Annotated in this window: 47 protein-coding genes, 1 tRNA gene and 4 pseudogenes (1 of these 52 only partly in view); 22 read left to right on the top strand and 30 right to left on the bottom strand. The window is 69.4% G+C overall.

The features are described 5' to 3' along the window. Positions 1 to 354 precede the first annotated feature (354 nt). Positions 355 to 1,479 (bottom strand): sugar ABC transporter substrate-binding protein, encoded by a 1,125-nt coding sequence (locus tag ACFPQ9_RS11600; protein WP_380850836.1) that lies wholly within the window; start codon positions 1,477 to 1,479, stop codon positions 355 to 357. Between the two features lie 292 nt (positions 1,480 to 1,771). On the opposite strand from ACFPQ9_RS11600, the gene ACFPQ9_RS11605 reads away from it, so the two are divergent. Next, positions 1,772 to 3,514 carry a fibronectin type III domain-containing protein gene (locus tag ACFPQ9_RS11605; protein ID WP_380850839.1) on the top strand — a complete coding sequence of 581 codons (1,743 nt, stop codon included), beginning with the start codon at positions 1,772 to 1,774 and terminating at the stop codon, positions 3,512 to 3,514. A gap of 81 nt (positions 3,515 to 3,595) precedes the next feature. Here ACFPQ9_RS11605 and ACFPQ9_RS11610 read toward each other — a convergent pair whose 3' ends face one another. The 5 genes from ACFPQ9_RS11610 to ACFPQ9_RS11630 all read right to left on the bottom strand — a co-directional run bounded on the left by ACFPQ9_RS11610 (position 3,596) and on the right by ACFPQ9_RS11630 (position 8,916). Further along, positions 3,596 to 4,057, bottom strand: coding sequence for a heat shock protein transcriptional repressor HspR (locus ACFPQ9_RS11610; RefSeq protein ID WP_380851041.1), 462 nt, complete (start codon positions 4,055 to 4,057; stop codon positions 3,596 to 3,598). Between the two features lie 5 nt (positions 4,058 to 4,062). Continuing rightward, positions 4,063 to 5,244 (bottom strand): molecular chaperone DnaJ, encoded by a 1,182-nt coding sequence (gene dnaJ, locus ACFPQ9_RS11615; RefSeq protein ID WP_380850842.1) that lies wholly within the window; start codon positions 5,242 to 5,244, stop codon positions 4,063 to 4,065. A gap of 33 nt (positions 5,245 to 5,277) precedes the next feature. Continuing rightward, on the bottom strand, positions 5,278 to 5,922 hold the full coding sequence (grpE, locus tag ACFPQ9_RS11620) for a nucleotide exchange factor GrpE (protein WP_380850845.1): 645 nt from the start codon (positions 5,920 to 5,922) through the stop codon (positions 5,278 to 5,280). Beyond that, on the bottom strand, positions 5,922 to 7,757 hold the full coding sequence (gene dnaK, locus ACFPQ9_RS11625; RefSeq protein WP_380850848.1) for a molecular chaperone DnaK: 1,836 nt from the start codon (positions 7,755 to 7,757) through the stop codon (positions 5,922 to 5,924). The genes grpE and dnaK overlap by 1 nt, the downstream gene beginning before the upstream one ends. A gap of 94 nt (positions 7,758 to 7,851) precedes the next feature. Further along, entirely contained in the window at positions 7,852 to 8,916 is a 1,065-nt protein-coding gene (locus tag ACFPQ9_RS11630; protein WP_380850851.1) for an MraY family glycosyltransferase, read from the bottom strand. Positions 8,917 to 9,122: 206 nt separating this feature from the next. Between ACFPQ9_RS11630 and ACFPQ9_RS11635 the strand changes: the two genes are divergently transcribed. Both ACFPQ9_RS11635 and ACFPQ9_RS11640 read left to right on the top strand, forming a co-directional pair. Then, positions 9,123 to 11,405, top strand: coding sequence for a (Fe-S)-binding protein (locus ACFPQ9_RS11635; protein ID WP_380850854.1), 2,283 nt, complete (start codon positions 9,123 to 9,125; stop codon positions 11,403 to 11,405). A 103-nt stretch (positions 11,406 to 11,508) separates the two neighbouring features. Continuing rightward, entirely contained in the window at positions 11,509 to 11,805 is a 297-nt protein-coding gene (locus ACFPQ9_RS11640) for a zinc-ribbon domain-containing protein (RefSeq protein WP_380850857.1), read from the top strand. Between the two features lie 30 nt (positions 11,806 to 11,835). Here ACFPQ9_RS11640 and ACFPQ9_RS11645 read toward each other — a convergent pair whose 3' ends face one another. The 3 genes from ACFPQ9_RS11645 to ACFPQ9_RS11655 all read right to left on the bottom strand — a co-directional run bounded on the left by ACFPQ9_RS11645 (position 11,836) and on the right by ACFPQ9_RS11655 (position 14,066). Further along, complete coding sequence (locus ACFPQ9_RS11645; protein ID WP_380850860.1) at positions 11,836 to 12,489, bottom strand: DUF2637 domain-containing protein; 654 nt, start codon at positions 12,487 to 12,489, stop codon at positions 11,836 to 11,838. 451 nt (positions 12,490 to 12,940) lie between these two features. Next, positions 12,941 to 13,372 (bottom strand): MFS transporter, encoded by a 432-nt coding sequence (locus ACFPQ9_RS11650; protein ID WP_380850863.1) that lies wholly within the window; start codon positions 13,370 to 13,372, stop codon positions 12,941 to 12,943. A 34-nt stretch (positions 13,373 to 13,406) separates the two neighbouring features. Continuing rightward, a complete protein-coding gene (locus ACFPQ9_RS11655; RefSeq protein WP_380850866.1) occupies positions 13,407 to 14,066 on the bottom strand; it encodes a Chromate resistance protein ChrB in 660 nt (219 codons plus the stop codon). Between the two features lie 280 nt (positions 14,067 to 14,346). Between ACFPQ9_RS11655 and ACFPQ9_RS11660 the strand changes: the two genes are divergently transcribed. Beyond that, the gene (locus ACFPQ9_RS11660) at positions 14,347 to 15,660 is read left to right on the top strand and encodes an FG-GAP repeat domain-containing protein (RefSeq protein WP_380850869.1); all 1,314 of its coding nucleotides are present in this window, start codon (positions 14,347 to 14,349) and stop codon (positions 15,658 to 15,660) included. Between the two features lie 7 nt (positions 15,661 to 15,667). Here ACFPQ9_RS11660 and ACFPQ9_RS11665 read toward each other — a convergent pair whose 3' ends face one another. The 4 genes from ACFPQ9_RS11665 to ACFPQ9_RS11680 are packed head-to-tail and all read right to left on the bottom strand — an operon-like array spanning position 15,668 to position 18,643. Further along, positions 15,668 to 16,279, bottom strand: coding sequence for a hypothetical protein (locus tag ACFPQ9_RS11665; protein ID WP_380850872.1), 612 nt, complete (start codon positions 16,277 to 16,279; stop codon positions 15,668 to 15,670). Positions 16,280 to 16,293: 14 nt separating this feature from the next. Beyond that, entirely contained in the window at positions 16,294 to 17,034 is a 741-nt protein-coding gene (locus ACFPQ9_RS11670) for a hypothetical protein (RefSeq protein ID WP_380850875.1), read from the bottom strand. Continuing rightward, positions 17,031 to 18,332: a hypothetical protein gene (locus ACFPQ9_RS11675; RefSeq protein WP_380850878.1), complete on the bottom strand. Its 1,302-nt coding sequence runs from the start codon at positions 18,330 to 18,332 to the stop codon at positions 17,031 to 17,033. The genes ACFPQ9_RS11670 and ACFPQ9_RS11675 overlap by 4 nt, the downstream gene beginning before the upstream one ends. 5 nt (positions 18,333 to 18,337) lie before the next feature. Beyond that, positions 18,338 to 18,643: a hypothetical protein gene (locus tag ACFPQ9_RS11680; protein ID WP_380850881.1), complete on the bottom strand. Its 306-nt coding sequence runs from the start codon at positions 18,641 to 18,643 to the stop codon at positions 18,338 to 18,340. A 211-nt stretch (positions 18,644 to 18,854) separates the two neighbouring features. On the opposite strand from ACFPQ9_RS11680, the gene ACFPQ9_RS11685 reads away from it, so the two are divergent. From ACFPQ9_RS11685 to ACFPQ9_RS11720, 8 genes are all read left to right on the top strand, one after another. Further along, positions 18,855 to 19,916, top strand: coding sequence for a hypothetical protein (locus tag ACFPQ9_RS11685; RefSeq protein ID WP_380851044.1), 1,062 nt, complete (start codon positions 18,855 to 18,857; stop codon positions 19,914 to 19,916). A 179-nt stretch (positions 19,917 to 20,095) separates the two neighbouring features. Beyond that, positions 20,096 to 21,484: an FG-GAP repeat protein gene (locus ACFPQ9_RS11690; RefSeq protein WP_380850884.1), complete on the top strand. Its 1,389-nt coding sequence runs from the start codon at positions 20,096 to 20,098 to the stop codon at positions 21,482 to 21,484. 22 nt (positions 21,485 to 21,506) lie between these two features. Further along, on the top strand, positions 21,507 to 22,865 hold the full coding sequence (locus ACFPQ9_RS11695) for an FG-GAP and VCBS repeat-containing protein (RefSeq protein ID WP_380850887.1): 1,359 nt from the start codon (positions 21,507 to 21,509) through the stop codon (positions 22,863 to 22,865). Between the two features lie 289 nt (positions 22,866 to 23,154). Then, a complete protein-coding gene (locus ACFPQ9_RS11700; protein WP_380850890.1) occupies positions 23,155 to 24,633 on the top strand; it encodes an FG-GAP-like repeat-containing protein in 1,479 nt (492 codons plus the stop codon). A gap of 122 nt (positions 24,634 to 24,755) precedes the next feature. Continuing rightward, positions 24,756 to 26,171 (top strand): FG-GAP-like repeat-containing protein, encoded by a 1,416-nt coding sequence (locus tag ACFPQ9_RS11705; RefSeq protein WP_380850893.1) that lies wholly within the window; start codon positions 24,756 to 24,758, stop codon positions 26,169 to 26,171. 74 nt (positions 26,172 to 26,245) lie between these two features. Beyond that, entirely contained in the window at positions 26,246 to 27,679 is a 1,434-nt protein-coding gene (locus ACFPQ9_RS11710; protein WP_380850896.1) for an FG-GAP-like repeat-containing protein, read from the top strand. A 104-nt stretch (positions 27,680 to 27,783) separates the two neighbouring features. After that, on the top strand, positions 27,784 to 29,235 hold the full coding sequence (locus ACFPQ9_RS11715) for an FG-GAP and VCBS repeat-containing protein (protein ID WP_380850899.1): 1,452 nt from the start codon (positions 27,784 to 27,786) through the stop codon (positions 29,233 to 29,235). Positions 29,236 to 29,570: 335 nt separating this feature from the next. Further along, positions 29,571 to 30,554 carry a Yip1 family protein gene (locus ACFPQ9_RS11720; protein ID WP_380850902.1) on the top strand — a complete coding sequence of 328 codons (984 nt, stop codon included), beginning with the start codon at positions 29,571 to 29,573 and terminating at the stop codon, positions 30,552 to 30,554. A gap of 77 nt (positions 30,555 to 30,631) precedes the next feature. Here ACFPQ9_RS11720 and ACFPQ9_RS11725 read toward each other — a convergent pair whose 3' ends face one another. From ACFPQ9_RS11725 to dcd, 3 genes are all read right to left on the bottom strand, one after another. Continuing rightward, positions 30,632 to 31,210 (bottom strand): lamin tail domain-containing protein, encoded by a 579-nt coding sequence (locus tag ACFPQ9_RS11725; RefSeq protein WP_380851047.1) that lies wholly within the window; start codon positions 31,208 to 31,210, stop codon positions 30,632 to 30,634. A gap of 399 nt (positions 31,211 to 31,609) precedes the next feature. Then, positions 31,610 to 32,125 carry a phosphoribosyltransferase gene (locus ACFPQ9_RS11730; protein ID WP_380851050.1) on the bottom strand — a complete coding sequence of 172 codons (516 nt, stop codon included), beginning with the start codon at positions 32,123 to 32,125 and terminating at the stop codon, positions 31,610 to 31,612. Between the two features lie 5 nt (positions 32,126 to 32,130). Beyond that, positions 32,131 to 32,706: a dCTP deaminase gene (dcd, locus tag ACFPQ9_RS11735; RefSeq protein WP_380850905.1), complete on the bottom strand. Its 576-nt coding sequence runs from the start codon at positions 32,704 to 32,706 to the stop codon at positions 32,131 to 32,133. Positions 32,707 to 33,253: 547 nt separating this feature from the next. Here dcd and ACFPQ9_RS11740 point away from each other — a divergent pair. Then, positions 33,254 to 33,327, top strand: a tRNA-Gly gene (locus ACFPQ9_RS11740). Between the two features lie 30 nt (positions 33,328 to 33,357). Here ACFPQ9_RS11740 and ACFPQ9_RS44670 read toward each other — a convergent pair. After that, positions 33,358 to 33,928 (bottom strand): annotated as a pseudogene (locus tag ACFPQ9_RS44670) (tyrosine-type recombinase/integrase); the annotation flags it as partial. 197 nt (positions 33,929 to 34,125) lie between these two features. Between ACFPQ9_RS44670 and ACFPQ9_RS11745 the strand changes: the two are divergent. Together ACFPQ9_RS11745 and ACFPQ9_RS11750 are read left to right on the top strand one after the other, a co-directional pair. Next, a complete protein-coding gene (locus ACFPQ9_RS11745) occupies positions 34,126 to 34,461 on the top strand; it encodes a Pepco domain-containing protein (protein WP_380850908.1) in 336 nt (111 codons plus the stop codon). Positions 34,462 to 34,474: 13 nt separating this feature from the next. Then, complete coding sequence (locus ACFPQ9_RS11750) at positions 34,475 to 38,911, top strand: HD domain-containing protein (protein ID WP_380850911.1); 4,437 nt, start codon at positions 34,475 to 34,477, stop codon at positions 38,909 to 38,911. A gap of 604 nt (positions 38,912 to 39,515) precedes the next feature. Here the strand turns inward: ACFPQ9_RS11750 and ACFPQ9_RS11755 are convergent. Continuing rightward, complete coding sequence (locus tag ACFPQ9_RS11755; protein WP_380850914.1) at positions 39,516 to 40,646, bottom strand: sensor histidine kinase; 1,131 nt, start codon at positions 40,644 to 40,646, stop codon at positions 39,516 to 39,518. Continuing rightward, on the bottom strand, positions 40,643 to 41,269 hold the full coding sequence (locus tag ACFPQ9_RS11760; protein WP_380851053.1) for a response regulator: 627 nt from the start codon (positions 41,267 to 41,269) through the stop codon (positions 40,643 to 40,645). The genes ACFPQ9_RS11755 and ACFPQ9_RS11760 overlap by 4 nt, the downstream gene beginning before the upstream one ends. Positions 41,270 to 41,650: 381 nt before the next feature. Between ACFPQ9_RS11760 and ACFPQ9_RS11765 the strand changes: the two genes are divergently transcribed. The 3 genes from ACFPQ9_RS11765 (at position 41,651) to ACFPQ9_RS11775 (ending at position 45,936) form a co-directional block, all read left to right on the top strand. Beyond that, positions 41,651 to 42,100: a hypothetical protein gene (locus tag ACFPQ9_RS11765; RefSeq protein ID WP_380850917.1), complete on the top strand. Its 450-nt coding sequence runs from the start codon at positions 41,651 to 41,653 to the stop codon at positions 42,098 to 42,100. Positions 42,101 to 42,316: 216 nt separating this feature from the next. Next, on the top strand, positions 42,317 to 43,603 hold the full coding sequence (locus ACFPQ9_RS11770; RefSeq protein ID WP_380850920.1) for a DUF418 domain-containing protein: 1,287 nt from the start codon (positions 42,317 to 42,319) through the stop codon (positions 43,601 to 43,603). Positions 43,604 to 44,163: 560 nt separating this feature from the next. After that, the gene (locus ACFPQ9_RS11775; protein ID WP_380850923.1) at positions 44,164 to 45,936 is read left to right on the top strand and encodes a hydroxysqualene dehydroxylase; all 1,773 of its coding nucleotides are present in this window, start codon (positions 44,164 to 44,166) and stop codon (positions 45,934 to 45,936) included. Between the two features lie 332 nt (positions 45,937 to 46,268). Here the strand turns inward: ACFPQ9_RS11775 and ACFPQ9_RS11780 are convergent. From ACFPQ9_RS11780 to ACFPQ9_RS11790, 3 genes and pseudogenes are all read right to left on the bottom strand, one after another. Continuing rightward, a pseudogene (locus tag ACFPQ9_RS11780) lies at positions 46,269 to 46,382 on the bottom strand (flavoprotein); the annotation flags it as partial. Beyond that, a pseudogene (locus ACFPQ9_RS11785) lies at positions 46,379 to 46,813 on the bottom strand (hypothetical protein); the annotation flags it as partial. The pseudogenes ACFPQ9_RS11785 and ACFPQ9_RS11780, both read right to left, overlap by 4 nt. A 320-nt stretch (positions 46,814 to 47,133) precedes the next feature. Continuing rightward, positions 47,134 to 48,393, bottom strand: coding sequence for a hypothetical protein (locus ACFPQ9_RS11790; RefSeq protein ID WP_380850926.1), 1,260 nt, complete (start codon positions 48,391 to 48,393; stop codon positions 47,134 to 47,136). A gap of 411 nt (positions 48,394 to 48,804) precedes the next feature. On the opposite strand from ACFPQ9_RS11790, the gene ACFPQ9_RS11795 reads away from it, so the two are divergent. Further along, complete coding sequence (locus ACFPQ9_RS11795) at positions 48,805 to 49,581, top strand: hypothetical protein (protein ID WP_380850929.1); 777 nt, start codon at positions 48,805 to 48,807, stop codon at positions 49,579 to 49,581. Between the two features lie 94 nt (positions 49,582 to 49,675). On the opposite strand, the gene ACFPQ9_RS11800 is transcribed toward ACFPQ9_RS11795, so the two are convergent. The 4 genes from ACFPQ9_RS11800 to ACFPQ9_RS11815 all read right to left on the bottom strand — a co-directional run bounded on the left by ACFPQ9_RS11800 (position 49,676) and on the right by ACFPQ9_RS11815 (position 52,066). Next, positions 49,676 to 50,008: a hypothetical protein gene (locus ACFPQ9_RS11800; RefSeq protein ID WP_380850932.1), complete on the bottom strand. Its 333-nt coding sequence runs from the start codon at positions 50,006 to 50,008 to the stop codon at positions 49,676 to 49,678. 140 nt (positions 50,009 to 50,148) lie between these two features. Then, the gene (locus ACFPQ9_RS11805; protein WP_380850935.1) at positions 50,149 to 50,589 is read right to left on the bottom strand and encodes a VOC family protein; all 441 of its coding nucleotides are present in this window, start codon (positions 50,587 to 50,589) and stop codon (positions 50,149 to 50,151) included. Positions 50,590 to 50,622: 33 nt separating this feature from the next. Further along, the gene (locus ACFPQ9_RS11810; RefSeq protein WP_380850938.1) at positions 50,623 to 51,066 is read right to left on the bottom strand and encodes a helix-turn-helix domain-containing protein; all 444 of its coding nucleotides are present in this window, start codon (positions 51,064 to 51,066) and stop codon (positions 50,623 to 50,625) included. Positions 51,067 to 51,154: 88 nt separating this feature from the next. Next, positions 51,155 to 52,066 carry an alpha/beta fold hydrolase gene (locus tag ACFPQ9_RS11815; protein WP_380850941.1) on the bottom strand — a complete coding sequence of 304 codons (912 nt, stop codon included), beginning with the start codon at positions 52,064 to 52,066 and terminating at the stop codon, positions 51,155 to 51,157. A 124-nt stretch (positions 52,067 to 52,190) separates the two neighbouring features. On the opposite strand from ACFPQ9_RS11815, the gene ACFPQ9_RS11820 reads away from it, so the two are divergent. Both ACFPQ9_RS11820 and ACFPQ9_RS11825 read left to right on the top strand, forming a co-directional pair. After that, complete coding sequence (locus tag ACFPQ9_RS11820) at positions 52,191 to 52,808, top strand: TetR/AcrR family transcriptional regulator (RefSeq protein ID WP_380850944.1); 618 nt, start codon at positions 52,191 to 52,193, stop codon at positions 52,806 to 52,808. A gap of 71 nt (positions 52,809 to 52,879) precedes the next feature. After that, on the top strand, positions 52,880 to 53,284 hold the full coding sequence (locus tag ACFPQ9_RS11825; RefSeq protein WP_380850947.1) for a hypothetical protein: 405 nt from the start codon (positions 52,880 to 52,882) through the stop codon (positions 53,282 to 53,284). A gap of 99 nt (positions 53,285 to 53,383) precedes the next feature. Here the strand turns inward: ACFPQ9_RS11825 and ACFPQ9_RS11830 are convergent. Further along, positions 53,384 to 53,494 (bottom strand): annotated as a pseudogene (locus ACFPQ9_RS11830) (aquaporin family protein); the annotation flags it as partial. Positions 53,495 to 53,498: 4 nt separating this feature from the next. Continuing rightward, the gene (locus ACFPQ9_RS11835; RefSeq protein ID WP_380850949.1) at positions 53,499 to 53,912 is read right to left on the bottom strand and encodes an ArsR/SmtB family transcription factor; all 414 of its coding nucleotides are present in this window, start codon (positions 53,910 to 53,912) and stop codon (positions 53,499 to 53,501) included. Between the two features lie 78 nt (positions 53,913 to 53,990). Here ACFPQ9_RS11835 and ACFPQ9_RS11840 point away from each other — a divergent pair, with 78 nt between their 5' ends. Further along, positions 53,991 to 54,467, top strand: coding sequence for an ArsI/CadI family heavy metal resistance metalloenzyme (locus ACFPQ9_RS11840; protein WP_380850952.1), 477 nt, complete (start codon positions 53,991 to 53,993; stop codon positions 54,465 to 54,467). Between the two features lie 28 nt (positions 54,468 to 54,495). Here ACFPQ9_RS11840 and ACFPQ9_RS11845 read toward each other — a convergent pair whose 3' ends face one another. Further along, a complete protein-coding gene (locus ACFPQ9_RS11845; RefSeq protein ID WP_380850955.1) occupies positions 54,496 to 55,290 on the bottom strand; it encodes a sulfite exporter TauE/SafE family protein in 795 nt (264 codons plus the stop codon). A 127-nt stretch (positions 55,291 to 55,417) separates the two neighbouring features. Continuing rightward, positions 55,418 to 56,655, bottom strand: partial view of a DUF4407 domain-containing protein gene (locus tag ACFPQ9_RS11850; RefSeq protein ID WP_380850958.1) — the 3' portion only. 118 nt of this gene lie beyond the right edge of the window; only the last 1,238 of its 1,356 coding nucleotides appear in the window; the start codon falls outside the window, past its right edge; it ends in the stop codon at positions 55,418 to 55,420.

A 56,655-nucleotide genomic window follows, 5' to 3' on the forward strand; every position in this document is an offset into this window, starting at 1 on the left:
ACCCACCGTGCTCGGCCGTGCCGGCCCCGCGGTTCGCTCGCGCTTCCGCAGCGCAACTATGCGCGGACCGGCCTGGCTCCGCAACACGGCTCCTGCCGGGACGGCCGCCGTAAGATGCCGATTTGCACCGCTCTGTACGGGCCTCCGCACGTCGACTTGCAGCAAGCTGATGGTGCATTTCCGGCCGTTGGCGGGCACGCGAAGCGTGGAGTCGCCTTCACAGGAGTTCGCGAACAGGAAATCGCATACGACGTCAAGGCGCCGTCGGCCGCTGTCACCGGGACGGCGGGCGGTGCGGACACAGCCAAGTGCCGCCGGGGCAGGGCCCCGACGGCACTTGAGGGAACGACGGTGTTACTTCAGCCCGAGCGAGCTGCAGCCCGCCTTGTACTTGCCGGTGCAGATGTCGGCGACGGTGTAGATCCCGTCGGCGACGACGGTCTCCTTGATGTTGCCGTCCGTCAGGGCGACCACGGGCACCAGCAGCGCCGGGATGTCCTTGTCGGTCGGGCTGTCGACCTGGTCCTGGGTGAGCGAGTCGAACTGGATGTCGTGGCCCTGGACCTTGGCCACGGCCATCTCGGCGGCGCTCTCGGCCTCCTGCGGGTACGACTTGTACACGCTCATGTACTGCTCGCCGCTGATGATGCGCTGCACGGCGTCCAGTTCGGCGTCCTGGCCGGTGATCGGGGGCAGCTCGGTGACGCCGGCCGCCTGGAGGGCCTTGATGACGCCGCCGGCCATGCCGTCGTTGGCGGAGTAGACGCCCTTGATGTTGTTGACGCCGATGGCCTTGATCGCCTGCGCCATGTTGGCCTCGGCGTTCTCCGGCTTCCAGTCCTTGGTGTCGTACGTCTTGGCTATGTCCACCGTGCCCTTGAGCTCGGACAGGGCGCCCGCCTTGAACTGCCCCGCGTTCGGGTCCGTGGGCGAGCCGTTCATCATGACGATCTTGTCGGAGGAGTCGACCGGGTTCATCGCCTCCAGGAGCGTGCGGCCCTGGACCTCGCCGACGAGTTCGTTGTCGAAGGAGACGTACGCGTCGATCGGCCCCTCGGCCAGACGGTCGTAGGCGATGACCGGGATGCCCGCGTCCTTGGCCTTCTTCACCCCGCCGGCGATGGCGTGCGAGTCGACGGCGTCCAGCAGGATCACATCGACCTGGTCGTCGATCATCTGCTGGAGCTGGGACTCCTGCTTCGCCGCGTCCGCATCGGCGTTCTTGTAGACGACCCGGCCCTGCTTGTCGGTGAGGTCGAGGACCTTGTTCCGGATGATGGGGAAGTCGAACTTGTCGTAGCGGGTGTTCGCCGTCTCCGGCAGCAGCAGCCCGACGGTGATGTCGTCGCCCTTGGTGGGACTCGCCTCACTGCTGTCCCCGGTGACGCCCAGTGCCCCGCACGCTGCCAGCGAGAGGGTCATCGTGGACGCGGCGGCCACGGCGGTGGCGGTGCGGCGCAGGGGGCGCAAGGGACGCATAGAGAAGCTCACTTCTGGTGCCTTCGGGACACGGGCGCGCCAACGCGCCCAGATGACTGAAAAGCCAACGCGCCGACGGCCCTCAGCGTCAAGCGGAATCACTTAACGAGTGCGCAACACCACGCTCCGCTGATCATGTAAAGACATAGCGGAATGCCTCCAAATCCCCCTTACACACCCTCCACCAAACCTCGATCGCGCACGCGATCAAGATCCGTACAACCAACCCCATTCCTCGCTGGTCCTGATGAGTGCAGCGCCCACCGCTGCCCGTACTCGACCAGAGGATCGAATGAACCCAGCCAGACGCACGACCGCCGCGGCCGCGGTGACGGTCGTGCTCGCCACCGCGGGCACCCTGCTCTCGACGACGCCCGCGTCCGCCGCAGTGACCTGCGCATCGCCGGTCTTCAAACGGCAGTTCTTCGCGAACACCGCCTTTTCGGGCACCCCGAAGCGGACCGACTGCGACACCGTGATCGACCAGAACTGGGGCACCAACGCCCCCGCCTCCGGCCTCCCGAAGGACAACTTCGCCGTCCGCTGGACGGTGACCCGCGACTTCGGCTCCGGCGGCCCCTTCACCTTCGCCGCCTCCGCGCTCGACGGCATCCGCGTCTACCTCGATGGCAGCCGCAAGGTCGACCTGTGGAAGAACACCTCCACGACCGTCTCCAAGACCGTCAACGTCACCGTCCCGGCGGGCAAGCACACCTTGCGCGTGGACTACGTCAACTGGACCGGCAGCGCGAAGGTCAAGTTCGGCTACACCCCCAGGACTTCGGCGACCGTCGACAAGGTCAAGCCGCTCACACCCACCGGCGCGAAGGTCACGTACGACACGGCGACGGGCAAGGCGAAGCTCACCTGGTCCAAGAACCAGGAGATGGACCTCGCCGGCTACCGCGTCCACCGCCGCCTCAAGGGCTCCTCCTTCAGCGGCACTCCGCTCGCCACGACCGCCTCCACCACGTACACCGACAGCACCCTGCCGGTGACGGGCGCGGGCTACTACTACGAGATCCGGGCCGTGGACAAGGCCGGCAACGAGTCCGCCGGTACGGCCGACCAGCCGGTCACCACCGTCGACCGGGTCGCGCCCGGCGTACCCACCATCACGAGCGCGACCGGCGAGGTGACCCCGTCCGGAGGCACGGGCGGGCTGCGGGTCGGCTGGAACAAGGTGACGGACGCCGCGACGTACCGCGTCTACCGGGCGGCGAGCGAGAACGGCACGTACACCAGGATCGCCACCACCAGCCAGCTGTCCCACCTGGACACCTCGGCCGCTGAGAGCACCGCGTACTACTACCGGGTGTCGGCGCTGGACACGGCGGGCAACGAGTCCGTGCGGTCCGCACCCCAGCGGGGCCGGATCTGGGACAACGATCCGCCGCCGGTCGTCACCGGGCTGAACGTCGACCCGACGGAGTACGGCTTCCGGCTGAGCTGGGACAAGAGCCCCGCCACGGATCTGCGGTACTACACGATCCACAAGGGCGAACTCGTCGGCGACGAGGACGAGCAGGTCTGCTACGGCAGCCTGGTGGAGTACGTCTCGCCCGACGAGACCTCCTTCTCGTATCTGACGCACCCGGACGGTGACGAGGTCTGCTTCTTCGTCGACGCCGTGGACGACGACGGCAACTCCGCCATGAAGTGGAGCGACGACCTGGTCCCCGCCGTGGCCGTGACCGAGCTCGACATGACCCCGAGCGTGCCGACGCCCGAGGGCTCGCCGCTGTATCTGACGGTGTCGCCGGCGGAGGGCGACGAGGGCAACCAGCTCTCGTGGACCGGGCTGGGCGCGGGCGAGGAGAGCCCCGACCCGGCGAAGGGCTTCCGGATCTACCGCTGGAACCCGGCGACCTCCGCGTACGAGAAGATCGCCGACCTCGGGGCCGGCGCCTTCGAGTACTTCGACACGGGCGCGAAGCGCGGGACCACGTCGTACTACTGGGTGACCGGGGTGCTGGCCGACGGCACCGAGTCGCTCCCCGCGGGCGACTGGACGCTCACGGCACCGGCCGACTGACCCTGGCCACGCGCGTCGCGACCACAAAGGGGCCCGGAGGTTCGTCATGAACCTCCGGGCCCCTGTTCGCTGCGAGTCCGGCTAGTCCTTCGGCTTCTTCGGACGCCACACCACCAACGCGCTGGTCTGCTGTACCTCCTGGTACGGCACCAGGTCGCGGCGGTACGACGCGTGTACCGCCGCCTCGCGCTGCTGCATCGCCGCCGCGGCGCCTTCCACGGCGGCCTGGAGTTCGGCCACCCGGGACTGGAGCGCGGCGACCTGGTTCTCCAGTTCGATGATGCGCTTGATGCCGGCCAGGTTGATGCCCTCGTCCTGCGACAACGCCTGCACCTGGCGGAGCAGTTCGATGTCGCGGGCCGAGTAGCGGCGGCCGCGGCCGGCCGTGCGGTCCGGGGACACCAGGCCCAGACGGTCGTACTGGCGCAGTGTCTGCGGGTGCAGGCCCGAGAGCTGGGCCGCCACCGAGATGACGTAGACCGGGGTCTCCTCGGTCAGTTCATACGGCCCACGGAAATTGTCACCGCGTCGACGACCGTCCATCTCCGTCATGCTCCCTTCGCGGCCTCGAACAGCTCCGCCCGCGGATCCTCACCCGCGGTCGCCTCGCGATACGCCTCGAGCGCGTCACGAGCCTTCCCCGAAAGGTCCTTCGGGACACTCACCTCGACGGTGACCAGCAGGTCTCCGCGGGTGCCGTCCTTGCGGACCGCGCCCTTGCCCCGCGCCCGCATAGTGCGGCCGTTGGGTGTGCCGGGCGGCAGCTTCAGGGTGACCGGCGGTCCGCCCAGGGTGGGAACCCTGACCTCGCCGCCCAGGGCCGCCTCCGTGAAGGTCACGGGGACGGTCACCGTGAGGTTGTCCTCCTTGCGGCCGAACACCGGGTGGGCGTCGACGTGCACGGTGACGTACAGATCGCCGGCCGGGCCGCCGCGCTCGCCCGGCGCGCCCTTGCCGCGCAGGCGGATGCGCTGACCGTCCGACACCCCGGCGGGGATACGGACCTGCATGGTCCTCGACGACTTCGCCCGGCCGCTGCCCTTGCACTCCAGGCACGGGTGCTCGGCGATCAGGCCGCGCCCCTTGCAGTCCGGGCAGGGGTCGGTGAGCGAGAAGCCACCGCCCGATCCTCTGGCCACCTGGCCGGTGCCGACGCAGGTCGGGCACACCCTGGGCGTGCCGTTCTTGTCGCCGGTGCCCGCGCACGCCTTGCACGGCGACTGCGCGGTCATCCGCAGCGGGACCGTCGCCCCCTCGATCGCCTCGGTGAAGCTGAGGCTGACCTCGGTGTCGATGTCCTGGCCGCGCCGGGGCTGGGTACGGGTGCTGCCCGCACCGCCGCGGTTGAACAGGCCCCCGAAGACGTCACCGAGTCCGCCGCCGAAGCCTCCGGCTCCCTGGCCCCCGCCCTGGGCGCTGCCCCCGAAGAGGTCGCCCAGGTCGAAGTTGAAGGAACCGCCGCCCGCGCCCGGCCCGGGGCGGAAGCCGCCGTTGCCGAACAGGGCGCGTGCCTCGTCGTACTCCTTGCGCTTCTTGGGGTCGCCGAGGACGTCGTTCGCCTCGGAGATCTCCTTGAAACGCTCCTCCGCCTTGGCGTTGCCCTTGTTGGCGTCCGGGTGGTTCTCGCGGGCGAGCTTCCGGTACGCCTTCTTGATCTCGGCCTCGGTGGCGTCCTTGGGGACGCCGAGGACCTTGTAGTAGTCCTTCTCGATGAAGTCCTTGGTGCTCATCCTCGACGCCCCTCCTCTCTCGTCAGTTCAACGTCAGCCCTCGTCCGGGCCACCGTTCTCCTTGTCGTCGGCCGCCTCGGCAGACTCCTCCTTGACGGTCTGCGCGCCCGGCTGGGGCTCGGCGACGGCCACCCGCGCGGGGCGGATGGTGCGCTCGCCGATGCGATACCCCGGCTGGAGGATCGCGACGCAGGTCGTCTCGGTGACGTCCGGCGCGTAGGAGTGCATCAGCGCCTCGTGGATCGTCGGGTCGAAGGGCTCGCCCTCCTTGCCGAACTGCTGCAGGCCCATCTTCGCCGCGACGGTCTCCAGCGACTCCGCGACGGACTTGAATCCGCCGACGAGCTCGCCGTGTTCCCGCGCGCGGCCGATGTCGTCGAGCACGGGCAGGAGCTCGGTCAGGAGGTTCGCGACGGCGATCTCCTTGACCGTGATCCGGTCCCGCTCCACACGGCGGCGGTAGTTCTGGTACTCGGCCTGGAGCCGCTGGAGGTCCATCGTGCGCTCGCCGAGCGCCGTACGTACCTGGTCCAGCTGCGCCACCAAGCCGGCGTCTGCTGCTCCGTCCCCGGCCGGGGCCGCCCCCTCCTGAGGAGCGGCCTTCGACTCGGCGTCGTCAGGGGTCGCGCCGGAGGGGACGTCGGGCTTCTCCTCGAAGCCCGGGGTCTCCTCCGTCATTACGCGACACCGTCCTTGCGCTCGTCGTCGACGATCTCGGCGTCCACGACGTCGTCGTCGGCCTTGGCGCCGGCGTCGGGACCGCCCGCGGCCTGAGCGGCCTGGGCGTCGGCGTACATGGCCTGGCCGACCTTCTGGGAGACCGCGGCGACCTTCTCGGTGGCGGTGCGGATCTCGGCGGTGTCCTCGCCCTTGAGCGCGGTCTTCAGCTCCTCGACGGCGGCCTCGACCTCGGCCTTGACCTCGCCGGGGACCTTGTCCTCGTTGTCCTTGAGGAACTTCTCCGTCTGGTAGACGAGCTGCTCGCCCTGGTTGCGGGACTCGGCGGCCTCGCGGCGGGCGTGGTCTTCCTCCGCGTACTTCTCGGCCTCTTCGCGCATCCGGTTGACCTCGTCCTTCGGCAGCGAGGAGCCGCCGGTGACGGTCATCTTCTGCTCCTTGCCCGTGCCGAGGTCCTTCGCGGTCACGTGCATGATGCCGTTGGCGTCGATGTCGAAGGCGACCTCGATCTGCGGGACACCGCGCGGGGCCGGCGGCAGACCGGTCAGCTCGAACATCCCGAGCTTCTTGTTGTACGCCGCGATCTCACGCTCGCCCTGGTAGACCTGGATCTGCACGGACGGCTGGTTGTCCTCGGCCGTCGTGAAGATCTCGGACCGCTTGGTCGGGATCGTGGTGTTGCGCTCGATGAGCTTGGTCATGATGCCGCCCTTGGTCTCGATGCCGAGGGACAGCGGGGTCACGTCGAGGAGCAGGACGTCCTTGACCTCACCCTTGAGGACACCGGCCTGCAGGGCGGCGCCGATGGCGACGACCTCGTCCGGGTTGACGCCCTTGTTGGCGTCCTTGCCGCCGGTCAGCTCGCGCACGAGCTCGGCGACGGCGGGCATACGGGTGGAGCCACCGACGAGGACGACGTGGTCGATCTCGTTGATGGAGACGCCGGCGTCCTTCATGACGTTGAAGAACGGGGTCTTGCAGCGCTCCAGCAGGTCCGCGGTCAGCTGCTGGAACTGCGCGCGGGTGAGCTTCTCGTCGAGGTGCAGGGGGCCCTCGGCGGAGGCGGTGATGTAGGGCAGGTTGATCGAGGTCTCGGTGGACGAGGACAGCTCGATCTTGGCCTTCTCGGCGGCCTCGCGGAGGCGCTGCAGGGCCATCTTGTCCTTGGAGAGGTCCACGCCGTGACCGGCCTGGAACTGCTTGACCAGGTAGTCGACGATGCGCTGGTCCCAGTCGTCACCACCGAGGTGGTTGTCACCGTTGGTGGCCTTCACCTCGACGACGCCGTCGCCGATCTCGAGGAGGGACACGTCGAAGGTGCCGCCACCGAGGTCGAAGACGAGGATCGTCTGGTCGTCCTTGTCGAGGCCGTACGCCAGGGCGGCGGCCGTCGGCTCGTTGACGATGCGCAGGACGTTCAGGCCCGCGATCTCGCCGGCCTCCTTCGTCGCCTGACGCTCGGAGTCGTTGAAGTAGGCCGGGACGGTGATGACCGCGTCCGTGACCTTCTCGCCCAGGTACGCCTCGGCGTCACGCTTCAGCTTCTGGAGGATGAACGCCGAGATCTGCTGCGGGTTGAACGGCTTCCCGTCCAGCTCGATCTTCCAGTCGGTGCCCATGTGACGCTTCACGGAACGGATGGTCCGGTCCACGTTGGTCACCGCCTGGCGCTTGGCGACCTCGCCGACGAGCACCTCACCGTTCTTCGCGAAGGCGACGACGGACGGCGTGGTCCTGGCACCCTCGGCGTTGGTGATGACGGTGGGCTCGCCGCCCTCCAGAACGCTGACGACGGAGTTAGTCGTGCCCAGGTCGATGCCGACCGCACGTGCCATGATGAATTCCTCCAGCTGACTTGAGTGGAACGGACTCAAGTGTGCACGACGGCCGGAGATGGGTCAACAGAGCTGAGTCGACCCCACTCAACTCTTATCCGTTCCTTACACGCAACTGGGCTCCGACCTGCGAAGACGCGACCCGGGCGGAGACTCTCGCGGAGTCCTGCACGGGGAAGTCCGGTTGACGCCGAGGGCCGTAGGTCTTGATGTGCAGCAGCGCGAGGACGGCGATCAGCGCGACCACCCCCACCCACAACGCCCCGGAGGGGGCCATCCATCCCAGATGCACGAGGACGCCGACGAGTACCCCGCAGAAGGATGCGACACCCAGCAGGACGGTCACACCCTGCGGAGTGAGCCCGATCCGGCGCAGCCGGTGGGCCAGATGGTCGGGCCCGCCCCGCAGCAGCGGCCGTCCGGCGAGCCGGCGCGACAGCGCCACCAGCACGACGTCGGCGGTGGCCAGGGCGGTCAGCGAGTACAGCACGCTCACACTCGGCACCGGATCGAGCCCGGCGCGCGTCATCACGGCCGAGGACGCGAGCACGAACCCGACGAACAGGGACCCGCTGGCCCCGAGGCCGATCCGCGCGGGATGCCAGTTGTGCATGAGGAACCCGGTCAGGGCGGCGGCCAGCACGCTGAGCAGCACGGCCAGTTCGTCCATCACCTCGGCCGCCGCGCAGATGCCGACGCCGAAGGCGGTGAGCACCCCGACGGTGCCGACCAGGGCGTCCGCATGGTCCAGCGCCTTGAAGCCGACGGCGACGAGGACGATCCAGCCGACGGCCACCGGCCCGAGCAGGATCCCGGTGTCGCCGTAAGGGACCACACAGGCCGCCGCCACGGCCGTACCGCCGACCAGGAAGCGCTCCTTCACCCGCCGTACGTCGGCGACCAGCCCGAGGCAGGCCACGGCGCCCGCGGCGATCAGCAGACGCCCGATCTCGGAGCCCAGCGGGGCGAACCGCGTCCACTCCCCGGCGGCTGCCACCAGGCAGGTCACGAGCGCGACGGCCACCCCGCCGAGCAGAGGCAGCGGCCGCTGCCGCCGGCGGTCGACAATGCCGAGACGCAGGGCGGGCAGGCGGAGCAGCATCGCGAGGAGGGCGGTCACGACGAGGGCGGTGGTGGCGGCGGCGATCCCGTAAAGCACGGGCTTAGATTAGTGGCGTATATACCATTTCGGGATGAATAACACGATTCGTTCGGAAGTGAACCCCGATGCGCACTTAAGGCAAGCCTCAGCGATTCAGATCACCCCGCGCCTGGCTACAGTGCGACCGAGGATGCGGGTAGTCTCAGAGGACTGCATAAGTTACCGCTTAGTAATGTCGCCTCGCAGGCCCGAGGAGCCCCGAAATGCAACTCGCCGCGATCATCGTGTCGCTGGTCCTGATCGTGGTCGGCGTGGCACTGTTCGGCCGCGCCCTCCTGCAGATCTTCAACTTCCTGCGGCTCGGCCAGAACGTGCCCGCCGGATCCCGGACCAACGACCCCTACCAGCGCACCGTCACCCTGGTGAAGGAGTTCCTGGGGCACACCCGGATGAACCGCTGGGGCATCGTCGGCATCGCGCACTGGTTCGTCGCGATCGGCTTCTACACACTGCTGCTGACGATCGTCAACGCCTTCGGCCAGCTCTTCAAGGCCGACTGGATCCTGCCGGTCATCGGCGACTGGGCGCCGTACAACATGTATGTCGAGTTCATCGGCACCATGACGGTGGTCGGCATCGCGACGCTGGTCGTCATCCGGCAGCTGTCCCGGCCGGGCAGGGCGGGCCGCAAGTCCCGTTTCGCGGGCTCGAACACCGGCCAGGCCTACTTCGTCGAGACGATCATCCTGATCGTCGGTGTCTGCATCTTCATGCTGCACGCGCTGGAAGGCGCACAGCACCACGTGGACGGCTACGAGGCCTCGTTCTTCATCTCGTACCCGGTGGTGCACTGGCTGGAGGGCATGGACGTCTCCACGCTCCAGAACCTCACCTACTTCTTCGCCGGCCTGAAGATCGCGGCCTCCTTCATCTGGATGATCGTGGTCTCGCTGAAGACCGACATGGGTGTGGCCTGGCACCGCTTCCTGGGCTTCCCGAACATCTGGTTCAAGCGCAACGCCACCGGTGAGACCTCGCTGGGCGCCCTGCTGCCGATGACGTCGGGCGGCAAGCCGATCGACTTCACCGACCCCGGTGACGACGACGTCTTCGGTGTCTCCCAGGTCGAGCAGTTCTCCTGGAAGGGCCTGCTGGACTTCTCCACCTGCACCGAGTGCGGCCGCTGCCAGTCGCAGTGCCCGGCCTGGAACACGGGCAAGCCGCTCTCCCCGAAGCTGCTGATCATGTCGCTGCGGGACCACGCGCACGCCAAGGCGCCGTACCTGCTCGCGGGTGGCGGCAAGTCCATGGAGGGCGAGGAGAAGGCGTCCGAGGAGCAGCTCGCCTCGGTGCCCGCGGAGGCGCTGGCGGAGGCCGAGCGTCCGCTGATCGGCACCGCCGAGGAGAACGGCGTCATCGACCCGGACGTCCTGTGGTCCTGCACCACTTGCGGTGCCTGTGTCGAGCAGTGCCCGGTGGACATCGAGCACATCGACCACATCGTCGACATGCGCCGCTACCAGGTGATGATCGAGAGCGCGTTCCCGTCCGAGGCGGGCACGATGCTCAAGAACCTGGAGAAGAAGGGCAACCCCTGGGGCCTGGCGAAGAAGCAGCGCCTGGAGTGGCTCAAGGAGGTCGAGTTCGAGGTCCCGGTCGTCGGCCAGGACATCGAGGACCTCACCGAGGTCGAGTACCTGTACTGGGTCGGCTGCGCCGGCGCCCTGGAGGACCGGGCCAAGAAGACCACCAAGGCCTTCGCCGAGCTGCTGCACATCGCGGGCGTGAAGTTCGCGATCATGGGCGGCGACGAGAAGTGCACCGGTGACTCCGCCCGCCGCCTGGGCAACGAGCCCCTGTTCCAGGAGCTCGGCATGGAGAACGTCATGGCGCTGAACATGGCGTTCGGCGAGGAACTGGACGACGAGGGCAAGGTCGTCCCCGAGTCGGCGAAGCCCAGGTCGGCGAAGAAGATCGTCGCCACCTGCCCGCACTGCCTCAACACGATCGGCAACGAGTACCCGCAGATCGGCGGCGACTACGAGGTCATCCACCACACCCAGCTGCTCCAGCACCTGGTGGACGAGGGCAAGCTGGTCCCGGTGACCCCGGTCGAGGGCATCATCACCTACCACGACCCGTGCTACCTGGGCCGGCACAACAAGATCTACACGCCGCCGCGCGAGATCATCGCCAGCGTCCCGGGCCTCAGGAACGAGGAGATGCACCGCCACAAGGAGCGCGGCTTCTGCTGCGGCGCCGGTGGTGCGCGGATGTGGATGGAGGAGCGGATCGGCAAGCGCATCAACAACGAGCGTGTCGACGAGGCTCTCTCCACGAACCCGGACATCGTCTCCACCGCCTGCCCGTTCTGCCTCGTCATGCTGACCGACTCGGTCAACGGCAAGAAGAACGACGGCAAGGCCAAGGAGTCCATCCAGGTCGTCGACGTCGCCCAGCTGCTGCTGGAGTCGGTCAAGACGCCGGTGGACCCCGAGGACACCGCGCAGACGGAGAGCGAGCCGGAGCCCGAGCCGGTGAAGTAGCCGTCACGGCCGTCCGTCCGACGCCCCCTGTCCCCCGCACGGGACAGGGGGCGTCGTCGTACGGCAGGCTGGACGACAGGAACTGACCGGAAAGGACCGCCGCGTGATCATCTTCGGCACCAAGGGTTACCTCTACCAGCTCGCGATACTCACGCTGGTGTGCGGCCAGTGCGGCAACCCCGCGGCGCACACGCTGCGCAAGCGCGTCACGAAGTTCACCCTGTTCTTCGTGCCGCTGTTCCCGGTCTCGACCAAGTACGCGACGCAGTGCACGTTCTGCGGCGCGGAGCACAAGGTGCCCCGGGAGCAGGCCGAGCAGCTCCAGGCGCAGGCCGCCGCCGGGGGCTCCGGGGGTCAGCAGCCGTACGGGCAGTCTCAGCGGCAGCCGTACCAGTACTGACGGGGCACTTCCGGAACCCCGGGCGGCGGTCTACGACTTGGGCTGCTTGGGGTTGTTCATCGTGTCGGCGGCGTGCCTCGGGCCGGGGCGCGACGAGAACTGGCCGACAAGCTCGCGAAAGCAGACCAGGGCGGTGATCGGGGGAATTCCGACGATCACCATCGCGAGCAGGGAATGCGCCGACTGACCGATGCACAGGGCGACGGCCGTGCCGGAGGAGATCAGCATGACGGCCCAGGAGCGCCGGGCGGTCCGGCGCTGGACGGAGGCCCGCAGGATGGACAGGCCGGCCAGCAGCCACGGTCCGTACACCGTCAGCGGCCACCATTGCGCCAACTTCTCCGAAACGACGAGAAGCGCGATGTCGCGGAGCTGATCGTACGAATACGAGATGGACCATGTGAGCATCGTCACCGCACACAAGGTGATTAACGTGACCAGCACAGAGACGCTCACGATCTTCGGATTTCCACCGAGGATCCGGGCGCCCGTCTGAGGTCGTTTCCGATGGACCGGGCGGGGCGGGGGTCTGTCGTCGCTGCGCTGGGGCGGCGGAGACGGCGGCACGAGATCGGAGAGATCCAGGCCCTGCGTCGTGCTCAGCATGTGAGCCAGCTCCGCGTCCAGATCCCAGCCGCCCGACGAGGAGATCCCCTGCTCAGGGGCCTGCCAGAGGTTCTGCATGTCGAGCCGCTGAGCGTAATGAGGCTGCTGCTCTACCGCGTCATAGTCGGACCTCATTTCTAGATCTTCTCCCCCTCCAGAGCCGCACGGAGATATTCACTCTCCATCCGACTGATTGCCCTGAGGAACTCATCGAGCAGATCAGAGCAACCGGTGATGCTTTCCGCACCGATCTGATCAGCTGCCCGGAACGAGCTCATCGAACTGTCCTCAGCTGCATGTTTTTCCCGCCACGTCACATTCACCTAACGAGCACCACACAGGACCGGACATCTGGCATTCGGGGGAATACGCGTCAACGGTGATTATCTGGAAGATCGAATGACCGGTGCGGTCGAAGAAATGGAGAAGATCTTTTACATGGTGTTATCGACGGCCTTGCGGGCGGTTTTACGGAAGGCGAGCGCGGGGCCGACGGCGATGAGCAGAGCGAGGGCGGCGTAACCGTGGGTCAGGGTGGCCAGGGAGGCGACGGCGGCCACCAGCAGCGGTCCGCCCGCGTCGCCGAGTTCCCGACCGAGTTCGGCGGAGCCCATGTCAGTCGGGCGACCAGCGCGGAGGCGGACGGTGAGAACGCGGAGGCGGCGGCGCCCTGGCCGAGCCGGGCGGCCCAGAGCCAGGCGGGGCTGTCGGCGGCGACGTAGGCGGCGGAGGCGAGCGCGAAGGCGACCAGTCCGCCGAGCAGGACCGGGCGGGCGCCGATCCGGTCGGCGAGGCTGCCGAAGACCGGCTTGAGCACCACCTCGGCGCCGTCGTAGAGGGCGAGCAGGCCACCGAGCACGAGCAGGGAGGTCACCGCGTCGTCGGAGTGCCCGCCGAGGTTGGCGGCGATGCCGTGCGCGCCGAAGGCGGTGGTGAAGCCGGCGGCGTACAGGGGCCACATCCGGGCCGCGGGGCCGGCCGGGGCTGGGTCGTGGTCATCGGCCGGGCTCCTCGCCGGGCTCCCGCCTCCCCTCTTCGGGGACGCGTTGCTCCGGCACCTGGTGCAGTGCGGTGAAGACGCGCTCGGCGTAGTCCTCGCAGGCGGCGACGCAGACCTTGAGCCGTTCGCCGGCCTCGGCGGACTCGGGGGCGCCGAACACGTCCCGCGCGGTCAGGTCCCGGTGCCAGCGGCGCAGCCGCTCCAGCGACTGCTCCTCTTCCTCCAGTTCGGCGAGCGTGAACTTGGCGATACGGCTGTTTCCGACAGCGGCTCCGCCGCGGGCCTTGGCCAGTTCCGCCTCGAACTTGCCGCAGTCGGCGATGAATTCGGTCCAGTCGGCGGAGCGGGCGGCCGTGAACATGGCGCGCAGCCGCCGTCCGTCCTGGGTGCCCCGCCCGGTGGCCGCGAGCGAGACGGCCTCGCCGCCGGCGCGCTCGGTCAGCTCCAGCACCCGGCCGATCCCGTCGGCGAACAGCGGCACGTCCGGTACGGCCCACACCCCCTGCCCCAGCGACAGCGCACCGATCTTCCGCAGCTCACGCCAGACGGCCACCCGGTGCCGGGAGGGCTCGGCCGGAACCCTGACGACGAGGACGATCCAGCGCGTTCCGTCACGCGCCTCGTCGCCCTCGCCGCCGTATTCGATCTCGGTCACACTTCGGAATGTAGCAGCTGTTACATCGATGCGGGACCCGGAAGAGTGACGGGGGCGCCCGGGTGCGGGGAGGGGTGTCAGTCCTGGCGCTCGACGGCTGAGCGTCGGCCGTCATGTGGCCGGAACACCGCCGTCCAGTCACTCGATACGTGTCGATAGAAGCCAAATGGGCGGTCACAGCTCGGCCGATGGCCCGCGCACCCCCGCACGGGGCTGTCGCCGCCCCTCGAACGCGTGCATCATTACCCAGTTGTTTCCCCTGATGTCGACGAGGTGAGCGGTGCGCGCGCGAAGAAGCGGGAAGTGTACGGCGGCCCTGACCGGCACCCTCGGCGTCCTCGCCCTCACGGTCGCCGCCTGTGGCCCCACCCCGCACGACGACGCGGAGCCGGCCCGGCACACACCCGTCCAGGTGGCCGACGCCCCCGCACTGCTCCCCGTCCCACCGGGCAAGGGCAGCAGGATCCCTGACGACTTCAACGGCGACGGCCATCGCGACCTCGTCCTCAACGACCTGGTCAAGGCGCAGGCCCACGCGGACGACGCGGGCATCGGCATCGTCTACGGCGGCGAGCGCGGACTCACTCCGGGCGCACGGCAGTTGCTCGACCCCGAGCGGCAGGCGGCCCCGACCAAAGGGCAGCGCCCGGCCGTCTTCGACGCGGAGACGACCTGCGACCTGGACGGCGACGGCTTCACCGACCTGGTCGTGTCCACCGACCCGCCCTACGACGGGCAGGGCATGCCCCCGGTGCCGCTCCAGCTCCTGTTCGGCTCCCCGAAGGGCCTCACCGGCGACGCGGTCAAGCTCGCGATCCCGGCCGGCGCCCGCTTCGGCAACGACTGGCCCGACCAGCCGGTGTGCGGCGACTTCGACGGGGACGGCGCACAGGACCTCATCGTGCACGCGTCCGGCGGCCGACTGAGCTTCCTGCACGGCCCGTTCAGCCGCAAGGGCAACCCGCGCAAGGCCGGCGCCCCCATCCAGTCGCCCGGCAACGTCCCCACAGGACCCGCGGCCGACGTCGACGACGACGGATACGACGACCTGGTGGTCCGTACGGCGGAAGGCCGGGGCACCTCGGCGATCGTCCTCGGCGGCCCGGCCGGCCCCACCCGCACGGGAGCCACCCTCCCCGCCGGCATCGACGTGGCCCTCGGCGCCTTCGGCAAGGCCGAGGGGGCCCTCGACGCGGCGATCGGCACGATGGGCGAAACGTCCCTGCGCTACGACGTCACGGCAACGGCCGGACGCGGAACCCTCGACTTCGCCGGCTCCAGGCTGGACGCGGCCGACTTCGACGGCGACGGCCTGAGCGAACTCCTCTCCAGCGGCTCGCAGTTGCGGATCTTCCACGGCCGTACGGCGGGACTCGCGACGGCCGGCATGGTCACCGTCCAGCCGCCCGCGCGCGGCACCACACGCGTCGTGACGACCGGCGACTTCGACGGGGACGGACGGGCCGACCTGGTGGTGCGGACGTACGTCGGCGAGACCAAGGACACGGTGGCGGTGTACCCGGGGACGAAGAAGGGGCTGGTGGCGGCGGAGCCGTCGGTCACCTTCTCCAGCTCGGAGTTCCTGGCGAGGTAACGGGCCCTCAGTCGGCGACGCGGGCGCCGATGGCGCGGGCGCGGCGGCGGGCCTCGGGGCTGAGGCCCTTGCGGCGGGCGGAGGTGCGCCAGTCGTAGGCGGTGGGCTGGGTGAGACAGGCCAGACCGCGGAGGCCGGGCTTGGCCACCACACAGGCGAAGCGGGGGTCACCCGCGTACCGGAGTTCCTCGTCGTAGTCCTTCAGGGCCTCATGGCCGAAGGACCGGAACAGCCCGGTGTTGAACTTCAGCGAGACCGTCCTCTCCGGGTGGTCGGGGTCCGGCAGCACGAAGACGGCGTTCCCCTTGTCGACCCGGACCGCGCCCGGCTGCCGGCGCCAGGGGTAGACGGTGAGGATGCGGCGGATGCGCCAGCCGCCCACCAGCCGGCCCAGGGCCAGGACCGCGGCGTACATGATCACGAACAGGACCAGGACCATGGGAACGACCACGGCCACGGGCAGCAGGATCGTGACGTACAACGCGCCCCACCACAGCGCCACGAGGGCGATCGCCTTGGCCAGTCGCCATGCCGTCCAGCGGAGGAAAGCGGCCGGGGTGCCGGGTGTGTCCCAGGCCGTCGGTCCGTCGAAGCCGTGCTTGCCGGTGTTCGTGGTCATCTGCGTGTCCCGGGTCAGCCGAAGTCGGAGGCGACGTCGTTCGCGATGCCGTCGGCGCCGTCGTCCGCGTCACCGCGCGCGGCACGCTCGATCTCGGGCAGCGGATCGTGGAAGGACACCGTGTGCGCGATGCCCTCCATCAGGTCGCGGTAGTGCTTGCGGGAACCCACGGCCGTGGTGCTCAGCGTCAGGACGCCCAGCTGGGTGCCCGAGGGGGCCGGGATGCAGAGGTTGCACTGGTAGACCTCGTGGCCGGGCACCCCCTCCAGGGCCGGCATGGTGATCATGGTGTCGGAGATCGCCGCCGGACGACCGCCCGGAAGCGTCAACAGCCCCACGTTCTCGGCGGATTCACGCAAGGACACCGCACGCGCCACGGTGACCTTGGCCGGGGCCCACTCGATGTCCGTGAGCGCCACCGTGAACACCGACGAGGCGGAGGATCCGTCGTCCGCGTAGTGCATGCCGAGCGAGCAGGCGATGACGCCTTCGCTCCGCATCCGCCCGGCCATGAACCGGACGTCCCGCAGTGCTCCCGTGTACCGGTCGCGCTGGTCCTCGGGGGCGACGTCGAGAATCAGCGCCAGGGCCTGCACAAGGTGCGTCTCCTGCTCGGAGCCCGGATCGGGGTCCAGCGCCGCGATGGGGACGTCGACGAAGGAGTCCGGCAGTGCGTACCAGATCTTCGAACTCGGGTCCCTGGCCGTGTCGTCGATGACCAGACCCATCGGAGCCTCGGCGGCCTCCTGTGTCATCGCAGCACCGCCGCGACGTTGCGGACGACCGAGAAGGCGCCGGGGCCGTCGAACAGACCCGCGCGGGCCGCGTCGACCCCGGTGGCCGTGTTCTTGCCGCCGTCGCTCTTCAAGGCGTCGATGTTCTCGGCGGCCAGCCCGTAGCCGGCGGTGACGACACCGGCGGCCGGCGAGACGTAGTCCATGCCCGCTCTGACCGCCTGGCTGCCGCCCGCCGCCTTGGCCACCAGGTCTCCGACGGGGTTGAAGGAACCCGCGGCCGCGAGCCGGCCCGCGGCCTTGGCGGTGTCGTCGGCGAACCGGCCGAGGAACTGCCCGGCGCTCACGGCCTGGGACGCGTACTTCGTCGACCGGACGGCGCCGTTGAGACCGCGGCTCACGGCCCCCACCCCCGGCACCGCGCCCAGGGCGTCACCGGCGAGCCCCACCGCGTTCTCCCAGAAGTCCGCGTCGAACTCGCCCTTGGTGAACCCGTCCGCGAGCGAGGCCCGCACCTGGGGATCGGCGAGCCGTGAGCCCATCGTCGCCAGGCTCAGCGCACCCGCGGCCAGCAGCATCGCGATCCCGAACGGCCCCGTGCACAGCAGCGCCAGCAGTCCCGCCACCGCCGCCAGCACACTGAGGATGTTGGTGAGGTTGTCCCCGATCCAGCCGAGCGCCTTGCTCAGCCAGCCCGGCTCCTCCGGTGCCAGATCCTTCGTGGCGTCCTGCAGCTTCTTCGCGAGGTCCCGCGCTTCGTCCTCGTGCGTCCCCTCCAGCTCCCGCGCCTTGCGCAGCACCTCGTCCAGCGCACCCTGCGCGTTGTTGACGGCGGTGACGGCGTCGCTGAGCCGGTCGTTGGCCGCGTTCAGCCGGGCCTGTGCGTTCTCGAGCTCCGGGCCCTCCTGGAAGGTCTGCCCCGCGAGCTTCAGATCGGGGTCCTGCTGGGCCGTCTCGTGCCGGGAGTTGGCGGTCTTCAGATCGCCCTTGTGGCCGCCGGCCTCGACGTCGTACCTGTGGGCCAGCTCCCTGCGGCCGGTCAGCCCGCCGTGCCAGGCGCCGAGGTGGCCGGCCGCCTTGGTCAGCGATGTGTGGGCGTCCTTCATGTACTTCGGCAGATCACCGTCGAGGGCCTCGCGGAAGCCCACGGCGGCGTCGCCCTCCCAGAAGCTCGACTCGCCGAGCAGCTTGTCGATCCTCTGATACGCCGTCTGCAGCGCGCTCGCCGAATGGACGAGCTGGGTACGGAGCTTCTCGACCTCGCCGGGCTCGCCCGGCACCGGGTTCCAACCGAGGTGGACGTACGGGTTGTGTGCCATCGCGATCACTTCCCCGCGGCCGCGGCCCGCTTGAAGCTCTCCTCCAGGGAGGTCTCCACTTCGCGGTAGTTGTCCGTGTTCTTCTGCAGGCCCTCGGTGAGCTTCCCGATTCGTTCCTTGATCTGCTCGTTGCCGTACTTCCAGCGCTCCTGGAACGCGTCGCAGGCCTCGTCCAGCTCCGGCGTGCCGATCTGGTCGGACCGTACGTGCTGCAGAGCGGTTCGCACCTGCTCAAGGGAGTCGTTGGCCCCGTTGAGGTCCTCGGTGAAGGCGGCGAGCTGATCGATATCGGTCTTGAAGTGGTCCCCCATGCAGGCCCTCCCCTTCGCGGCTTCGCGGACGCATCGGCAAACGGCGCCGGCGGCCGAAGGCCCGATCATGCCATGGAGGGGTGTACGCCCTGTGCCGAGGTTGCGAAGGTCGTTCGGACGCTCCGCACGCTTCGGGATCGGGTGGAACCACGGAGGGGCCGGGCACGCTCTGCCTTGTAGGCGCAGAAATACGGGGGGTGTCGTGAGCCGGATGCTCTACAGCGAGCAGTCGTGGAATCCGCTGGCCCGGACCGTGGAGTTGACCGACGAACAGCTGCGCGGCGGCGGCAGGGTCACGCCGCTCGGCGAACTGAATCTCGGCGCCATGGCCGAGGCGTTCCAGCGTGGGTGCTGGCTCGGAGGCGGCGGGGCGGAGCGCCCGCTGCAGCGGCTGACGCAGGGCACCGGGGTCGTTCCCGTGACCCGTCTCACCGGCACCACCACTCCGGTGCGGGTGCGGCGGGCGGCCGAGTTCGCGCACAGGCTGGGAGAGCTGGCGGTCTGGCGGTGCGGTGGGCCGGAGCAGGTGGCGGCCCTGGCGGCCCGAGCCCGGGCCGAGGGCGTACCGCTGTGGATCGCCCGGCGCCTCGCGCCGGGGCCCGCCGGGCCGATCGCAGTCGCGGTGGACCGGCGCCTGGTGCGCGTGGACGTCTGGGGGCCGCACGCTCCCGTCGTACGGATCCGGGCGCCGTACGGCTTCCGCCGCGACGCCCACGGCCCTTCCCAGGGCCTGCTTCTGACGGTCGGCGAGGTCACGGCGCAGCTGGAAATCAGAAGGAAGGTGCGCAGGTCCAAGAGTTCCGTGGAGGTCCGGCTCCCGGGACGGCACTGGGTGCTGCGACGGGAGAACGCGTCGAGCTCGTGGCTGCTGCGAGACGAACGGCCCGTCGCCCTGCTGGCGCGGCCCCCGCGTCGGCAGAGGCTGGAGCCGGGCGTGCTGCTGCGGCCGCTGTCCCCCGTGCGGTACGACAGCCCCGACCCGCTCGACGCCGTCATGGCGCAGACCTTCGCCGTCGCCTTCGGGCTCGGGGACACCACGGGCTGGGCGCGGTTCCGGTCGGAGCGGCGCCCGCTGAACGGGGGTGAGCCGATCGCCCCCGACGACTGGTGGGACCGCGCCTGGTTCAGCAACCTCGGCAACAGCAGCGCCGACAACGAACCGGGCGGCGGCGACGGCTGGGGCGGGGACGGCGGGGGCGGCGGCGACAGCGGTGGAGGCGATGGCGGGGGCGGGGGCGGAGACGGTGGTGGGGGTGGGGGTGGGGGCGACTAGGGCCTGAATTTCCCGAAGACTCGTCCAACCCCGTACAACCCTTAAGCCCCTCCAAGGGTCTCTTGATCGCCGATCACCCGGTGAAGCCGAGGGCAACTCCCGGCGAACACGGGCGGACCGGCACCCCACCGACTGCGGATGCCCCGCCGGGCATCCCCGCATGCCGCAGGAGACCCCGCATGCACCAGCACCACCCCTTGCGTCTCGCCCTCGCGACGGCCACCACCGCCGCGCTGACGGGCGGTCTGCTCACCTTCACGGCGGCCGCGCCGGCGACGGCCGCGACCGGCCAGTACGCGGCCGACTTCAACGGGGACGGCTACAAGGACTCCATCGCCGCGGCCACCCAGGCCCGGGTGGGCGGGATGTGGTGGGCGGGTGCCGTCGGCATCGTGTACGGCTCGTCGAGCGGGGTGGGCCGTACGGCGTCCGTCAGCCAGAACACCACCGGTGTGCCCGGTGCGGCCGAGGACTACGACGCCTTCGGCGAGGCCGTGGCGGTGGGCGATCTCAACAAGGACGGCTACAGCGACCTCGCCGTCGGCTCCCCGTACGAGACGGTCGGCGACGACGAACAGGCCGGTTCCGTGGTGATCGTCTGGGGCTCGTCGACCGGGCTGAAGGGCGCGACCACCGTCAAGGACCCGGCACCCACCCGGCACGACCGCTGGGGACAGGCCCTCGCCGTCGGTGACTTCACCGGTGACGGAAAGCCGGACCTCGCGGTGGGCGCCACCGGCACCACCCAGTGGATCATCAAGGGCGGCTTCACCAAGTCCGGCACCACGGGCGCGAAGATCACCTACACGACGACATGGACCGGCAGCGGCGGCGTGCGCCGACTCGTGTCCGGCAAGGTCAACACCGACACCAAGGCCGATCTCGTCGTCGGCGGCCGCAGCAAGCTCTCCTCCGAGAACCACCTCGACCACAACCACCTCTACTTCGGCACCACTTCAGCCCCGGCCAGACAGCGCGAACTGCCCTACGGCACCCAGCTCACCATTGCCGACCTGAACAAGGACGGCTACGGCGACGTCGTCACCGGCTGGACCCAGACCGCGACCGGCGGTTCGATGGCGGGCAACGGCCCGGCGGTCGTCTCGTACCTCACCTCCTCCGGCGTCTCTTCCACGCTCCAGCTGCCGTGGCCCGGCATCCCCTCCGTCGGCGACATCGACGGCGACGGCCGAAAGGACCTGGCGCTCGGCGACCCCGACGACTCCACCGAGGCCGGGGTCAGCGGAGCCGTCCACCTGCACCACGGCACCACCGCGGGCCTGACCGCGGACGCCGTGACCCTCACCCAGAACTCCGCCGGTGTGCCCGGCGCCGCCGAGACGAACGACTTCTTCGGCGAGAGCACCCTGCTCACCGACCTGAACAAGGACGGCAAGGCCGACCTGGTGACCGCCGCGAGCGGCGAGAACGACGGGGACGGCCTCGTCACCGTCCTGAAGGGCTCGGCCTCGGGCATCACGACGTCCGGCGCGAAGACGTACGGCCCGAGCGCCTTCGGCATCTCCACCGGCGACGACCCCCGACTCGGCATGATCATGGCCGGCTGACCCCAAGGAGCCCCCTATCCCCATGCACAGACACACCTCGGCGGCCCTGGCCGCCGCCCTTCTCACCGCGGGCCTGACCCCGCTGGCCATGAGCACCCCGGCGTCCGCCGCGGTCGCCAAGCACTACGACGACTTCAACGGCGACGGCTACCGGGACCTGGCGTACGGCCATTACTACCAGGGCATCTCCGGCGCCGACGGCTGGGAGGGCGGCGCCGTCAACATCGTCTACGGCACGGCGGGCGGTCTCGACACCACGCACACCCAGGTCGTCCACCAGGACAGCCCGGGCATCCCCGGCACCGGCGAGGAGGACGACACGTTCGGCGAGTCGATCGCCGGCGCCGACCTCAACAAGGACGGCTACGCGGACCTGATCGTCGGCAACCCGATGGAAGCGGTCGGCAGCGCGCGGTACCGCGGCACCGTCACCATCGTCTGGGGCTCCAGGTCCGGCCTGTCCGGCGGCACCAACCTCACCCCGGCGTCCGGCGCCGGCAGCTACTTCGGCCGCGACCTCGCCACCGGCGACTTCACCGGCGACGGCTCGCCTGACCTCGCGGTCATCGGCGGCGAGGAGACCTGGCTGTACCGCGGCGGCTTCACCAAGTCGGGTACGACGGGCAGCGTCAGCCGGATCGACAAGGAGGGACAGGGCTGGTACTCGTACGGCCTCGCCTCCGGCAAGGTCAACGGCGACGGCAGGACCGACCTGGTGGTGCTCGGCGAACAGTTCGTCGACAACAAGCCGGTGCCCCGCATCTGGTTCCTCAAGGGCGCCTCGGGCGGTCTGACGTCGGGTGCCTCCAAGACGTACTCCAGCGCTCCCTGGACCGCGGCGATCGGCGACTTCGACAAGAACGGCTACGGCGACATCGCCGTCGGCCTGCCCGACAACAACGACGGCAAGGGCATCGTCAGCGTCTGGCGCGGCACGTCCTCCGGTCCGAGCGGCTCGATGACGTACAACCAGGCCAGCTCCGGTGTCTCCGGCAGCCCCGAGGCGAACGACAACTTCGGCTACGCGGTCTCGGCGGGCGACACCAACGGCGACGGCTACGCGGATCTGGCGGTCGGCGTGCCGCAGGAGGACGTGAACGGCCTGGCGGACCAGGGCGGCGTCCATGTGTTCCGGGGCGGGTCCGGCGGCCTGAGCGGTTCGCGGTCGTCGTGGATCCCGCAGACGGTCCAGGGTCGTCCGGCCGACTCGTACGAGTCCTTCGGCTTCGCGCTGCGCGTGCGCGACGTGACCGGCGACGGCAAGGCCGAACTGGCCATCGGCGCGGCGAACCTCAGCGTGCTGCTGCGCGGCTCGGCCGGCGGGCCGACGGCCACGGGTGTGACGGAACTGCCGGAGCTGGGTGGGGCGTTCATCGACTGAGGCGACGTATGAAGGCAGCGAGTCCGGTGGCGGTGGCGGTGATCATCGTGCCGGGCTCCTGTCGCCATCGGTGCCGGGCTCCTGTCGCCATCGGACGAGAGTCCGAAGCGAGTCTCAGGAAGCTCAAAGATTTAACGAACCCTCGTACAACCCTTCCGCCCCATCGCGAGTCTCCTGATCGCCGACCGCACGGTGAACCCGAGGACAACTCCCGGAGAACACCACCGGTCGCACCCCACCGACTGCGGATGCCCGCCAGGCATCCCCCGCATGCCGCAGGAGAAACCGCATGCACAAGCACCACCTGCGACTCGCCCTCGCGACGGCCACCGCGGCCGCGCTGACGGGCGGTCTGCTCACCTTCGCCGCCTCGACGGCGACCGCCGCCGACTCGACCACCGTCCCGCACGCCGACTTCAACGGCGACGGCCGGGGCGACGTGGCCTTCTCCGCCGACGGCGCCTACGTCGGCGGCAAGAAGGAGGCCGGCCAGCTCGTCGTCCTGTACGGCACCACCACCGGCGTCTCGTCCGCCAAGCGCCACACGATCAGCCAGAACACCACGGGCGCCCCCGGCAGCGCCGAGGCCGGCGACCGCTTCGGCCACGACACCGCCTACGGCGACTTCAACGGCGACGGCTACGACGACATCGCGGTCGGCGCGGCCGGCGAGGACGTCGGCAGCGATGTCGACGGCGGTGGCCTGGCCCTCTTCTGGGGCTCGGCCTCCGGCATCACCGGCAAGGGCGTCACCGTCGCCGACCCGGCCCCCGCCCAGCACGACGCCTGGGGCAAGAACCTGGCCGCCGGCGACTTCGACGGCGACGGCACGGACGACCTGGCCGTCGGCAACACCTCCAGCACCATCCAGGTCTTCAAGGGCGGCTTCAACGCCTCGGGCACCGCGCTCGGCGGCCGCTACACCGTCAAGCCCCAGATCCGGTCCGGCGGTACGGCCCGCGGCCCGCTCAACCTCACCTCGGGCGACGTGAACGGCGACGGCCGCACCGACTTGGTGGTCGACGGCTTCGAGACCGACACCGAGTACGCCTGGAACACCAACTACTTCGTGCCCGGCACCGACGGCGGCCTGTCCGCCGGCGACGCCCGGCCCCTCAAGGGCGGCGTCATCACCGGGATCGGCGATGTCAACGGCGACGGCTACGGCGACATCGTCACCGGCATGCACTGGAACAAGGCCGACGACGGCGTGACCTTCCCCGGCGCCGAGGACGGCGGCAAGGTGTGGATCACCTACGGCGCCGCGAGCGGCCTCGGCTCCACCACCGGCATCACCCAGAACACCGGCAATGTGCCCGGCACGTCCGAGAAGAACGACTACTTCGGCTACGAGCTGGAGCTCGGCGACATCAACGGCGACGGCTACCAGGACCTCGCGGTGGGCGTCGCCGGTGAGAACATCGGCACCGCCACGGACACCGGCATGGTCACCGTCCTGTACGGCTCGGCCTCCGGCCTGAACACCGCCTCCGGCGCCCAGTCCTTCGCGCAGAGCACGGCCGGCGTCCCCGGCAACGACGAGGACGGCGACGTGTTCGGCATGGACGTCAAGCTCGACGACGTCACCGGCGACGGCAAGGCCGACCTGATGGTCGGCTCCGGCGAGAACGACGGCAACGGCGGGGTCACCTACCTGCCCTCCAACGGCTCGAAGATCACCACCACCGGCTCCCGTTCCATCGCCCCGAGCACCTCGGGGGTCTCGACGACGGGCACGCCGTTCTTCGGCGCCAACTTCGCCGACTGAGCCACCGTACGACCGGACCGGCCGGGTCCGTCCCTCCACGGGCCCGGCCACCGACCCATGGAGCACCCCGGTCCCGCCCCCACCGGGCACCAGGCGCGCCTCTCCTCCCAGGAGCATCCACCTTGCGCAAGCGCCCCCTTCTCCTCACCGCCGTTCTCACCACCGGCCTGCTCACCGCGCTCCCGGCCAACACGGCCTCCGCCGCGCCCTCCGGCCTGGCCGGTGACTTCAACGGCGACGGCTACCGCGACGTCGCCGTCAGCGCCATGTGCGCCACCGTCGGCTCCGCGTCCTGCGCCGGTGCCGTCGTCGTGCTGTACGGCTCCTCGTCCGGTGTGTCCGCGAGCCGCAAGGCCGTCATCACGCAGAACTCCACCGGCGTCCCCGGCACCGCCGAGTCGGGCGACCTGTTCGGGTCCTCCCTCGCCGCCGCCGACCTGGACCGCGACGGCTACTCCGACCTCGTCGTCGGCTCCTCCGGCGAGACCGTCGGCGACCGGGACGGCGTCGGCTCCGGCACCGTCCTGTGGGGCTCCACGTCCGGCCTGTCCGGCGGCAAGGGTCTGCCGCAGCCGTCCGGGCTCGCGGAGTACGGCGGCTTCTCGCGCGGCGCCGCGACCGGTGACTTCGACCGCGACGGCGACATGGACGTCACGCTCACCGGGCAGAACCACACCCGCCTGTACCTGGGCCCGTTCACCCGCACCGGCGGCCCGCTCAGTAACTACCGCGTGGGCGAACTCGGCACCACCTACGACGTGATCGCGGGCGATCTGACCGGCGACGGCGCGGCCGAGCGCGTCTACCCGTTCAGCGTGGACGGCGACGCCGGCGGCGAAATCGACTACTACCGCTGGACCGGCAGCGGCTACAAGTTCACCGAACTGCCGAACGCGGACGGCCTCTCGGGATCCATCGGCGACATCAACGGCGACGGCTACGGCGACCTCGTCCTCGGTGACTCCTCCGACCCGGGCAGCGTCAAGCCCGGCGGTCACAAGGGCGGCCAGATCACCGTCTGGTACGGCGGCCCGAACGGCCCCGACCCCGCGCAGACGCCGACCGTCATCCACCAGGACAGCGCGAACGTGCCCGGCTCCGGCGAGACCGACGACGGCTTCGGCATGTATCTGAGCACCGGCGACATCAACGGCGACAAGTTCGCCGACGTCGCCGTCGCCGTCCCCGGTGAGGACCTCGGCTCCGCGAAGGAGGCCGGCTCGGTGACCGTGCTGTTCGGCTCGGCGTCCGGTCTGAAGACCTCGGGCTCGAAGTCGTACACCCAGGACACCGCCGGTGTCCCCGGCTCCGCCGAGACCGGGGACCGCTTCGGTACCGCGGTCGACCTCACCGACATCACCAAGGACGGCAAGGCCGACCTGACCATCGGCGTCGACGGCGAGAACGGCTCCGGCGGCGTCTGGACCCTGCGCGGCTCCGCCACCGGCCTGACCACGACCGGCGCCCAGGGCCTGACCGCCGCCGCCGTCTCCCTGAAGCCGTCCACGTACTACTTCGGCTCGGTGATCGCCCAGTGACCCCCACGGCAGGCGGTCCCGGCCACGGCACGGCCCTCGACTTCTGATCTCCTTCATGTGAAAGGGACTTCACCTTGCGCAAGCGCACCCTCCTGCTCGCGGCCACCCTCACCACGGGCCTGCTGACCGCCCTCCCGGCGACCGGCGCCGCCGCAGCGCCCTCCGGCCTGGCCGGCGACATCAACGGCGACGGCTACCGCGACGCCGTCATCACCGCACCCCTCGCCAAGGTCGCCGGCAAGAGCAAGGCCGGCTACGTCGCCGTCGTCTACGGCGGCGCGAGCGGCCTGGACACGACCAAGCGGCAGATCATCAGCCAGGACACGGCCGGCATCCCCGGCGTCCCGGAGAGCGGCGACTACTTCGGCGACCGCGCCACCACCGGCGACCTGGACCACGACGGCTACACCGACATCGTCGTCGGCGTGCACGCCGAGCAGATCGGCACGACCGACGACACCGGCGCCCTGACGGTGCTGTGGGGCGGCGCGACCGGCATCAAGTCCGGCACCGACATCTCCTCCCCGCTCCCCGAGTACCGCAGCGAGCTGGGCTGGTCGGTGGCCACCGGCGACTTCGACGGCGACGGCGATACCGACCTCGCGGCGGCGAACAACGCCTCCCCCGGGCTGAACATCTTCAAGGGCCCCATCACCCGCACCGGCAAGGCCACGGAACTCGTCGGCATCGACACCTCCGACCAGACCGGCATCAACACCGACCAGATCGTCGCGGGTGACGTCAACGGCGACGGCAGGTCGGACCTGCTGGTGATGGGCCAGGAGGAGATCAGCGGCGGCTACCGCACCCGCAGCGTCCTGTACAAGGGAGCGGCGGCCGGCCTCACGCCCTCGAGCAAGGTCGCGGGCGGCTACGCGGCGGTCATCGCGGACGTGAACAAGGACGGCTACGGCGACATCGTCACCGGCAACTTCATGGAGAAGTCGACCGACGAGCCCAACGGCGGCTCCGGCGGCGCGGTGACCGTGACATACGGAGCCGCGGGGGGCCTGAGCACCCGCACCCCGGCCCGCTTCACCCAGGACAGCGCCGCGGTGCCGGGCGCGTCCGAGCGGAACGACGCCTTCGGCTGGAGCCTGGACGCCGGTGACACCAACGGCGACGGCTACACCGACATCGCGGTCGGCGTCGCCAACGAGGACCTGAGCGGGAAGACGGACGCCGGTTCGGTCGTGATCCTGCGCGGCTCCGCCTCCGGCCTGACCGGCACCGGCTCCAAGGCGTTCTCGCAGGACACCAGCGGAGTGCCGGGCACCGCCGAGTCGTACGACTACTTCGGTCACTCCGTCCTGCTCACCGACGTCAGCAAGGACGGCCGCGCGGAGCTGGTCTCCGGTGCCCGCGGCGAGAACGACGGCGCGAGCGCCGCCTGGGCCCTGCGCGGCAGCTCCTCCGGCATCACGGCCACCGGCGCGAAGTCCTTCGGCAGCACGACGCTGGGCGGCCCGTCCGGCCTCACCTACTTCGGCGACGTACTGGCCGGCTGACCCGCCGGCGCGCCGCCGACCCGCGCACCCGCGCCGACGCGCGGGTGCGCCGGGCACCCCCCACTCTTCGCCCACCCCACTCACACCCGCGGGAGGAACCCCACATGCTGCGGCACCACCGCACCGGCAACCGCAACCGCCTCCACTCCCTGGCCCTGGCCACGGCCACCGTCGCCGCCACCCTGACGGCCGCCCCTCTGCTCACCGCGGCACCGGCCGCCGCGGCCCCCGCCAAGTACGCCGACGACTTCAACGGCGACGGCTACCGCGACCTCGCCACCGCCGCCCCGTACACCCCGGTCGGCGGCAAGACCGACGCGGGCGCGGTCGTCGTCAACTACGGCTCCGCGAACGGCATCAGCGCCACCCGCCGCACCGTCATCACCCAGAACACCGCCGGTATCCCCGGCACCGCCGAGCAGGACGACGAGTTCGGCCAGTCCCTCACCTCCGGCGACCTGAACCGGGACGGCTACGCCGACCTCGTCGTCGGCTCCACGGGCGAGAACGCCGACGCCGGCGCCGTCGTGATCGTCTGGGGCGCCAAGAGCGGCCTGTCCGGCGGCCAGGTCGTCCCCGACCCGGCCCCGTCGGCCCACGACGAGTACGGCATGTCCCTGACCGTCGGCGACTTCAGCGGGGACGGAAAGATCGACCTCGCCGTCGGCAGCACCGGCAGCGACATCTGGATCCACAAGGGCGGCTTCCTCAAGGCGTCCGGCGCCGCGTCCCGCTACCAGCTCTCCACCGACCTGTACACCGGCGCCATCTACGGCTCACAGAGCCTGGCCGCCGGCGACGTGAACGGCGACGGCACCGCCGACCTGGTCGTCAGCGGCACCCAGGCGGAGACGTACGACGACGGCACCTTCGTCTACCTGGGCTCCGCCTCCGGCCTCACCCGCCAGGCGTTCCTCAAGAACGGCGCCTACGAGCTGGCGACGGTCGGCGACCTCAACGGCGACGGCTATGCCGACGTCGTCGCCTCCACGTACGGCGACGACGGCGCGACCAGCCTCGGCGGCTCCATCAGGGCCTACCTCGGCAGTGCGAGCGGAGTCCACACGTCGCCGCAGGCCACGATCACCCAGGACACCCCCGGCGTCCCGGGCGCGGACGAGGTGGGCGACTGGTTCGGCAACGCCCTGTCCATCGCCGACATCAACCGTGACGGCTACGCGGACCTGGCCGTCGGCACGATCCACGAGGACGTCGGCGCCGCCGAGATCGCCGGCAGCGTCACCGTGCTGCGCGGCTCGGCCGCCGGACTGACCGCCACCGGCGCCCAGTCCTTCACCCAGAACACGGCCGGCGTCCCCGGCACCGCCGAGTCCGCCGACCGCTTCGGGGCGTCGGTACGCCTGTCCGACCTGAACGGGGACGGCCGCGCCGACCTGTCCGTCGGCGCGGACGGCGAGAACCACCCGGCGGGCTCGATCTACAACCTGCGCGGCGCCGCCTCCGGCATCACCACCAGCAAGGCGATCAGCTTCGGCCCCGGCTCACTGGGCCTGCCGTCGGGCTACCTGCGGCTGGGGCAGGTAATGCTGCGCTGATCCGGGATCGGGGATCCGGGATCGGAATCCGGATCGGGATGGGGATCGGAATCCGGATCGGGATCGGAATCCGGATCGGGATGGGGATGGGGATCCGGATGGGGATGGGGATAGGGATCCGGATGGGGATGGGGATGGGGATCCGGATGGGGATCGGGATAGGGATGGGGATCTTGATCCATCCGGCGGGCCCTCCCCCGTACGGCGGAACCCCGACGGGGCACCCGCAGGAGGGCCTCCGCACCCCCTAGGGGATGTCACAGGTCGGCCGCAAAGCCGGGCCCTGAGCGCAGGGCCCGGCACACCGATCTCCGGGACCAGGTACGTTCGAAGGCGTGGCTGGATTCAGGATCGGACGGGGCAGCCGGAACAACGGCACCCCGCAAACGCGCCCCCAACAACCTCCGTACGGGCAGCAGGCGCCCCAGGGGCAGCCGTACGGCTATCCCCCGCCGCCGCAGCAGCCGTACGGCGGCGCAGGCGGCGGCGGTGGCGGCTGGCCACAGGCGAACAGAGGCGGCGGCCAAGGCAGTTACGGCCCCGGCGGTCACGGAGGCCGCGGGGGTCATGGGGGCCACGGGGGTCATGGCGGCCACGGGGGTCACGGCGAGCCGGAGTATTTCGGCGACGGCGACTACGCACACGGCCCGGGCGGCGGCGCCCCGGATCCGTACGCGGCGAACAACCCGGGCCACACCCAGGCGTTCTCGGTCGGCGAGGACCCCTACACCCAGGGCGGGACCTACCAGGCGGGCTCGGCCCCGGCCGGCCCGATCGGCCCCCGTCTGCACTGGAAGGCCCTGCTGCGCGGCGTGGTCTTCTCGCCCTCCCAGACCTTCCTCCAGATGCGGGACTACACGATGTGGGGCCCGGCCCTGATCGTGACGTTCCTCTACGGCCTGCTGGCGGTCTTCGGCTTCGACACCGCACGTGAGGACGCGATCAACGCGACCCTCTCCAACGCGGTCCCGATCGTCCTGACCACGGCCGTCGCGATGGTGGTGTCCTCCTTCGTCCTGGGCGTGGTCACCCACACCCTGGCCCGCCAGCTCGGCGGCGACGGCGCCTGGCAGCCCACGGTCGGCCTCTCCATGCTGATCATGTCCCTCACGGACGCCCCCCGCCTGGTCTTCGCCATGTTCGCGGGCGGCGACGCCCCCCTCGTCCAGGCGCTCGGCTGGGCGACCTGGGTGGCGGGCGGCGCCCTGCTCACTCTGATGGTGACCAAGTCCCACGACCTGCCCTGGCCCAAGGCCCTGGGCGCGAGCGCGATCCAGCTGATCGCACTGCTGTCGATCGTGAAGCTCGGCACGTTCTAGTCACACGACCGCAGAGGGCCCCCGGCGCACGGCGCCGGGGGCCCTTTCACGCGTGAGCTCCGACAGAGGCGTCGGGGTCAGCGGCGGTAGCCGTCGTGGTGCCGGTAGTCCCCGTGACGGCGGTCGTCCCCGTGACGGCGGTCGTCCCCGCGCTGACGGTCGTCCCCGTGGTGACGGAAGTCGCCGTGGTGACGGTCGTAGCCCCAGGACTCGCTGTCGACGAGACGGCCGCGGTCGTTGCGGAGGGTGGCGGTGTCGGAACGGTTGTCCCAGACGTACTGTCGGCGGTCCTGGTACAGGTCGCTGTCGGTGTCGCGGCCGACGCCGGTGTGGACGCGGACCGTGGCGCGGCCTTCGAGACGGTAGTGGTCGAAGGTGTACGTACGACCGTCCCTGTCCTCGAGGGTCCAGCCGTCAAGGTTGACGGTGTGGCGGGTGGTGTTGGTGATCTCCACCCACTCGCGGTTCAGGGAGCGGTTGGAGCGGTCGTCACGGCCCGGGGAGTCGTACTGGACGTGCGAGATCTCCACCTTCGGCCGCTCGGGACGGACGTGGTCGGCGGCGGACGCCGGCAGCGTGGCCACCGAGACCAGTGCGCCGGCGGCGAGCACGGCGGCGGCGAGACGGCGGGCGCTGACAGGAGCGGAAGCGGACAAGGGGTCTCCCATGGTGCGGACACCTTCCCCGGGAGGCCGTTCGGGCTGCCGGGGAGTCGGTGCGGTGTTGTTGGCGGCCGGCCGGCCGCACGCACACCTTGTCCACGTTGTGGAGAAATTCAGGAGCAAGCACACCCCTGTTACGGATTGCCCATATTTCTATGACACTCGACTGTAACATCCATTTACTGCCCCTATGCCCGAGTATCGGCATGCGGACAGGGAGGAAGACCTTGCGGCCACTGGGGCGCGTCACCTCCCCACCACGATGCGCGACCCGGCAGGGAATCGACCCATCACCCGAAAGTGAGTAACAACGAGGCACCCGCGCAGAGGGAAAACGTGTGCTGTGTCGGCGCGGAGCCTCAGCAGTACGTACGGCCGGCGAAGTGCCGCAGGTCAGACCGCTTCCCGGTTCTCCTTGGCCGCTTCCCCGGACCTGTGCACAGGAGGCAGAACACTCCAGGGGAAGTTGATCCACTCGTCGGTCCGCTTCCACACGTACTCGCACTTCACGAGGGAGTGGGACTTCTCGTAGATCACGGCGGACCGCACCTCGGCGACATGCTCGACGCAGAAGTCGTGGACGAGCTTGAGCGTCTTGCCGGTGTCGGCGACGTCGTCGGCGATCAGCACCTTCTTGTCGGTGAAGTCGATCGCGTTGGGAACGGGCGCGAGCATGACGGGCATCTCCAGCGTCGTCCCCACCCCCGTATAGAACTCCACGTTCACCAGATGCAGATTCTTGCAGTCGAGGGCATAGGCGAGCCCGCCGGCGACGAAGACCCCGCCCCGGGCGATGCTGAGCACGATGTCGGGCTCGTACCCGTCGTCGGCGATGGTCTGCGCAAGCTCACGGACGGCGACACCGAACCGCTCGTAGGACAGATTCTCGCGTGCCTGGCCGACGCCCATATCGCTCATACCTGGGTCCGGTGGAAGTTCTGGAAGGACCGGGAGGCGGTGGGCCCGCGCTGCCCCTGGTACCGGGAGCCGTAGCGCTCGCTGCCGTACGGGAACTCGGCCGGCGAGGAGAGCCGGAACATGCACAGCTGGCCGATCTTCATGCCGGGCCAGAGCTTGATCGGGAGCGTCGCGAGGTTGGACAGCTCCAGGGTCACGTGCCCGCTGAACCCCGGATCGATGAACCCGGCGGTGGAGTGCGTGACGAGCCCGAGCCGCCCGAGCGAGGACTTTCCCTCCAACCTGGAGGCAAGATCATCGGGCAGGGTGATGACCTCGTACGTCGAAGCGAGAACGAACTCCCCGGGATGCAGGATGAACGGCTCATCGCCCTCCGGCTCGACGAGCCGCGTGAGGTCCACCTGCTCGACCGAGGGATCGATGTGCGGGTACCGGTGGTTCTCGAACACCCGGAAGTACCGGTCCAGCCGTACGTCGATGCTGGACGGCTGCACCATGGTCTGGTCGTAGGGATCGATCCGTACCCGCCCGGCGTCGATCTCGGCCCGGATGTCCTTGTCTGAGAGAAGCACGCCCCGAGGATACGCAAGGCGCACGGAACGACGACAATCGCGCCGCCCGCACGCCAGGCTGTCACTGCTGGTACCGCGTGTGCTTCCGCTCCGCTACTGCTTCTCCAACTGCACCGGCACCACACTGCGGAGCCGGGCACAGCGGGGACATCGCACGAGCCGGCCGGGGCCGAGGCGCTCGGCCTGCTGCATCGGGAACGAAGCGGTGCTGAACACGTGCCCATCGGCACAACGGACGACGGTGCGCTCCATCAAGTCCAAGAGTCCCTTCCCCAAGAGCCGCGTCTGGCACGTCTGGCTGCTGCCTACCTGACGACGAGAGGCCACATTACGGGATCAAAGGGACGGCGCTCCAGGCGGCACTCCGACCCCGCCCGGACCCTCTCACACGCCCCCACGGTACGCCCCAACTCCGGTGCCCCGCACCCGGATCCCTCCCCTGAAACGCACTCAGGCCCCGCGGCATCAGCGCCGGGGGCCGGTGATGAGGTACAGTGACCAGGCGATCGGACACCGACTCCGGATCATGCCGAATCGGGCGTCTTACGCGGGTGTAGTTTAATGGTAGAACATCAGCTTCCCAAGCTGAGAGCGCGAGTTCGATTCTCGTCACCCGCTCCATGCGAAACCCCCAGGTCAGAGGCCCGGGGGTTATCTATTGTCTAGACCGGTGGGCCGATCGCGCACCACAACCTCACCATTAGCACTCGGCGGCCTCCTCGTTGGCTGCACGGGATCACCGGAGCCGTCCATCGCACGCTCGGCGCGGACCAGGTTGTCGAGGCCGGCAGCCACATCGCTCTGCCGCTCCTCGACGGAGTGCTGATAGATCAGCGCAGCCTGCCCGGAGGACCGGCGCGGGCGAACCGTCGTGCCCTTGAGGGTCGCGCCCGGCCGGGTCGAGAGGGCGAGTCCGGTGTGACGAAGGTCGTAGAAGCGGAAGCCGTCCGGGAGGCCGACGACCGCGCAGGCTTGTCGCCACTTCCAACCGACGGAGGTCCGCCGGAGCGGCGCGCGCCCTTCTCGCCTACGAAGACCAGACCGGCCAGCCCCTTCTCCACGTGCCAGGCGAGATGCCGCTTCACGTCCTTGTGAGGACGACGGGGAGAACGACGGTGCGGACTCCCACGTCGGACTTGGTCTCGCCGGGGGCACGCTTGCCGCTGGTCCGTTCCGGCTCGGCTACGCGGACACGGATCAGGAGGTTGTCGAGGTCGGCGTCTCAACGGCAGAGGTCCGCCGGCCCTGCCATGTGTGCAGCCGTGCGGACCGCGTGACGCAGTGCGGCTTTCGGGTGCGGACGCCGAAAGGACCAGGGCGCGGCTACCGCGAAAGGCCAGAGCCCGCCGATCAGCTGCTCAACTCGGCTCCCTCCACCTATGGTTGTCCCAGGGCTTTGCGGGGGGAAGGACCTGTGAAATGGACGACGTAAACGAGGTCGTGGAGCAGACGCTGCCGTTCTGGGTCACCGTCACAGACGACGGCGCAGACGACTCAATGGGACTGTTCAACAGCCGGGACGGCGAGGCGGTCCTGCGCGCCGTACCGCTCGGCCCGCTACGGAAGAACCTCGCTGACACCGTCGATGCGCTGCAGCAGTTGTTTGCCGACGCCGCCGCCCGCGGTGGAACGCTCCCGCTTGCCGAGGCCCAGCTCTCCTTCCAGGTCACCGCCGGCGGCGGCGTCCAACTCGTGGGGACCGGCCAGGTGCAGGGAACCCGTGGCCTGACGCTCGTCTTCAAGCGCCCGTCCTAAGGGCGGTGCAGGATTGACTCGCTATCGAGCTCTGCTCATCGGGGTCGCGCAGTACACAGCACCGGGGATCAGCGCCCTGCCCTTCGTCCTTGGGGATATGGAGCGGATGGCCGCAGCGCTCTCCGAACGCGGCTTTCACTCGCCCCGCCTGGCCAGCTCCCCCTGGTTCACACCCAATGTCATCAACGGCGAGGTCACCGGCTTCCTGGCCGAGGCCGAGCCCGGGGACCGCTTGCTCATCGTGCTCAGCGGCCATGGGGTGCACTCCGAGGGCAAGGACTACCTGGTGCCCGAGGACATCCGCCCGGAGTTGTCCACGTTCACCAGCGGTTGCGTCGAGATCGACTGGCGAGAGGAACTGGAACGCTGCCGAGCTGCTCAGATCGTCTTCCTGATCGACGCCTGCCGAGAGGGCATCCAACGCGACAGCATGGGCACCTCTGCCTGGACCAACCGCAAAGTCGCCGCCACGCTGCGTCGCAAAGTGGCGTACGTCTACGCGTGTTCGAAAGCGGAGGTCGCCCGCTACGTTCGGGACACCGACACCGTCCGCGACGTACAGGAAGCCAGCACGCAGCCCCGGGAGTCGTTCAGTCTCTTCTCGCGGACCGTCACGGAGCTGCTCGGCAGCACGGTGAGCTCCCTGCGGGAGTTCAGGCAGGCCGCACAGGAACGCATCACAGCTCTGCACGAGGCGTACGGAAAGCCGGGCGCCGCCCAGCACATTCGCGTACTCACCGAGGACGACCATGACGGCTTCGTGATCTTCCCGCCGGTGGAGGAAGGCGCACGAGCAGTCGGCGCGGAACAGGCCTGGGCCGATGCGGTCCTGTGTCACCCGGTCTGGAGGCGAACCGATCCCGCCCGGGGCGCGAGCGTTGAGGCGCTAAGGGAGTTCTGCGCGTGGCTTGTCGGCGCCTACGGTCGCGCTTGCGGCGAGGCCGAGCGCGCCTTGGCCGAAGATCCCTGGTACGACCGCGAGTTGGCCGAGCGGACCACGGAGCGGCTCGGTTTTCTCCTGGTCCACCTCCCGGAGAACACTCCACTCTCGCCCACCGAAGCGGCTCTGCTGGCCGTACTTCCCTTTGCCTCCCAGACCCACTGGGCCCAGCACGCCGCACAATGCGAGGTGTCCGAGGAGGCACTCAGCGATTTCCTGCACACCCTCCCCCGCCTGCACCGCCGGCTGCGCACCCTGGAGCAGGACCCCAACCGGGCAGTACAGGACATCTGCTGGTGGGGCTTCCACCGCTGGCTGGTCCTCCATCCCGAAGCGTTCACCACGCGTTTCCTGACCTGCTCCGAGCCCTTGGGTCCAGCCCACGTGGTGGACTGGGCCCGGGAGGAACTCTCCGCCGAGCGACTCCTGGGCCACTTGAAGGAACAGCGCATCGCGCCCGTCGCAACCCCCGGCACCACCCGCAGTACCGCGCTTGCCGACGAACGCCCCGTCGCACCCAGCACCGAGCACGAACACGATGTCAGGGAGCGTCTCGTCTCCTGCCTGTTCAAAGCAGCTCATGCCCTGGCCATCGACTCCGTTGACCTGCCCGAGGTGCTCGTCGAACACATCGGCATCTCCGACAGCGTCTCGCTGGAGGCCTTGCACGGCACCCTGCGACGGGCACGTTGGCTGCCCACCGGAGGCGGAAGGTCACTGAACGCGCTGTGCGAACACCCCGCCGTCGAACTGGCCCTCAGACGCCACGCCGACGCAGTCGACACCCTGCTGCGCGACATCGACAAGGAGGCGGCGAAGAGGGGAAGTTCACTGGCGGCGCTACGTTCCCTGCCGACGTACGCCGATGCCCAGCAGGTAAGTCTCAGCACCGCTACGCCCGCAGAGCTCACCAGCGGCATCAGGTTCCGGCTCGCCGACGATCGGGTCCAGGAACTCCTGATGGGCGAACAGCTTTACGGAAACCGCGAGTTGGCGATCCGGGAGCTGTATCAGAACGCGCTGGACGCCCTTCGCTATCGCGCCGCTCGCACGGAGTATCTCCAGCGCACCGGTGTCCAAGTCCCCGAATGGAAAGGTGAGATCATCTTCACCGAGGGAAAGGACGACCGCGGCCGCCCCTACCTGCAATGCGCCGACAACGGCATCGGGATGGGCGTCACGGAGCTTAGCCGCTCCTTCTCCCAAGGCGGTTCCCGCTACGTGGACCTGCCGGAATACCTGGAAGAAGAGGCACTGTGGGCGTCCCTCGACCCGCCACTTGAGTTCTGGCCGGTGAGCCGATTCGGCCTCGGCGTCCTCAGCTATTTCATGATCGCGGACGAGCTCACCATCAGCACCTGCCGGCTGGACCGGAAGGGACGACCAGGGCAACGCCTGAAGGTGACCATCGCCGGGCCCGGGAACCTGTTCCGGGTGGAGGATCTGGGGCCGGGGGCCGAGGCGGGCACCACAGTGCGCCTGCACGGTGTGCGGGGGCAGAAGATTCCGTCCAGTGGCACGGAACTAGGGCAGTACCTGCGGGTCTCGCAGTACCGCGTGCAGGCGCCGCGGAAGGGAAAAATCCGGGTGTGGGAGCCGGGAGCGCTCGTTACCGCCAAAAGAAGCAGCGCGGAAGCATCTCGTCCACAACAACAGCCCGTCCCCGACCGGGAGCCCGAGGACAGGCAGCACCCCGAGCTCTCCCACCGTCCCTTTGTCTGGACTCGAGAGAAAGCCCTCCACGCCCACGGTGACACCCTCTCCCGCCCCTGTCCCGAGCCCTCCATGCATGACGCGCCCGTGGCGGCAGAGAAGTACGGCGTGTGGTGGGTGAACGGCGAGAGTTTCCTCCTCGTGGATGGGATCTCCTCCGGTCAGAGGAAACTCTTCGGAAGAGCGGTCGATCTTCACGGCACCGAACAGGTGACGCTCTCCATCGACCGGAAGAAAATCCTGAATTTCGACAGCGGAGCAGTGCACCGCCGATGCCTGGCCGCCGTCGACGACCTGGTGGACCACGCATGCTTTCTGACTCCCCCATGGCTGGGCCGACTTCAACAGGAGGACGGCGCTCTGGCCGATGCGATTGTGGCCCGGGCTGCGGACAAAGGCGTCTGCTGGAGGCTTGGTGACTGGACGCTCAACGTGGCGAGAGCCGGGTTCTTCCCACCTGACCATGTACTCCTGCCCGCAGTGACCGGCACCCTCCCCCGGCCCCGGACCCACCATGACGTCGTGGCCGCCCTGCTGGTTCTCTGTATGCCGGAGCCTGTCATCCGGTGGCGGCTGCTCGCGCTCCACCCTGACCTGTCGGCGGACTCCGTCCCGGTAGCCATGCCATCCGACATGCAACTGCTGCTTCCCGATGCCCACAGCACCAGCGACACCTGGGAGACATACCTCGCCGAAGCCAATCGCAACTTCGCCATGGCATGTGACGGCCATTCCCGTTCCGTGCACCCGCCCTCCACCTATTACGAGAGGCAGGGAGATGACCGTCCAGCAGAACTGCTGCAGCTGATAGCGCTGCCTTCATGGCGCTCCGCCCAGCAACCGGTGCCACCCGAGGAGGTGCTCAGCATCGCACTGGAAATGGAGTGCGCCCCCTCGCACGTCGCGGAACGATTGGCGCGACTTGACTACGACGTGGTGCCCCTCGGCCCGCTCTCGGAAGCGACCGCTGAGGATCTACCTCTGCTTTGTCTGAACTGGCAGAACGACTACCGGTCCGGTGTCCTACCAATTCCTCCGGGTGGATACGTGCCGCTCGCTCATCTGTACCGACAAGGGCACCCCGCCGAAGCCGCCCGACGCCTGGAAGAACTGGGCTACACCATTCCGGAGCAGGCGAGCGATGGCCTTGTCGCTGCCGATGAAATCGACTCGGTGGACCAGAGCATCCTCTTCGGGCTGATCATGTACTACGGGCACAGTGGCCTGCCGAACTCCCCGGCTGAGGAGACCAGCGTGGACGCCGAAGGGATCCGGTTTTCGAACGTCCCCCCCAAGGTCGTGGCGCGCCGACTGACCCGGCTGGGCTTCCCCGTTTCCTCCCACCCAAGCCGGGGCGGCGTCACAGCGTCGTTCGGCCAGCTCACCGTGAGCCCGGGTTCCCTCTCTTTCAAGGGTTTCTCAAGAACCGAAGCGGAATTCGGCTGGCATCGCCCTCAGCTCTCACCGAGCGCCGCCGCCTCCCTCACGGCTACCCATCTCCGCGTCGCCGCCACCCTGACCTGCGGCTCCGTCGACACGCTCAAGGCCGAACTCGCAAAGCTGGGCCACCCCCACAACTTCGCTGAGGACCTCGCCCACGACCAGGTTCTGATCCACGCCTTCGAGGAACCAGCCTCCCTCCCGCACCCCAATTGCGCAGGAGGCGGCCGCATCACCCTCGCCGAGATCGCCTCCGCGGCAATCATGGTGCACCGGCCTTTCCGCGAGGTGGCTGCTAAGGCCACCGAGCTCGGCTTCCGTCACGACGCCGAGCAGTGGTTCACCGATGCGCGGTGAACGATGCATGAGGCCGCAGCCGCTGAAGAACAGGAGTCGGACGGCCATCGCATTCACCATAGGTGGATCCGTACCTCATCAGGCCCGAACAGATCTGGCAGAGCCTTATGGGGGTGTCGTCGCGAAACCGCCAAGGCGACCAGGGCAGATGTGCATCGCGAAGCCGACGTGTCAGCGGGCTCCCGCGTCCGCAGAACAGAACCTCGACGGGCCCGCCGCGTCTCGACAGAGCGGCCTCGCATGGGCTTCGTGCCCAGAGCGTGCCCATAAGACCGGGCAACCCCGGTAAACAGCGGTGTGAAACCGCCCCGCAAATTTGCCCTGTAGGCAACGAATCTCCAGGTCAGAAGCTCTTCCCCACCTCAAGCGCCGTCGCTTCCCAAGCTGAGAGCGCGAGTTCGATTCTCGTCACCCGCTCCATGATGAAACCCCAGGTCAGTGGCCTGGGGTTTGTTTGTCGGCTAGTCCGATTTGAGGGGTGACGTGCCCTCCGCGTGCCCTGAGCCGAGGCCGGAAGGCCGCCTCACGCGCATTCAGACGCCACCCTTGACACGCGAACCCCTGACGTCATCCGTGGCGCCGATCTGCGTCGGGCGGGTTGTGCTCAGGCGGGCCGGGTGGGGGCCCGTAGTTCGGTCCTGTATCCGCCCTGTGGGGTGGGTTCGGCGGTGAGGGTGCCGTCGAGCAGTTCGGCGCGTTCTCCTAGGCCGATCAGGCCGTGCCGGGCGCTGGGCAGGGCGACGGACGGGCGGGTGGGGGCGGTGTTGGTGACGGTGACGCCGAAGTGCTGCGCGTCGTGCCACAGGCGCACCTCGGCGCGGGCGCCGGGGGCGTGCTTGCGCACGTTGGTGAGGGCTTCCTGGACCGTGCGGTAGACGGTGCGCTGGGCGGTCGTGCTGATGCCGGGTGGGAGTCCGCCGGTCAGGGTGGTCTCGATGCCGCTGTTGGCGATGAGCTGCTGGAGGTCGGCGAGGGTGGGCTGGGGGGTGAGTTCGGTTTCCTTGCCGCCGGAGGCTCGGAGCAGGGTGACCATGTGGCGGAGTTCGTCGAGGGTGTTCACGCTCAGGGTGCGGATGGTGCGGGCGGCCTCGCGGGCGTCGGGATCCTTGGCGGCGACCTGGAGGGCTCCGGCCTGTACGGCGATGAGGCTGACCTGGTGGGAGACGACGTCGTGCATCTCGCGGGCAAGCTGGGCGCGTTCGCGGGCGAGGACGGTCTGGGCGTGCAGGGCGCGTTCGTGTTCCCGGGCCTCTTCGACCTCGACGAGCTGGAGGGCCACGTCGTGTCTGGCCTGGACGAGTTGGCCGAACAGCACGGGGGCGGTGGCGGTGGCCAGCGTGTAGACGAACTGAATGAGTGTCCAGGTCTGGTCGCCGGCGAATCCGTCGGACAGGGGCCAGGCGAGGGTGCTTGCCGCCGCGTTCAGCAGGACGCAGCCGGCCAGCAGCGGGCGGTTGCGGGTGGACGCGGCCAGTGTGTACAGGGCGGTGATCGGCGCGACCGCCACGTCCATGAACAGGGTCATGGGCAGTGTCAGCAGGAAGACGGTCAGCGGAAACCGCCTGCGCAGGAACAGCGCTGCGCTGCCGAGGGCGACGCAGGACCAGATGAGGGGGGTTCCCTCGTCGTAGAGGTTGATCCAGGCGTCGAGCACGGCGAGCGCGACGAGGCCCGCGTCGAGCGCCCAGGGCGGCAGCCACCGCCACAGTGCCCTGCGTGCCCTGCCTGTACTCATCGTCCGTTGTCCCGTGCCGCGTCGTCACCGTGCTCGCCGAGCAGTCCGGCCCGCTCGGCGAGCAGTGCGGCCTGGACACGGCTGGAGACCCGCAGCTTGGTCAGGATCGAGCTGACGTGGTCCTTGACGGTGCCCGCGCTCAGATGGATGCGGGTGCCGATGTCGGCGTTGGACAGTCCTTCCGCGACCAGGACGAGGACGTCGCGCTCCCGGTCGCTGAGCAGGCCGACGCGTGCCGTGTCCGCGTCCCGGGGTGCTCCCGCCCCCGGGTGACCGCGAAGCAGTGCGCGTGAGGCTTTCGGGGACATCACCACCCCGCCTGCGGCCAGGGTGCGTACGAGGTGGGCGAGTTGTTCTGGCTCGGTGTCCTTGAGCAGGAAGCCGGCGGCTCCCGAGCGCAGTGCGGTCAGGATGTACTCGTCGGTGTCGAAGGTGGTCAGCATGGCCACGTGCGGCGGTGCGGGCAGCGTCTGGATCTGCCGCAGGACGGTCAGGCCGTCCACGTCCGGCATGCGGATGTCGAGGAGCACGACGTCCGGCTGCTCGCGCCGGATCACGTCGGCCGCTCGCGCCCCTTCCGCGGTCGCCACGACCTCGATGCCGTCGGACGCGTTCAGGATCATCCGGAATCCGGACCGCACCAGGGCCTCGTCGTCCACCACCACTACCCGGATCACCGGCGTTCCGCCTCACACTCGTCTGCGCTGTCCTGCTGCTCGGCGACCCGTACGCCCCGCATCGGTGAGGCCACGTTCTCGTACGGTGTTCGCCTGCCGCCGACGGTACGTCCGGCAGGGTACGCGGTGGCGTGATCACCGTGGACTGTGGACACCTGGCGGGCCGGCTCCAGCCGTTCGGGGGGTGCGCTCCGGCCCATCGGCAGGCCGGCGGGCGAGGCCCGGCGGATGGTGCCCGTGGTGCTCGTGCCGTGAGATCGGTCTGTGGGTCCGCCCGAATCCGCGGGCCGCAGCCGATTTCCGTACCCGTTCGAGGATCGCCCACCCATGCCCCGCTCGTACCTGCGTCAGTCCGTCCGTGCTCTGCGCCGCTGTGCTGCGCAGCCCCATGTGCTGTTCGGGGGTGTGTACGGGGCGGTGCTGTCCAGCTCCATGGTGGCCGCCCTGACGGAGCAGGGCGAGACGGCGCCCGCCGACCGGTTCAGCAGCGCCCAGTGGCTCCTGGTCACGGCCGTCGCCTCGGCCCTGGCACACGGCTACGCGCATCTGATCGCCCTGCGCGGCGACCGGACCCATCACGGTGTGCGCGCCGGGGTGCGGCTGTTGCTGTCCGAGTGGCCGCTGGTGGTGGCGACGGTGCCGACGCTGGTCCTGCTGCTCGGCGCGGCCTGGGGGTGGTGGCCCTCGGAGGGCGTCGAGTACGTGGTCTTCGCCGTGAACGTGGTGCTGCTGTTCGCCTGGGGGGTGCTCGCAGCCCGCGCCGCCGGTCGCACGTAGGGCTCCGCCCTGAGGATCGGCCTGGCGGACGCGCTGCTCGGGCTCGTCGTCGTGGTGGCCAACGCCGTCATCAAGTAGGGCGGTGGGCCGTCCATGCCCGGTGACCGGCCGGGGTGCCGGTCCGCCGGTCGGCGGGGTGGTCCCGGCCGGTCGGCGGGGGTGTCACCGAAGCCTGCCGGATGGTCCGCTTCCTGACGGCACGGCGAGATTGTCCTTATGACACAGATACAGCCGCCGCAGGAGACATCGGCTCCGCGGGAGACATCGCCTCCACGGCCCGCAACCTCGCCCTCGTCCGACGGGAAGGTCACGGGCGGTCCCTCGATGGGACGTCTGGTCGGGGTGGATCTGGCCCGCGCGCTGGCGGTGTTCGGCATGTACATCGTGCACATCGGCCCGATGCTGGGGAACACGAGCGGCGTCGGTACGTGGGTTCGGTTCCTGGCCGACGGTCACTCGTCGGTCCTGTTCGCCACCCTCGCCGGGTTCTCACTGATGCTGATCGCCGGTCGCCGTGAGCCGAAGACCGGCCTCGCCGGCCGCCAGGCGAAGGCCCGGATCGCGATCCGCGCCGTGATCCTGCTGGCGCTGGGCAGCGTGCTGGCGATCGAGTACGGGGACGTCATCATCCTCGGCTTCTACGGCGTCTACTTCTTCCTCGCCCTGCCCCTGTTGCGGCTGTCCGCCAGGACGCTGGCGATCATCGCCGCGGGGCTCGCGCTCGTCACGCCGCAGCTGGCGTTCGTCCTGAAGATGTGGCTGAGCGGGTCCGTCCTGCAGAGCATCAACGCCTACGACCCGCTTGAGAAGCTCAACGACGTGGGAGTCGTCGATCTGCTGCTCACGGGCCTCTATCCGACGATCACGTGGATGCCGTTCCTGATCGCCGGCATGGCGCTGGCCCGCCTCGACCTGTCCGCCCCCGCCGTCCAGCGGCGCCTTGCCGCGCTCGGCGCCGCCCTCACCGTGGCTGCGTACGGCCTGTCCCTGCTGCTTGCGGGCAAGGACGCGGTGTTCGGCGGGATCGGGGGGTCGTCCAGCGGCTCCGGTTCGTGGTCCGGCGGTTCGGGTTCGTGGTCCGGTGGCTCAGGGGCGGGGTCGAGTGGCAGCGGGTCCGGCGAGCAGCTCGTGTCGTCGGCCTCGGACCTGCTGGGTGCCGGGCCGCACACCGGCACCACCTTCGACATCGTCGGCAGCGTGGGCTTCGCGATCCTCGTGATCGTGGGCGCGACGGTGCTGATGGACCGCCTGCCGCGACTGCGCCGCCTGGCGAAACCGGTCATCGCCGTGGGCACCATGTCCCTGACGGCCTACGTCGGCCACTTCCTCGCACAGTCCGCATGGCCCGCTTCCGGCGCCGGCACCGCGAATTCCTGGGTGCCCGTGCTCACGTACATCCTGGTGGCGATCGTCTTTGCCGCGATCTGGTCCCGCTTCTTCCGCCGCGGTCCCCTGGAGTATCTACTCAACGCCGCCACCAAGCCGGCGAAGTACGTCCGATGAGGCCGGGGGCCGGGGCAGTCGGCCGACGTGGCCTGCCCCCGGCTCCGGCAGCCCCCGTGGTCCGCAAGGGCCGATCCCATCAGCCCTTGCGGCCGGAACGGCCGGCCACGGTCGGCCGTTCCGGCCGACGCCCACGAGGAATCCTGAAGTGCTGTCATTCCTCGTGGTCCTGGCCTGCGCCTACATCCCAGGACGCCCGCCCCGGGTACCCACCCCGCCGATCAGCGGCAGCAACACTGCCGACAGCCTGGACTCCGGCCATCCGGAAGGCTGCCCGCGTCGCCGGACGGGTCGACGGCGACCGCGCTCGCCCCTCCGGTCCCGCACGACGACACGCTGCGGGCCACCGCGCCGCGCGAGCCACGCGAACCCGGGCGATGCCCCGCCGGACGGGTCACACAGGCCCCCGAGCGGCGGGGCAGGAGTGCTCGCCGCCGTCGTACACGGCGGCGGATCTCAGGGTCGGGTATGACAGCGTCCGCGGCCTTCCGTGCCCAGGTGTACTCCCTTAGGCTCCTCCGCCGGACCGCACGTGTTACCGACGGTAGGGGAGACCGGTCATGGGGCGAACGGGCAGCACGCGACGCACCTTTGTGGTGGGGGCCGCGGCCGCGGGCGGGGCCGTGGCGCTGGGCACCGGCACGGCGGCTTCAGCGGCACCGGCGCAGGGACGGCAGCAGGCCGTCGCCGTGCTCGGCGGTGGCGTCGCCGGGCTGACCGCGGCGCATGAACTCGCCGAGCGGGGCTTCGCGGTGACCGTCTATGAGCGCCGGGCGCTCGGCGGCAAGGCCCGCTCCATGGACGTACCGGACAGCGCGAAGGGGAGCCGCAAGCCACTGCCCGCGGAGCACGGATTCCGATTCATCCCGGGGATCTACCACAACCTCCCCGACACGATGCGGCGCATCCCCTTTCCCGGGAACGCAGGCGGCGTCTGGGACAACCTGGAGGCACCCAAGGAGATGATGTTCGCGCGGAACAATGGCCGCGAGGATCTGCGGATACCCATCCCCGGGGAGAAGGAGCCCGCCGAACTCACTCTCGACGACATCAGACGCGCCCTCACCGGATTCCTGGAGACGGGATTCAACCTCCCTATCCATGAGATCGCGTACTTCGTGAACCGCGCCGTCGTCTTCCTGACCAGTTGCGACGCACGCCGCAACTCCACCTGGGAATCCACCCCTTGGTGGAACTTCGTACGCGCCGGACAGATGTCGAAGGAGTACCAGCGCATCCTCGCGGTCGGCGTCACCCGCAACATCGTCGCCACCAAGGCCGAGGAAGCCAGTACCCGCACGGTCGGCACCCTCGGCGAGGCCTTCGTTTTCAACGCGCTCGGCCGGGGCGCGGACGGCCCACCCGACCGGATCCTCAACGCACCCACCAATGAGGCCTGGATCGACCCCTGGGTAGCTCATCTCACGTCTCTGGGGGTGGAGTTCCGCATCGGCTGGACCGTGCACGAGGTGAAGCTGGGCGGAGACGGGCGGGTCTCCGAGGCCGTCATCGAGGATGCGGACGGCGTACGTCGCTCCATTACCGCCGATCACTATGTCTCTGCCATGCCGGTGGAGCACGCACGGCGCACCTGGAGTGCCGAACTGCGCGCCGCCGACCCACAGTTGGCGCGCTGCGACAAGCTGCAGACGGACTGGATGACGGGCCTTCAGTTCTATCTGACCGAGACGCCGCCCGTAGTACATGGCCACTTCAACTGCATCGACTCGCCATGGTCGCTGACCGCGATCGCCCAGGCCCGGCACTGGCCAGGGCGTGACTTCGCCGCCGACTACGGCGACGGCGTGGCCAAGGAGTGTCTGTCGGTGGATATCTCCGAGTGGGACAAGCCCGGCGTCCTGTACGGCAAAACGGCCAAGCAGTGCACCCGCGAGGAGGTCGCACGCGAGGTGTGGGCACAGCTCAAGGACGCACTCAACGACACCGGCAAGACGGTGCTGCGCGACGGCACGCTGCACTCGTGGTTCCTGGACCCCGGAGTGGACGGGATCGGCACCCCGCACCCGACCAACCAGGACGAGCTGCTGATCCACCCCGTGGGCACGCTGCACAACCGGCCTTCGGCCGGGACCACGGTCCCGAACTTCTTCCTCTCCGGGGATTACGTCGCCGTGGACATCGACCTCGCCACCATGGAGGGCGCGAACGCCTCGGCCCGCCAGGCGGTCAATGCCCTTTTGGATCGAGCAGGTTCGAGTGCGCCGCGCTGCACGGTCACCCCGTTGTTCCGGCCGCCGGAGCTCGAGGGCCTCAAGCGCCACGACCGCTTCCGCTTCAATCTCGGCCTGCCGAACGCGTTCGACCTGGGGTGATCCAGTCGGGAGCGGTCGCTCGACCTGATCAGTGAGCCGGACCGGGCGCCCCTCATGAGACATCGAGCTGCGGGTTGACCGAACAACGGCTCTCGCTGAGCCAGGGAGCCGACGCCGAAGACGTCGGGGCGAGGTGGTGTGGCGGGCGGTGGGTCCGCCGCACCACCCAACCTGAGCGGGCAGAAAGCCGCATTGGCGCGTCACGCGTCCACCATTGCGGAGCCGTGCCCATAGCGTGCCCTTCAGAGCGGACAACCACGGTCAACAGCGGCGCCACAAGGCCCCCAAGCCTGCAAGCAGCACACCAAGTTCGCGCAGGTCAGGGCGTTTGACCAGTGCCGCCCCTGCGCGGCTGTGATCAGCTTGCCGACATCACCGGCGACGCCGCAGGCACACACGATGATGTACAGGAACGGCTTCTTGCTGGGGGTGGTCGGGTCGGTCACGCCGGGGCTCCCAGTCGACGACTGAATTCGGGCAGCTGCCGCAGCGTACGTCGACGGTGACGGGCGGCCATGTCGGCGACGAGGTCACGTACTGCCGGACGGCGGACATCCTGGGCAGCACAGCCTCAGCGATCTGAAGGGCGTGGCAGGCGTCAGCGAGGCGGTTCTGTCGACTGTAGGCACGGGCGGCCTCCACCCAGAGAGCGGCCCGGCGCTCGGGCACCGGGATCGGGCAGCGCATCAGGGGGCGCGCGGCTTGGAGGGCGCGGCCTGTGTCTCCCACGGCCACCAAGGCACTCACTTCGTGGAGGGCGACGTTGGTGGAGCTGAAGTTGGCCCAGGCATCAGGCCGATCGAGGCACACGTAGCGGGGCTGCCAGGTACTTCGGGGTACGGCGGTCGTAGGATCCCGCAAGCTGGTCAGCGGTGTGAGCCGAACCTGGTAGCGGCCGCACCCAGAGTTCCCACGCCGCTCCGCCGCAGGTCGGTGCAGTAGTCGCCCTTGAACGAGTTGGTGGGTCGCAGGAACGTGGAGTCGGCCGACACCATCCGTTCGACGGCGCCGGCCGCATCCGCCTGTATCTGGGCTGCCTTCAACGTCCGTTCGGAGGTACCGACGGCCGCCTGTCGGCGGGACCACGTGTGCGGGATATGCCCGGGAGCGGTAACGCCCTGGGCATATCCCGCCAGACCGAGCCCGTACGGAACTCTCACGCAACCCCGTTCAGGACCATCCTTTGACGACAGGCGCCTAGGCGGACGCCGACACGAAGACCGTCTGCGAGGCGGCCGACTGGAAGTTGTCGTCAGCGTCGAAGACGGCCCGGTAGTAGCCGGCGCCGCTCTGGTCGAGGTCCGCGGCGAAATCGTTGCCACTCCCGCCCCAGGAAGCCTCGACCGTGGTGAGCGTCGACCAATTCACGCCGTCGGACGAGTACTGGATATGTACGTGGATCGAAGCGGGCGTCCACCCGTCGGGGAAGTCGATGAGCCCTTCGGCATGGACCTGTCCCGTGTCGGAGCGGGCTGCCGTGAAGGCCGTGAATTTCGACGCCCGGTGCACGTGGACGACGTCGCTGGTACCGGTTCCGGCCTGGAGGAACGGGTCATCCGAGGTGTCCAGGGCCAGCTGGAAGTAGCCGCCCTGCCATGGCGTGTAGTCCATCGTGAAGGTGCCGTCGTCAGCGGTGGTGAATCGGCCCACGAGGTCGGTCTGCGCGTCGTCGGGGCCGAACAGGACACCCCCGGAGCGCCCGGCCAGCGGCACCCAGCCGTCAGCGGTCTTCTGCTCGACCTTGACGCTCAGGGTGACCGGTTGACGGAAGTCGATGTCGGTCGAACTCACCGTGGAAGTGAAACGGGTGGGAATCTGGTCGACACCGATCTGAACCGGCTCCGACTCCCCGTACAGCACCGTCGGTGTGCCACCGTCCATGCTGAACACGGCCTGGATCGGTGCGGCGGCGTCGAGCCCCACCGATGCAGTGAAGTGCCCCTTGGCGTCGGTGGTCACAGTGGTCTGCGTCCAGTAGTCGACATTGATCGCGACCTGACGCGCCGCGAGAGGTTTCACCTGACGGGTCGGCCACCGGCCGTACAGGGTCCCCTCCACCACTACGTCACGGTGTTCCCGGTCGATGGCGGTGCGGTCGACGGTGAGCGTGCCGAACTGCGCCACGACGTAGTAGGCGAAGTCCCCCGCCGACTGGCGCTGCACGTGGACGCCGTCGGCGTCCGTCACGTCCACGTCGATGCGGTAGGAGCCGAATTCCGGCAGCTTCAACGGCTTCTTGGTACGCCAGTTGCCGTCCTTACGGGTGCCGGAGGAGAGCCGGAAGTCCTTGGTCTCGATCTCGGCGACTTCGGTCTGCGAGGCGTACGAGACCAGGTGCGCCGTGATGCTCGTGATGTCGGCCCCGGACCGGGCATTGATCTGCAGGATCCCGAGGTCGTCCGACACGCTCCCCGCGTAGGTGACCTCCGGCTGGTCCGCGGCGTGCGCGGCTGTCACACCTCCCAGGCCGAGCGCGGCGGCCGCGACGGCTACGGTGACCCATCTTCGTATCCTCCACAACAACACTCTCGATCCCCACCTCTGACGCGTTCGAGACGGCGGGGATCCGCTCCGGAACGCCCGCCTGGCCGTCCGTCTTTATATCCACCACTCAGCACGAACGCACGGTAATTAGAAGTGGGCTGGGGGGACATCGGCCCGACCAAGTGCACTTGGACGGTGAAGACTTGGCTCTCTCGGTCGTCCGGCCCGTCCGGACGCGGGTGTCGTCTGTCCTCAGCGCGGAAACCCGCGGTCAACAGCGGCACAAACCGAGCCATACGATGCTCCAAAGATCCAGCATTACCAGGCAGTTGACGCCAGTGCACCAAATCAGTCCCTGCCCACCCGTTCGCCGCGATCTCATGCGTGGCACCATGCCTGATCACGGGCGAGCAAGGAGATCCCATGAACGATCAAGGCACCCCTGTTTCGGCGCCCGGCTTCAGGGCCGTCGCTGTTGATGCTCGCTGGCCGGAGTCACGGCAGTTCATGGGGGGCGGCGACAACCGAGTCACCGGGGACATCCATGTGTGCCTGTGGTTCGGCTCTGCGACCTATGACCCCCAGGTCGAGCACGTCACGGTGTTCAGCGCCTCCTCCGGTAACCCGAAGGCGGGCGAGGCCCTGGAGGACGCTTTGGAGGACTACCTTCACCCCGGTCCCGGTGAGGGACTTCCGGTCGGCCTGACGGTTCCCGAATCCGTCGCCATCGCCATCGCCGTAGACGGGAAAGCCGTCGCTTTCGAACTCTGGCGGAACAGCCGCCGCCCTTACTGGGTCGCTCGGGGGCGTGTCGAGGACACCGAAGTGGTGCTGTCCGGCTCCGAGGTAGAACCCAGCTCGCTGCGTCTCGTCCGCGTGAACGACCTGTCCGTGTACTCGGCCCCGGTCGCGTTCCTCCCGGCTCGAGAAGCGATCGCCATTGCCATGGGAAGCGATGTGCAGGCGGCGCCCGGCCGGCGACTGCAGGTCGAGGAGGCGGACGCCGCGCTGCGGGCCCTGAGCGACATCGCCGCCCGGGGTGCCGCTCTCGGGGGGCCCAGCCACGAATTGCACGGCGACGAAGCGGACACGGTGATGCGCGCTCTGCGCCATCTCGGACAGGATGCCGGCCCCACGGGAGGAACGAGAGCAGAGAGCTGATCAGCTCTCTCCGAAAGTCGGCCTAAGTCCTAGGGGCGGCGGCCGTACGGCTGAGCGCATCCGGCCGCTGTCCCGTCCCCCGTTCGACCGGGTGCTACTCGATGGTCCAGCCGACGCTGCCGACACCCGTGCTGTACCAGGCACAGGTGGCGGAGGACTGGCCGTACTGGCCCGGGTTCAGGGTGACCCAGTCACCGGAGACGTCGGGGGCCCGGCCGCAGACGACCTCGGCGCGGAAGCGGATCGTGCGGTCGCTGTTGTTCGTGCAGCTGGCGATGCCCCGGTCCGTGTCGACACCGTGGACCGCGCCACGGCAGTCGACCGAGCCCGCGGCGGACGCCGGGGCGGCCATGGCGCCGACGGACAGGGCCACCGCCGAAACGGTGGTGGCCAGACCTGCGGCGAACATCCTCTTACTGACGAACATCGTCTTACTGCGGATCAATTTCGTGCCCCCGAGAGGTTGCGGTTTGCATGTGCTGACCTCAGTGAAGGGCACGGGGGCGGCCCCGGGTACCTGACATCTGTCAGGGTGCCCAGGTAGGGCAGCACGCCCTGCGGTTCGGGTCAGTGCCGTTCCGGATCGAACTCCAGCACCTGTGTGAGTCGGATGTTGTTGCCCGACGGGTCCCGGAACGATGTGTCGATTCCGTACGGCTGTGTCGTCGGCGGGTCGTTGAACTCGACGCCGCGGGCGGACAGTTCGTCGTACGCGGCCTTGCAGTCGTCGGTCTCCAGGAACAGCGTGCCGCCCGCGCCCTTGGCCACCAGATCCGCCAGCTGGGCACTGCTCTCCTCGTCCAGCATCGGCTGCCCCGGTACCGGCATCAGCACCAGCGCCGGACCGTCCCCGCCGGGCGGGGCGACGCACAGCCACCGGAAGCTCCACGCCTCCATCGTCACGTCCGCCCGCACCTCCCAGCCGAGTTTCTTCGTGTAGAAGTCGAGCGCCTCGTCCTGGTCATGCACCCAGAACTGCGCATTGGCGATCTTGATCGTCGTCGTCATGGTCGCTCCTCGGTCGGTTGCCTGGAATCGACGCTAGGCAGCGGGCGACGCGGTGTCTTCTCGAAACGTGCGGTTCCGCGGCCGTCCATGGGCCATCGCCACACAGCGGGGGATGCGCACATGCCGTGCGGCGGGCGGGTGCGCCGCACGGTACGCCTGCGGGGTCCTCCCGTACATCCTGCGGAAACTCGTCGTGAAGGAACCGATGCTCCGCGCGCCGACGGCCACACCGATCTCGGCCACCGTCCAGTCGGTCGCGAGCAGCAGGGCGGCGGCCCGCTCCAGGCGACGGGTCAGCAGGTACTGGTGAGGCGACTCGCCGAACGCGGCCTTGAAGCTGCGGCTGAAGTGGGCCGGGGACAGCGCGGCGGCCGCAGCCATATCGGCCACGGTGAGTGCCTCGGCGTAGCGGGCGTCCGCGAGATCCCGGGCGCGGAGCAGATGACGAGCGATCGGAACGTGGACCACAGATCCCATTGTGCGCTGTCACCGGGTGCTCCCTTTCAGGCGCTCAGGCGGGGGGCCGCCCGCCTGAGCTGTCCGGATGCCCGTCGGCTCGGCGTTGTCAGTCGGCGGAGGCCATGAAGTGCAGCATCCTGCGGTTCATCTCCTGCGCGTGGTCGATCTGCGGTCCGTGCCCGGTGCCGGTGATGATCTCGGCACGGGCGCCCGGGATCAGGCGCGGAACGCGCTCCATCTGCCGCTCGGGGTGCAGGAGCAGGCTGCGCTTGCCGAGCACCAGATAGAGCGGTGTGCGGATGGTGGACAGTTCGGTCTCGGAGAGGGGAAGCGGGGCCGGGCGACGGATGCGGTAGGCGCGGACGGCCGTCCTGATCATGGTGCGCAACTCGGGCATGACCAGGACCGGTTGTTCCAGCCAGGCCGCCAGTCGCGGGCGGAGCGCTCTGGGGGCGAAGCTCGCGAAGAGGCCGGCGAAGAGCCAGACGAAGAAGCGAAGCCCCACCTTCTCCAGGCCGCCCGGGTCGAGCAGGGTGACCGAAGCGAGGCGTTCGGGCCTGCGGTGCGCCTGGTTCAGGGCGAGCCAGCCTCCGTAGGAGATGCCGACGAGGTGGACGCGTTCGAGCCCGAGCCCGGCGAGCGTCTCGTCCAGCCACTGTGCGGCCCGTTCGGGCTGGTGGATCGGCTCGCGCTGCACGCTGCGTCCGGGGTCGCCGGGGGTGTCGACGGCGTAGACGGAGCGGTCGGCGCTGAGGTCGGGGGTGTTCGGGTACCACATGGCTGAGCAGGAGCCCGCTCCATGCACCAGGACGACGGGGGTGCGGGACCGGGCCGCGGGATCGTCGGGCCCGTAGAGGTACACGCGGGTGGTGCCGAACGCGGTTTCCACGTCCTGCTCCGCCAGGGCGGGTGCGCCCAGCGCGTAGACGGCGTCACAGGCGGCGAAGTAGCGGTCGCGCCAGGCGTCGCTCACATAGCGGCCGACGTCGGCCTGGGTGCGGGCAGTGGTCTCGGACACGGCCACCTCCGGAGGCTCGGTTTCGTGGTACGAACGTATTACGAAACGTATCACAGTCTTGATACGGCTGTACCATGAAGCGGCCCGGTGCGGGCCCGGCGGACGATGAGTGGAGGACGAGGCGATGCCCAAGCGGGTGGACCATGCGGAACGGCGTACCGAGATCGCGGAGGCGCTCGTCCGGGTCGCCGGGCGGCGCGGGCTGCATGCCGTGGGGATGCGCGATGTGGCAGCCGAGGCAGGCGTGTCACTGCGGCTGGTGCAGTACTACTTCGAGACCAAGGAGAAGTTGCTGCTCTTCGGGCTGGAGCACCTGACCGGGAAGTTCGGGGAACGGCTCGCCGCCCGCATCCGGGCCGCCGGGGACCGGCCGGGGCCGCGGGCGATGGTCGAGGCGCTGCTGATGACGGCGCTGCCGACCGACGAGGAGAGCCGCGTCTTCCACCACCTCTACACCTCGTACGCCGTTCTGGCCGTGACCGACCCGACGCTGGCGGCCCAGCCCTTCATCAGGGACCCCGACGCAGCCGAAGGCGCCCTGACCGACATCCTCCGGCAGGCGCAGGCCGCGGATCTGCTGCGGCCCGGTGTGGACGCGCAGTTGACGGCGGCCGGGCTGCTCGCGATGTCCGCGGGTCTCGGCACCGGCATCCTCGTCGGTCAGCGCAGCCCCGAGTCCGCCGTCGCGGTCCTGGACGACCATCTCGACCGCATCTTCCGCTCGGTCGATACGGCGGGTTGATGCGGCGGCCGTTCGCGGTGGCAGTGACCCGAGCCGACACCCGGCATCATGGCCCCGACTAGGGTGCTCGCATGGCGGAGGCGGCGGAAGCAGCGGAAGCGGCGGAGACGAGGCGCTCGCCCAGGCAACTCGGCGAACTCACCGGCGTGTACGACTTCCTGGAAGAAGTACGGCTCCGTCCGGGCATGTGGGTCCGCCACCGTTCCTTGCAGCACCTGGACTCCATGCTCACCGGCTATCGCGTCGCCCTGGGAGTCCATGACATCGCGGAGCCGTTCGACTTCTGGAACCCCGGCGGCGCCCAGCGCCCCTTCTCCGAGTGGCTGTGCCGACGACTCGGCCGCGAGTCCTCCCTTGGCTGGGCTACGGAGATCGAGCGCGAGGCAGAGCGATCGGGCAGGCCCGCGATGGAAATGTTCTTCGAGTTCCTGGACGAGTTCCGTGGACTCGACCACCAGCCCCACGCGGCCGACTGAGTGCCGTGCATGAACAGGACCAGCGCGACCGTTTCGAATCCGCGCTCGGTCACGACCTGCCGGCACGCCGCGGGCGGGACGACCGGGTTGAAGTGAGCCCCGGAGACCGGCGTCCTCGGTCAGTTCGGTGGCCTGGATACCCGAGCCGACCACCACCGTGACCAGGGCGGCCGAACCGACGGCCTCGGCGAGTTCCGGCGCCCGAGGGATGTGCTCACGCGGTCGCCTCGGGCTTCTGCGCGGTGGTCAGGAACGTCGTCTCGGGCTTCTGCGCGGTGGTCAGGAACGTCGAGAGCCGGTCCAGGGTGGTGGGCAGCACCCAGTAGTAGACCCACGTTCCCCGGCGCTCACAGTCGATCAGGCCCGCCTGCCGGAGCAGCTTGAGGTGATGCGAGATCGTGGGCTGGGACAGATCGAACGCCGGGGTCAGGTCGCACACACAGACCTCGCGGCCCGCCCGCGACGCGATCAGCGACAGCAGACGGAGCCGTACCGGGTCACCCAGCGCCTTGAAGATCTTCGCCAGGTCGGCGGCCTGGTCCTGGTCCAGCGGCGCGGTCAGCTGCCCCGGGCAGCAGTCGGCGGACTGTCCGTTCTGACCGAGCACCACAAGTTCTTGCTTCGACATACTTCTATGTTGACGAATGTCGATTCAGGGCGCAAGCTTGTATTGACAGTCTTCAATGCAAGCAGAGGGAGTCATGCCATGTCCCGTGCTCAGCTCGCCCTGCGCGTCAGCGACCTCGAAGCGTCGATCGCCTTCTACTCGAAGCTGTTCGGCACCGAACCGGCCAAGCGGCGCGAGGGGTACGCCAACTTCGCCCTCGCGGAGCCCCCGCTCAAGCTCGTCCTCATCGAGGGCGGGCCCGGCGAGGAAACCCGCCTGGACCACCTCGGTGTCGAGGTCGAGTCCACCGACCAGGTCAACGCCGCCACCACTCGGCTCAAGGACGCCGGTCTGGCCACGTTCGAGGAGAACGACACCTCCTGCTGCTACGCCCTCCAGGACAAGGTGTGGGTCCACGGCCCCGGCCGGGAGCCCTGGGAGGTGTACGTGGTCAAGGCCGACGCGGACAACCTCGGCAAGAGCACCAACTCCGACTCCGACGCCACCGGGAACGGATGCTGCACCGGCCAGGCCGCCGAAGCGGAACCGGCCACCGCGGGATGCGGCTGCGGCTGAAGCGGCCAAGGGGCCGGTATCGGGTATCTCAGGTCAGGTTCTGCGCCGCGTACAGCGCGCCGAGCGCTGCGGCGAGTGCTCCGAGCAGGAGGCGGAGCGTCCTCTCGGGCAGGTGGGGCTGGAGCCGAGCTCCGAGGTATCCGCCGATCAGCCCTCCGGCGCCGCAGGCCAGCCCCAGCCACCAGTCAGGGGCGACCGGGCCGGGGCGGGCCATGGCCAGCACGGCGTACGTCGCCGCTCCGACGACGGACGTGGTGAACGTCGCGGCGAGAGTGGCCGGTGCGATGCGGCTCAGCGCCATGCCGCGGGCGGCGAGGATCGGGCCGAGCAGTGAGCCGCCGCCGATTCCGTAGATGCCGCCCACCACTCCGACGGTCAGGGCGAGGGCGGCGAGTGCGCCCGGGGACGGCTCGGCGGTGCCCGATCGTGGTCGGCTGCGCGCCGGTCGCCGGGTACGGACGCACAGCCACACCCCAAGGGGCAGGAGCAGGGCGGCGATCAGCAGCCGGAAGACATCCGGGCCTGGCAGGACGAAGACACGGACGGCGGCGCCGGCCATGACGCCCGGGAGCGTCCAGGCGACGAGGCGGCGGGTCAGGCTGCCGTGCAGAGCGCCGTCACGGCGGTACCGCCACAGGGCACCGGGCCCCGCCACCACGTTGAACAGCAGGTTCGTCGGGGTGACCGCGGGGCTGGGCACGCCCAGGACGCTCAGTTGGACCGGGAGCAGGAAGACCGCCCCGGACACACCGACCGGCGCGGTGACCGTCGAGATCAGCAGACCGGCGACGAAGCCCGCCCAGATCGTCCAGTCCGCTGCCATTGCCGCTCCCGCCGCTCGATCACCTCGGCAGTATCGAGGTCCACCGGGGTCGAGGAGCGGCCGGCAACGAGATGTTCATGAACCCGGAGCGGCGGCACGCCGCCCAGGCCTGTTCAGGACGCCGAGGTCACACCCGTCGTGCTCGCAGGATGCGTTCCATCCTGGCGTCCAGCTCCGCGCGTTCCCGGACCGTGCGTTCCGCCTGGGCCGTTCGGTAGTGGTGTTCCAGGGCCTGCATACGGTCACGGGTGTCCAACTCGACCTGGTGGCGCTGTACGTCGTGTTCCATCCGCGCGCACTCGTGCCGTACCTGGAGTTCGTCGGTGTGCAGACGGCGGGTGGCCTCGAAGCGGGTGCCGAGGACGGTGTCGTACATCGTGCTGCCGCTCATGAACTTGGCCAGGACGGGCAGCGCGTCGAAGCCCAGGAGCAGCAGGTGCAGGACGATCGTCAGGAACAGTGCGAAGCCGTCCGAGCCGGCCACCTGCGTCAGGCCGTGTGCCCGGGTCAGGATGCCGTCCGTGTCCAGGTCGGCCGCGCGCTTCTGGGTCTTGGTGTCGATGGCCTGCTGGAGCAGGGGCTGGTAGGTGTCCGCGGCCTTGTTCTTCTTCTCCGCCAGGCGCTGCCCCTCGGCCCGCAGCGTCCCGAGCTGCTTCTCGTACGTGCCGATCTTGCTGGTCCTGCGGTACGCGGAGGAGTCCGCACGGGCCCGTTCGCAGGTGATGGTGACGTCCCGGACCCCGTTCCGCCAGATCCAGTTGTCCGGACCGCACAGCCGCTGCTCGGTCTCCATCTTGTCCTTGAGCGTCCCGTTGACCGACGTGACCTGAGCGGCGAGGGCCTTCGTCCGGGACTCGTTGCTCGCTATCTGCTCGGCCAGTTCCGCCGGCGAGCCGGCCACCTTGAGCTGGTAGCGGCGGCACTCCGGGCGGTCGGCCGTGGACGCGCCGCCCGTCGGGTTGCAGGCGACGAGCATGCCCCGGTAGTCGGCCACCTTCTGGTCGTTGCCGACCGAGATCTCCTGGCGGATCTCCTTGTCGAAGATCTGGAACAGGATCGGCTCGGCGATGAACAGGCCCAGCAGCACGGACAGCACCAGACGCAGCCCGAGCGACCACTTCTTGACGGCCGTGCCATGGGTGCTGGAGACCAGCCAGCTGTCCATCACCAGCACGACCCAGAACCAGACCGCGGCGACCGCGAGCACGGCCGGCAGAGGCAGATCGGAGCGGAAGCTGCCGAGCGCCAGGGCCATGGACAGGGCGCCGACCATGGCCGTGTTCAGGACGATGGCGCCGTACCAGGTGTAGCGCGTGCGCTCCTCCGGCACCCAGGCGAGGAGTTCCTCCCGGATACCGATCAGGC

The organism is Streptomyces coerulescens (assembly GCF_042657965.1).
GTDB classification, from domain to species: domain Bacteria; phylum Actinomycetota; class Actinomycetes; order Streptomycetales; family Streptomycetaceae; genus Streptomyces; species Streptomyces coerulescens.

Bases quoted from the DNA above. Each gene is read 5' to 3' on its own strand.
- ACFPQ9_RS11600 (WP_380850836.1), bottom strand. From the start codon at position 1,479: ATGCGTCCCTTGCGCCCCCTGCGCCGCACCGCCACCGCCGTGGCCGCC.
- ACFPQ9_RS11605 (WP_380850839.1), top strand. From the start codon at position 1,772: ATGAACCCAGCCAGACGCACGACCGCCGCGGCCGCGGTGACGGTCGTG.
- ACFPQ9_RS11610 (WP_380851041.1), bottom strand. From the start codon at position 4,057: ATGGACGGTCGTCGACGCGGTGACAATTTCCGTGGGCCGTATGAACTG.
- dnaJ (WP_380850842.1), bottom strand. From the start codon at position 5,244: ATGAGCACCAAGGACTTCATCGAGAAGGACTACTACAAGGTCCTCGGC.
- grpE (WP_380850845.1), bottom strand. From the start codon at position 5,922: ATGACGGAGGAGACCCCGGGCTTCGAGGAGAAGCCCGACGTCCCCTCC.
- dnaK (WP_380850848.1), bottom strand. From the start codon at position 7,757: ATGGCACGTGCGGTCGGCATCGACCTGGGCACGACTAACTCCGTCGTC.
- ACFPQ9_RS11635 (WP_380850854.1), top strand. From the start codon at position 9,123: ATGCAACTCGCCGCGATCATCGTGTCGCTGGTCCTGATCGTGGTCGGC.
- ACFPQ9_RS11645 (WP_380850860.1), bottom strand. From the start codon at position 12,489: ATGCAGAACCTCTGGCAGGCCCCTGAGCAGGGGATCTCCTCGTCGGGC.
- ACFPQ9_RS11650 (WP_380850863.1), bottom strand. From the start codon at position 13,372: ATGTGGCCCCTGTACGCCGCCGGCTTCACCACCGCCTTCGGCGCGCAC.
- ACFPQ9_RS11665 (WP_380850872.1), bottom strand. From the start codon at position 16,279: ATGACCACGAACACCGGCAAGCACGGCTTCGACGGACCGACGGCCTGG.
- ACFPQ9_RS11670 (WP_380850875.1), bottom strand. From the start codon at position 17,034: ATGACACAGGAGGCCGCCGAGGCTCCGATGGGTCTGGTCATCGACGAC.
- ACFPQ9_RS11675 (WP_380850878.1), bottom strand. From the start codon at position 18,332: ATGGCACACAACCCGTACGTCCACCTCGGTTGGAACCCGGTGCCGGGC.
- ACFPQ9_RS11680 (WP_380850881.1), bottom strand. From the start codon at position 18,643: ATGGGGGACCACTTCAAGACCGATATCGATCAGCTCGCCGCCTTCACC.
- ACFPQ9_RS11685 (WP_380851044.1), top strand. From the start codon at position 18,855: ATGCTCTACAGCGAGCAGTCGTGGAATCCGCTGGCCCGGACCGTGGAG.
- ACFPQ9_RS11690 (WP_380850884.1), top strand. From the start codon at position 20,096: ATGCACCAGCACCACCCCTTGCGTCTCGCCCTCGCGACGGCCACCACC.
- ACFPQ9_RS11695 (WP_380850887.1), top strand. From the start codon at position 21,507: ATGCACAGACACACCTCGGCGGCCCTGGCCGCCGCCCTTCTCACCGCG.
- ACFPQ9_RS11700 (WP_380850890.1), top strand. From the start codon at position 23,155: ATGCACAAGCACCACCTGCGACTCGCCCTCGCGACGGCCACCGCGGCC.
- ACFPQ9_RS11715 (WP_380850899.1), top strand. From the start codon at position 27,784: ATGCTGCGGCACCACCGCACCGGCAACCGCAACCGCCTCCACTCCCTG.
- ACFPQ9_RS11730 (WP_380851050.1), bottom strand. From the start codon at position 32,125: ATGGGCGTCGGCCAGGCACGCGAGAATCTGTCCTACGAGCGGTTCGGT.
- ACFPQ9_RS11745 (WP_380850908.1), top strand. From the start codon at position 34,126: ATGGACGACGTAAACGAGGTCGTGGAGCAGACGCTGCCGTTCTGGGTC.
- ACFPQ9_RS11755 (WP_380850914.1), bottom strand. From the start codon at position 40,646: ATGAGTACAGGCAGGGCACGCAGGGCACTGTGGCGGTGGCTGCCGCCC.
- ACFPQ9_RS11760 (WP_380851053.1), bottom strand. From the start codon at position 41,269: ATGATCCTGAACGCGTCCGACGGCATCGAGGTCGTGGCGACCGCGGAA.
- ACFPQ9_RS11765 (WP_380850917.1), top strand. From the start codon at position 41,651: ATGCCCCGCTCGTACCTGCGTCAGTCCGTCCGTGCTCTGCGCCGCTGT.
- ACFPQ9_RS11770 (WP_380850920.1), top strand. From the start codon at position 42,317: ATGACACAGATACAGCCGCCGCAGGAGACATCGGCTCCGCGGGAGACA.
- ACFPQ9_RS11775 (WP_380850923.1), top strand. From the start codon at position 44,164: ATGGGGCGAACGGGCAGCACGCGACGCACCTTTGTGGTGGGGGCCGCG.
- ACFPQ9_RS11800 (WP_380850932.1), bottom strand. From the start codon at position 50,008: ATGTTCGTCAGTAAGAGGATGTTCGCCGCAGGTCTGGCCACCACCGTT.
- ACFPQ9_RS11805 (WP_380850935.1), bottom strand. From the start codon at position 50,589: ATGACGACGACGATCAAGATCGCCAATGCGCAGTTCTGGGTGCATGAC.
- ACFPQ9_RS11810 (WP_380850938.1), bottom strand. From the start codon at position 51,066: ATGGGATCTGTGGTCCACGTTCCGATCGCTCGTCATCTGCTCCGCGCC.
- ACFPQ9_RS11820 (WP_380850944.1), top strand. From the start codon at position 52,191: ATGCCCAAGCGGGTGGACCATGCGGAACGGCGTACCGAGATCGCGGAG.
- ACFPQ9_RS11825 (WP_380850947.1), top strand. From the start codon at position 52,880: ATGGCGGAGGCGGCGGAAGCAGCGGAAGCGGCGGAGACGAGGCGCTCG.
- ACFPQ9_RS11835 (WP_380850949.1), bottom strand. From the start codon at position 53,912: ATGTCGAAGCAAGAACTTGTGGTGCTCGGTCAGAACGGACAGTCCGCC.
- ACFPQ9_RS11840 (WP_380850952.1), top strand. From the start codon at position 53,991: ATGTCCCGTGCTCAGCTCGCCCTGCGCGTCAGCGACCTCGAAGCGTCG.
- ACFPQ9_RS11845 (WP_380850955.1), bottom strand. From the start codon at position 55,290: ATGGCAGCGGACTGGACGATCTGGGCGGGCTTCGTCGCCGGTCTGCTG.